49 protein-coding genes and 2 rRNA genes (1 of these 51 running past the window's edge) are annotated in these 57,671 nt (G+C 72.6%); 40 read left to right on the forward strand and 11 right to left on the reverse strand.

Annotated features, from left to right (window positions below):
• Positions 1-58 precede the first annotated feature (58 nt).
• The 4 genes from IG88_RS0114765 (at position 59) to IG88_RS43380 (ending at position 5,160) form a co-directional block, all read left to right on the forward strand.
• Positions 59-3,180: ribosomal RNA gene (locus IG88_RS0114765) — 23S ribosomal RNA — on the forward strand.
• 29 nt (positions 3,181-3,209) lie between these two features.
• Positions 3,210-3,326: ribosomal RNA gene (gene rrf / locus IG88_RS0114770) — 5S ribosomal RNA — on the forward strand.
• A gap of 236 nt (positions 3,327-3,562) precedes the next feature.
• On the forward strand, positions 3,563-4,525 hold the full coding sequence (locus tag IG88_RS43375) for a hypothetical protein (protein ID WP_158853947.1): 963 nt from the start codon (positions 3,563-3,565) through the stop codon (positions 4,523-4,525).
• On the forward strand, positions 4,417-5,160 hold the full coding sequence (locus IG88_RS43380) for a tetratricopeptide repeat protein (RefSeq protein WP_199807458.1): 744 nt from the start codon (positions 4,417-4,419) through the stop codon (positions 5,158-5,160). The genes IG88_RS43375 and IG88_RS43380 overlap by 109 nt, the downstream gene beginning before the upstream one ends.
• An 84-nt stretch (positions 5,161-5,244) precedes the next feature.
• On the opposite strand, the gene IG88_RS0114785 is transcribed toward IG88_RS43380, so the two are convergent.
• Positions 5,245-6,537: a DUF1015 domain-containing protein gene (locus tag IG88_RS0114785; protein WP_031040177.1), complete on the reverse strand. Its 1,293-nt coding sequence runs from the start codon at positions 6,535-6,537 to the stop codon at positions 5,245-5,247.
• A gap of 71 nt (positions 6,538-6,608) precedes the next feature.
• Here IG88_RS0114785 and IG88_RS0114790 point away from each other — a divergent pair, with 71 nt between their 5' ends.
• The 4 genes from IG88_RS0114790 to IG88_RS0114805 all read left to right on the forward strand — a co-directional run bounded on the left by IG88_RS0114790 (position 6,609) and on the right by IG88_RS0114805 (position 10,714).
• Positions 6,609-7,640: an HAD hydrolase-like protein gene (locus IG88_RS0114790; protein ID WP_031040179.1), complete on the forward strand. Its 1,032-nt coding sequence runs from the start codon at positions 6,609-6,611 to the stop codon at positions 7,638-7,640.
• Positions 7,641-7,734: 94 nt separating this feature from the next.
• Entirely contained in the window at positions 7,735-8,781 is a 1,047-nt protein-coding gene (locus tag IG88_RS0114795) for a FecCD family ABC transporter permease (protein WP_031040180.1), read from the forward strand.
• A gap of 23 nt (positions 8,782-8,804) precedes the next feature.
• A complete protein-coding gene (locus IG88_RS0114800; RefSeq protein ID WP_031040182.1) occupies positions 8,805-9,842 on the forward strand; it encodes a FecCD family ABC transporter permease in 1,038 nt (345 codons plus the stop codon).
• Positions 9,839-10,714, forward strand: a complete 876-nt coding sequence (locus IG88_RS0114805; protein WP_031040184.1) for an ABC transporter ATP-binding protein — start codon at positions 9,839-9,841, stop codon at positions 10,712-10,714. The genes IG88_RS0114800 and IG88_RS0114805 overlap by 4 nt, the downstream gene beginning before the upstream one ends.
• A 30-nt stretch (positions 10,715-10,744) precedes the next feature.
• Here IG88_RS0114805 and IG88_RS0114810 read toward each other — a convergent pair whose 3' ends face one another.
• Positions 10,745-11,092, reverse strand: coding sequence for a sterol-binding protein (locus IG88_RS0114810; protein WP_031040187.1), 348 nt, complete (start codon positions 11,090-11,092; stop codon positions 10,745-10,747).
• A 42-nt stretch (positions 11,093-11,134) separates the two neighbouring features.
• Here IG88_RS0114810 and IG88_RS0114815 point away from each other — a divergent pair, with 42 nt between their 5' ends.
• From IG88_RS0114815 to IG88_RS0114835, 5 genes are all read left to right on the forward strand, one after another.
• Positions 11,135-11,488: a hypothetical protein gene (locus IG88_RS0114815; protein ID WP_031040190.1), complete on the forward strand. Its 354-nt coding sequence runs from the start codon at positions 11,135-11,137 to the stop codon at positions 11,486-11,488.
• Positions 11,489-11,495: 7 nt separating this feature from the next.
• Entirely contained in the window at positions 11,496-12,311 is an 816-nt protein-coding gene (locus IG88_RS0114820) for a hemolysin (RefSeq protein WP_031040192.1), read from the forward strand.
• A complete protein-coding gene (locus IG88_RS0114825; RefSeq protein WP_031040196.1) occupies positions 12,308-13,213 on the forward strand; it encodes an NAD kinase in 906 nt (301 codons plus the stop codon). The genes IG88_RS0114820 and IG88_RS0114825 overlap by 4 nt, the downstream gene beginning before the upstream one ends.
• Positions 13,214-13,377: 164 nt before the next feature.
• Positions 13,378-15,120, forward strand: coding sequence for a DNA repair protein RecN (gene recN / locus IG88_RS0114830; protein WP_031040199.1), 1,743 nt, complete (start codon positions 13,378-13,380; stop codon positions 15,118-15,120).
• Positions 15,121-15,401: 281 nt separating this feature from the next.
• On the forward strand, positions 15,402-16,550 hold the full coding sequence (locus tag IG88_RS0114835) for a glycosyltransferase family 4 protein (protein ID WP_031040202.1): 1,149 nt from the start codon (positions 15,402-15,404) through the stop codon (positions 16,548-16,550).
• Positions 16,551-16,573: 23 nt separating this feature from the next.
• Here the strand turns inward: IG88_RS0114835 and IG88_RS0114840 are convergent, their stop codons facing one another.
• Together IG88_RS0114840 and IG88_RS0114845 are read right to left on the reverse strand one after the other, a co-directional pair.
• A complete protein-coding gene (locus IG88_RS0114840; protein WP_031040204.1) occupies positions 16,574-18,220 on the reverse strand; it encodes a PucR family transcriptional regulator in 1,647 nt (548 codons plus the stop codon).
• An 81-nt stretch (positions 18,221-18,301) separates the two neighbouring features.
• Positions 18,302-20,104, reverse strand: coding sequence for a glycoside hydrolase family 15 protein (locus IG88_RS0114845; RefSeq protein WP_031040208.1), 1,803 nt, complete (start codon positions 20,102-20,104; stop codon positions 18,302-18,304).
• 559 nt (positions 20,105-20,663) lie between these two features.
• Between IG88_RS0114845 and IG88_RS0114850 the strand changes: the two genes are divergently transcribed.
• The 11 genes from IG88_RS0114850 (at position 20,664) to IG88_RS0114900 (ending at position 33,918) form a co-directional block, all read left to right on the forward strand.
• A complete protein-coding gene (locus IG88_RS0114850) occupies positions 20,664-22,313 on the forward strand; it encodes a CTP synthase (RefSeq protein WP_031040211.1) in 1,650 nt (549 codons plus the stop codon).
• A gap of 83 nt (positions 22,314-22,396) precedes the next feature.
• On the forward strand, positions 22,397-23,032 hold the full coding sequence (locus IG88_RS0114855; RefSeq protein ID WP_031040214.1) for an NUDIX domain-containing protein: 636 nt from the start codon (positions 22,397-22,399) through the stop codon (positions 23,030-23,032).
• Positions 23,033-23,228: 196 nt separating this feature from the next.
• Positions 23,229-25,256 (forward strand): tetratricopeptide repeat protein, encoded by a 2,028-nt coding sequence (locus IG88_RS0114860; RefSeq protein ID WP_037835950.1) that lies wholly within the window; start codon positions 23,229-23,231, stop codon positions 25,254-25,256.
• A gap of 133 nt (positions 25,257-25,389) precedes the next feature.
• Entirely contained in the window at positions 25,390-26,514 is a 1,125-nt protein-coding gene (gene ald / locus IG88_RS0114865; protein WP_037835952.1) for an alanine dehydrogenase, read from the forward strand.
• A 507-nt stretch (positions 26,515-27,021) separates the two neighbouring features.
• Positions 27,022-28,044 (forward strand): ParA family protein, encoded by a 1,023-nt coding sequence (locus IG88_RS0114870; RefSeq protein WP_007447978.1) that lies wholly within the window; start codon positions 27,022-27,024, stop codon positions 28,042-28,044.
• Positions 28,029-28,607 (forward strand): hypothetical protein, encoded by a 579-nt coding sequence (locus IG88_RS0114875; RefSeq protein ID WP_063760618.1) that lies wholly within the window; start codon positions 28,029-28,031, stop codon positions 28,605-28,607. The genes IG88_RS0114870 and IG88_RS0114875 overlap by 16 nt, the downstream gene beginning before the upstream one ends.
• A 572-nt stretch (positions 28,608-29,179) precedes the next feature.
• Positions 29,180-30,340 carry a segregation and condensation protein A gene (locus tag IG88_RS0114880; protein WP_234332151.1) on the forward strand — a complete coding sequence of 387 codons (1,161 nt, stop codon included), beginning with the start codon at positions 29,180-29,182 and terminating at the stop codon, positions 30,338-30,340.
• On the forward strand, positions 30,337-30,993 hold the full coding sequence (gene scpB, locus IG88_RS0114885; RefSeq protein WP_031040231.1) for an SMC-Scp complex subunit ScpB: 657 nt from the start codon (positions 30,337-30,339) through the stop codon (positions 30,991-30,993). Before IG88_RS0114880 ends, scpB begins: the two co-directional genes overlap by 4 nt.
• Complete coding sequence (locus IG88_RS0114890) at positions 30,993-32,108, forward strand: pseudouridine synthase (protein WP_031040235.1); 1,116 nt, start codon at positions 30,993-30,995, stop codon at positions 32,106-32,108. Before scpB ends, IG88_RS0114890 begins: the two co-directional genes overlap by 1 nt.
• A gap of 71 nt (positions 32,109-32,179) precedes the next feature.
• The gene (locus tag IG88_RS0114895) at positions 32,180-32,899 is read left to right on the forward strand and encodes an NUDIX hydrolase (RefSeq protein ID WP_031040238.1); all 720 of its coding nucleotides are present in this window, start codon (positions 32,180-32,182) and stop codon (positions 32,897-32,899) included.
• Positions 32,896-33,918 (forward strand): ADP-ribosylglycohydrolase family protein, encoded by a 1,023-nt coding sequence (locus IG88_RS0114900; RefSeq protein WP_031040243.1) that lies wholly within the window; start codon positions 32,896-32,898, stop codon positions 33,916-33,918. Before IG88_RS0114895 ends, IG88_RS0114900 begins: the two co-directional genes overlap by 4 nt.
• An 8-nt stretch (positions 33,919-33,926) precedes the next feature.
• Here the strand turns inward: IG88_RS0114900 and IG88_RS0114905 are convergent, their stop codons facing one another.
• A complete protein-coding gene (locus IG88_RS0114905) occupies positions 33,927-34,628 on the reverse strand; it encodes a DNA polymerase beta superfamily protein (protein ID WP_031040247.1) in 702 nt (233 codons plus the stop codon).
• Positions 34,629-34,786: 158 nt separating this feature from the next.
• Here IG88_RS0114905 and aroH point away from each other — a divergent pair, with 158 nt between their 5' ends.
• The 5 genes from aroH to der all read left to right on the forward strand — a co-directional run bounded on the left by aroH (position 34,787) and on the right by der (position 39,251).
• Positions 34,787-35,149: a chorismate mutase gene (gene aroH / locus IG88_RS0114910; protein WP_031040248.1), complete on the forward strand. Its 363-nt coding sequence runs from the start codon at positions 34,787-34,789 to the stop codon at positions 35,147-35,149.
• Complete coding sequence (locus IG88_RS0114915) at positions 35,146-36,231, forward strand: prephenate dehydrogenase (protein WP_031040250.1); 1,086 nt, start codon at positions 35,146-35,148, stop codon at positions 36,229-36,231. Before aroH ends, IG88_RS0114915 begins: the two co-directional genes overlap by 4 nt.
• Before the next feature lie 113 nt (positions 36,232-36,344).
• Positions 36,345-37,040, forward strand: a complete 696-nt coding sequence (gene cmk, locus IG88_RS0114920; RefSeq protein ID WP_031040252.1) for a (d)CMP kinase — start codon at positions 36,345-36,347, stop codon at positions 37,038-37,040.
• Complete coding sequence (locus tag IG88_RS0114925; protein ID WP_031040254.1) at positions 37,037-37,699, forward strand: lysophospholipid acyltransferase family protein; 663 nt, start codon at positions 37,037-37,039, stop codon at positions 37,697-37,699. Before cmk ends, IG88_RS0114925 begins: the two co-directional genes overlap by 4 nt.
• A 73-nt stretch (positions 37,700-37,772) precedes the next feature.
• Entirely contained in the window at positions 37,773-39,251 is a 1,479-nt protein-coding gene (gene der / locus IG88_RS0114930; protein WP_031040257.1) for a ribosome biogenesis GTPase Der, read from the forward strand.
• A gap of 67 nt (positions 39,252-39,318) precedes the next feature.
• Here der and IG88_RS0114935 read toward each other — a convergent pair whose 3' ends face one another.
• A complete protein-coding gene (locus IG88_RS0114935) occupies positions 39,319-39,612 on the reverse strand; it encodes a hypothetical protein (RefSeq protein WP_030402829.1) in 294 nt (97 codons plus the stop codon).
• A gap of 73 nt (positions 39,613-39,685) precedes the next feature.
• Positions 39,686-40,483, reverse strand: a complete 798-nt coding sequence (locus IG88_RS0114940; protein WP_030402830.1) for a hypothetical protein — start codon at positions 40,481-40,483, stop codon at positions 39,686-39,688.
• Positions 40,484-40,889: 406 nt separating this feature from the next.
• Here IG88_RS0114940 and IG88_RS0114950 point away from each other — a divergent pair, with 406 nt between their 5' ends.
• On the forward strand, positions 40,890-41,735 hold the full coding sequence (locus IG88_RS0114950; protein ID WP_031040260.1) for a hypothetical protein: 846 nt from the start codon (positions 40,890-40,892) through the stop codon (positions 41,733-41,735).
• Between the two features lie 337 nt (positions 41,736-42,072).
• Positions 42,073-42,288, forward strand: coding sequence for an I78 family peptidase inhibitor (locus IG88_RS0114955; protein WP_030402832.1), 216 nt, complete (start codon positions 42,073-42,075; stop codon positions 42,286-42,288).
• 20 nt (positions 42,289-42,308) lie between these two features.
• Here the strand turns inward: IG88_RS0114955 and IG88_RS0114960 are convergent, their stop codons facing one another.
• The gene (locus IG88_RS0114960) at positions 42,309-43,328 is read right to left on the reverse strand and encodes a phosphatase PAP2 family protein (protein WP_031040262.1); all 1,020 of its coding nucleotides are present in this window, start codon (positions 43,326-43,328) and stop codon (positions 42,309-42,311) included.
• 249 nt (positions 43,329-43,577) lie between these two features.
• Positions 43,578-44,753 (reverse strand): mannosyltransferase family protein, encoded by a 1,176-nt coding sequence (locus IG88_RS0114965; RefSeq protein ID WP_031040265.1) that lies wholly within the window; start codon positions 44,751-44,753, stop codon positions 43,578-43,580.
• Between the two features lie 259 nt (positions 44,754-45,012).
• On the opposite strand from IG88_RS0114965, the gene IG88_RS0114970 reads away from it, so the two are divergent.
• Both IG88_RS0114970 and IG88_RS0114975 read left to right on the forward strand, forming a co-directional pair.
• Entirely contained in the window at positions 45,013-46,611 is a 1,599-nt protein-coding gene (locus IG88_RS0114970) for an MFS transporter (protein WP_031040268.1), read from the forward strand.
• A 337-nt stretch (positions 46,612-46,948) separates the two neighbouring features.
• Positions 46,949-48,142: an acyl-CoA dehydrogenase family protein gene (locus tag IG88_RS0114975; protein WP_031040271.1), complete on the forward strand. Its 1,194-nt coding sequence runs from the start codon at positions 46,949-46,951 to the stop codon at positions 48,140-48,142.
• Between the two features lie 41 nt (positions 48,143-48,183).
• Here the strand turns inward: IG88_RS0114975 and IG88_RS0114980 are convergent, their stop codons facing one another.
• Complete coding sequence (locus IG88_RS0114980; protein WP_030402837.1) at positions 48,184-48,621, reverse strand: cell division protein SepF; 438 nt, start codon at positions 48,619-48,621, stop codon at positions 48,184-48,186.
• Between the two features lie 289 nt (positions 48,622-48,910).
• Between IG88_RS0114980 and IG88_RS0114985 the strand changes: the two genes are divergently transcribed.
• On the forward strand, positions 48,911-50,110 hold the full coding sequence (locus tag IG88_RS0114985; RefSeq protein WP_031040274.1) for a DUF5685 family protein: 1,200 nt from the start codon (positions 48,911-48,913) through the stop codon (positions 50,108-50,110).
• Positions 50,111-50,154: 44 nt separating this feature from the next.
• Here the strand turns inward: IG88_RS0114985 and IG88_RS0114990 are convergent, their stop codons facing one another.
• On the reverse strand, positions 50,155-51,102 hold the full coding sequence (locus tag IG88_RS0114990) for an ABC transporter substrate-binding protein (protein ID WP_031040277.1): 948 nt from the start codon (positions 51,100-51,102) through the stop codon (positions 50,155-50,157).
• A gap of 414 nt (positions 51,103-51,516) precedes the next feature.
• On the opposite strand from IG88_RS0114990, the gene IG88_RS0114995 reads away from it, so the two are divergent.
• The 6 genes from IG88_RS0114995 to IG88_RS0115020 form a co-directional block, all read left to right on the forward strand.
• Positions 51,517-52,374 (forward strand): amino acid ABC transporter permease, encoded by an 858-nt coding sequence (locus IG88_RS0114995; protein WP_031040280.1) that lies wholly within the window; start codon positions 51,517-51,519, stop codon positions 52,372-52,374.
• Positions 52,371-54,182 (forward strand): FAD/NAD(P)-binding protein, encoded by a 1,812-nt coding sequence (locus tag IG88_RS0115000; protein WP_234332153.1) that lies wholly within the window; start codon positions 52,371-52,373, stop codon positions 54,180-54,182. Before IG88_RS0114995 ends, IG88_RS0115000 begins: the two co-directional genes overlap by 4 nt.
• Positions 54,179-54,958 (forward strand): amino acid ABC transporter ATP-binding protein, encoded by a 780-nt coding sequence (locus IG88_RS0115005; protein ID WP_031040298.1) that lies wholly within the window; start codon positions 54,179-54,181, stop codon positions 54,956-54,958. The genes IG88_RS0115000 and IG88_RS0115005 overlap by 4 nt, the downstream gene beginning before the upstream one ends.
• Before the next feature lie 103 nt (positions 54,959-55,061).
• A complete protein-coding gene (locus tag IG88_RS0115010) occupies positions 55,062-56,141 on the forward strand; it encodes an LLM class flavin-dependent oxidoreductase (protein WP_031040302.1) in 1,080 nt (359 codons plus the stop codon).
• A 74-nt stretch (positions 56,142-56,215) separates the two neighbouring features.
• The gene (locus tag IG88_RS0115015) at positions 56,216-57,496 is read left to right on the forward strand and encodes an NtaA/DmoA family FMN-dependent monooxygenase (RefSeq protein WP_031040308.1); all 1,281 of its coding nucleotides are present in this window, start codon (positions 56,216-56,218) and stop codon (positions 57,494-57,496) included.
• Between the two features lie 3 nt (positions 57,497-57,499).
• Positions 57,500-57,671, forward strand: partial view of a DUF1684 domain-containing protein gene (locus IG88_RS0115020; protein WP_031040311.1) — the beginning only. 647 nt of this gene lie beyond the right edge of the window; 172 of the gene's 819 nt are visible here — the first part of the coding sequence; the start codon lies at positions 57,500-57,502; the stop codon falls past the right edge of the window.

Here is a 57,671-nt window from a genome sequence, read left to right on the forward strand (position 1 = left end):
CGGGGTGATGGGTGGTTGGTCGTTGTTTGAGAACTGCACAGTGGACGCGAGCATCTGTGGCCAAGTTTTTAAGGGCGCACGGTGGATGCCTTGGCACCAGGAACCGATGAAGGACGTGGGAGGCCACGATAGGCCCCGGGGAGTCGTCAACCAGGCTTTGATCCGGGGGTGTCCGAATGGGGAAACCCGGCAGTCGTCATGGGCTGTCACCCGCTGCTGAACACATAGGCAGTGTGGAGGGAACGCGGGGAAGTGAAACATCTCAGTACCCGCAGGAAGAGAAAACAACCGTGATTCCGGGAGTAGTGGCGAGCGAAACTGGATGAGGCTAAACCGTTCACGTGTGAGACCCGGCAGGGGTTGCGTGTGCGGGGTTGTGGGATCTCTCTTCTGTTGTCTGCCGGCGACAGGACGAGTGAGAAACCGTTGATGTAGGCGAAGGACATGCGAAAGGTCCGGCGTAGAGGGTAAGACCCCCGTAGCTGAAACATGAGCGGCTCGTTTGAGAGACACCCAAGTAGCACGGGGCCCGAGAAATCCCGTGTGAATCTGGCGGGACCACCCGCTAAGCCTAAATATTCCCTGGTGACCGATAGCGGATAGTACCGTGAGGGAATGGTGAAAAGTACCGCGGGAGCGGAGTGAAATAGTACCTGAAACCGTGTGCCTACAAGCCGTGGGAGCGTCGGGGTGGAGCTTGCTCCATCCTCGTGACTGCGTGCCTTTTGAAGAATGAGCCTGCGAGTTTGCGGTGTGTTGCGAGGTTAACCCGGGTGGGGTAGCCGTAGCGAAAGCGAGTCCGAACAGGGCGGTTGAGTAGCACGCTCAAGACCCGAAGCGGAGTGATCTAGCCATGGGCAGGTTGAAGCGGCTGTAAGAGGTCGTGGAGGACCGAACCCACCAGGGTTGAAAACCTGGGGGATGACCTGTGGTTAGGGGTGAAAGGCCAATCAAACTCCGTGATAGCTGGTTCTCCCCGAAATGCATTTAGGTGCAGCGTCGTGTGTTTCTTGCCGGAGGTAGAGCACTGGATAGGCGATGGGCCCTACCGGGTTACTGACCTTAGCCAAACTCCGAATGCCGGTAAGTGAGAGCGCGGCAGTGAGACTGTGGGGGATAAGCTCCATGGTCGAGAGGGAAACAGCCCAGAGCATCGACTAAGGCCCCTAAGCGTACGCTAAGTGGGAAAGGATGTGGAGTCGCACAGACAACCAGGAGGTTGGCTTAGAAGCAGCCACCCTTGAAAGAGTGCGTAATAGCTCACTGGTCTAGTGATTCCGCGCCGACAATGTAGCGGGGCTCAAGCGTACCGCCGAAGTCGTGTCATTGCAGCAATACGGCCAACGCCGGCTGTGATGGGTAGGGGAGCGTCGTGTGCCGGGTGAAGCAGCCGTGGAAGCGAGTTGTGGACGGTTCACGAGTGAGAATGCAGGCATGAGTAGCGATACAAACGTGAGAAACGTTTGCGCCGATTGACTAAGGGTTCCTGGGTCAAGCTGATCTGCCCAGGGTAAGTCGGGACCTAAGGCGAGGCCGACAGGCGTAGTCGATGGATAACCGGTTGATATTCCGGTACCCGCTGTGAAGCGTCAAACATTGAATCAGGCGATGCTAAGTCCGTGAAGCCGCCCTTGATCTCTTCGGAGTGATGGGGAGTGGTGGAGCCGATGATCCAGACCTGTAGTAGGTGAGTGATGGGGTGACGCAGGAAGGTAGTCCATCCCGGGCGGTGGTTGTCCCGGGGTAAGGGTGTAGGCCGTGCGGTAGGTAAATCCGTCGCACACGAGGCTGAGACCTGATGCCGAGCCGATTGTGGTGAAGTGGATGATCCTATGCTGTCGAGAAAAGCCTCTAGCGAGTTTCATGGCGGCCCGTACCCTAAACCGACTCAGGTGGTCAGGTAGAGAATACCGAGGCGTTCGGGTGAACTATGGTTAAGGAACTCGGCAAAATGCCCCCGTAACTTCGGGAGAAGGGGGGCCACACCTGGTGACGATCTTTACGGTCTGAGCTGGGGGTGGCCGCAGAGACCAGCGAGAAGCGACTGTTTACTAAAAACACAGGTCCGTGCGAAGCCGTAAGGCGATGTATACGGACTGACGCCTGCCCGGTGCTGGAACGTTAAGGGGACCGGTTAGCTCAGATTCGTCTGGGCGAAGCTGAGAACTTAAGCGCCAGTAAACGGCGGTGGTAACTATAACCATCCTAAGGTAGCGAAATTCCTTGTCGGGTAAGTTCCGACCTGCACGAATGGCGTAACGACTTCTCGACTGTCTCAACCATAGGCCCGGTGAAATTGCACTACGAGTAAAGATGCTCGTTTCGCGCAGCAGGACGGAAAGACCCCGGGACCTTTACTACAGTTTGATATTGGTGTTCGGTTCGGCTTGTGTAGGATAGCTGGGAGACTGTGAAGCTCGCACGCCAGTGTGGGTGGAGTCGTCGTTGAAATACCAGTCTGGTCGTGCTGGATGTCTAACCTGGGTCCGTGATCCGGATCAGGGACAGTGTCTGATGGGTAGTTTAACTGGGGCGGTTGCCTCCTAAAGAGTAACGGAGGCGCCCAAAGGTTCCCTCAGCCTGGTTGGCAATCAGGTGTTGAGTGTAAGTGCACAAGGGAGCTTGACTGTGAGACCGACGGGTCGAGCAGGGACGAAAGTCGGGACTAGTGATCCGGCGGTGGCTTGTGGAAGCGCCGTCGCTCAACGGATAAAAGGTACCCCGGGGATAACAGGCTGATCTTCCCCAAGAGTCCATATCGACGGGATGGTTTGGCACCTCGATGTCGGCTCGTCGCATCCTGGGGCTGGAGTCGGTCCCAAGGGTTGGGCTGTTCGCCCATTAAAGCGGTACGCGAGCTGGGTTTAGAACGTCGTGAGACAGTTCGGTCCCTATCCGCTGTGCGCGTAGGAGTCTTGAGAAGGGCTGTCCCTAGTACGAGAGGACCGGGACGGACGAACCTCTGGTGTGCCAGTTGTTCTGCCAAGGGCATGGCTGGTTGGCTACGTTCGGGAGGGATAACCGCTGAAAGCATCTAAGCGGGAAGCCTGCTTCGAGATGAGGACTCCCACCCACTTGATGGGGTAAGGCTCCCAGTAGACGACTGGGTTGATAGGCCGGATCTGGAAGCACCGTGAGGTGTGGAGGTGACCGGTACTAATAGGCCGAGGGCTTGTCCTCAGTTGCTCGCGTCCACTGTGTTTTAGGGTTTCGGTGGTCATAGCGTAGGGGAAACGCCCGGTTACATTTCGAACCCGGAAGCTAAGCCTTACAGCGCCGATGGTACTGCAGGGGGGACCCTGTGGGAGAGTAGGACGCCGCCGAACAATCTTTGGAAAGGACCCCTGGTCCCCAGCGTTCATGCTGGGGACCAGGGGTCCTTTCGTTTTTCCAGGGCGCACCGGGTACCCGGCTGCGCGAGAATGACTTGCGGTACCGAAGACAGGAGTCACCATGTCCACCAACTCTCCCGACGACCGACCGGAGCGCGATCAGCGGCGACGGGACAGTGGTGACCGCGGTGACCGCAGGGGGCAGCGCGGGGACCGTGGCGGGTTCCGCCGTGACGACCGCCGAGGGGACGACCGCGGTGGACAGCGTGGTGGCTTCCGCCGTGACGGCCGTGACCGTGGGCCGCGGCGGGACGACCGCGATCGCGGTGGCGACCGGGGCTTCCGTCGTGACGACCGAGGTGGTGACCGTCCGTCCTTCCGTCGCGACGACCGCGGTGACAGGGCGCCCTTCCGTCGTGACGACCGTCCGTCCTTCCGTCGTGATGACCGTGACGACCGCCGTGACCGCGGGGACCGTCCTTCGTACCGCCGTGATGACCGTGGCGGCTTCGGCCGCCGTGACGACAGCCGGCGCGATGACAGTCGTCGTGAGGACCGTGGCGGGCAGCGCGGCGGCTTTCGCCGGGACGACCGGCGCGATGACCGGCGTGACGGGCGTCGCGACGACAACCGCGGTGGCGGGTACGGGCGTAGGGACGACCGTGATCGGGGCGGCGACCGGGGGTTCCGGCGTGACGACCGGGGCGACCGTCCGTCCTACCGCCGTGATGACCGTGACGACCGCCGGGATCGCGGCGACCGTCCCTCGTACCGCCGGGACGACCGGCGCGACGACCGGCGGGACGACCGTCCTCCCTTCCGCCGTGACGACCGGGACCGGGGCGACCGGGGTGGCTTCCGTCGGGACGACAACCGTGGTGACCGTGGCGGGTTCGGCCGCCGTGACGACCGGCGCGACGGCGACCGCGGTGGGTTCCGGGGGCGCGACGACCGGGGCGGCCGTGGGCCCCGGCGGGACGATCGCGGTGGGCGGCCCGGCGGTTACCGGGGCCGTGACGACCGGCACGGCGGCGGTGGCCGCTTCCGTGAGGAGCGGGAGCGGGACCGGGAGCCGATCAAGCGCCTGCCGATTCCCGAGGAGGTCACGGGCGACGAGATCGACAAGGACGTGCGGCAGGAGCTGCAGAGCCTGCCCAAGACGCTCGCGGAGGACGTCGCCAGGAACCTGGTGATGGTCGCGCGGCTGCTCGACGAGGACCCGGAGGCCGCGTACGGGTACTCCAGGGTGGCCCTGCGGCTCGCGTCCCGCGTCGCGGCCGTGCGCGAGGCGGCCGGGTTCGCCGCGTACGCCAACCAGAAGTACGGCGAGGCGCTGGCGGAGTTCCGGGCGGCTCGGCGGATGACCGGGTCCGTGGAACTGTGGCCGGTCATGGCCGACTGCGAGCGCGGGCTCGGCCGGCCGGAGAAGGCGCTGGACATGGCCGGCGCTCCCGAGGTGCACAAGCTGGACAAGGCCGGTCAGGTCGAGATGCGCCTCGTGGCCGCCGGTGCCCGGCGTGACATGGGGCAGCTCGACGCGGCGATCGTGACGCTGCAGAGCCCCGAGCTGGCCTCCCACTCCGTACAGCCCTGGACCGCTCGGCTGCGGTACGCCTATGCCGACGCGCTGCTGGCCGCGGGCCGGGAGCAGGAGGCGCGGGAGTGGTTCGCGAAGGCGGTGGAGTCCGACCGGGACGGCAGCACGGACGCCTCCGACCGGCTCGCCGAGCTGGACGGCGTGGAGTTCGTGGACGCCCTGGGCGAGGACGGGGCCGAGTCCGGCGGTGACGTGGAGAGCACCGGCGACGAGGACGGCGACAAGGACTGACGGCCGAGCGCGCGTACGGTGAGGGGGCGGGCCCGTGACCAGGGTCCGCCCCCTCGCCGCGTTGTGGGCCGGGGCGCGGGCGGGTCAGGCGTCGAGCGCGCGGAGTACCAGTCCGGAGGCCGGTTTCGGCCCGAAGGACGTCGACTTGCGGGGCATCGTGACGCCCTGTCGGGCCAGTTCGCGCACGACCTCCTCGCGGACCGGGTGCATCAGGACCGCCGTACCGCCGTCGCGTTCGGCCTTCTCGACGGTGGCCGCCGTGTCGTGGATGTAGGAGATGTGGGCCGCCGAGTCGTCGGGGACGTGCCAGACGTGGGCGAGGAGCGTGGCGTGCAGGACGGTGGCGTCCAGGGTGCGCCAGGCCTCCGGCCGGTCGGTGGGAACCGTTCGGGCCAGCAGGCCCTGGTCCGGCCGGTCGACGAGGTGGAAGGCGCCGTCGCCGGCGAGGAGGAAGGCGTTGCCCGCGTCGGCCGCCTTGGCCAGGGCGTTGAGGGACTCGTCCAGTGGTGAGTCCAGGCGGCGCACGCGGAAGTGTCCGGCAAGGGCGGCCAGCGCGTCGTGCACCGGGACGTCGTGGAGCAGGCGGTGGATGGCACGGACGCGGAGCGGGTAGCGGGCCGTGTCGACCAGCAGGACGAGCCCGTGGTCCCAGGGGCTGGGGGAGGGATGCTCCGCGCGGAGAGTGCGGTACGTCGCCCAGCGGTGGTGGCCGTCGGCGATGAGCGCCTGGTGGTGGGAGAGTTCGGACCGGACCCGTGCCACGGTCTGCGGGTCGGTGACCGACCACAGGCGGTGGCAGAAGCCGTCCTCCGTGGTCGTGGACAGCAGCGGCGGCCGTGCGGCCGTGCGCTCCACGAGGGCGGTGGTGAACGGGGTCCCGTCGTCGCCTCGGTAGGTCAGCAGCAGGGGTTCGAGGTTCGCCCGGGTGGCCCGCATGAGCGCCGCGCGGTCCGCGACGACGTGGGGCATGACGTCCTCGTGCGGCAGGACCACCTGCTCGCCGGGGTCCGACACGCGCACGGTGCCGATGACGCCGCGCTGCAGCAGGCCCTCGCCGTCGCGCTGTTCGTAGACGTACAGGCCCGGCTCGGGGTCGGTGGTCAGGACGCCCTCCGCCGTCCAGCGGCGCAGGGTGCGGGCGGCCTGTTCGTTGCGCGCCCCGGGTGTGGCGGCCTGGGGGAGGATCAGCCGGACGATGTTGTGGGGGTCGGCCGATTCGAGGTGGAGCAGACCGTCGGGGCGGACCACCACGTCGTAGGGGGGCGAGGTCACGGCGGCCAGGCTGCCGACCCGGTCGGGGTCGTAGCGGAGGCCTCGGAACGGGGTGAGTTCCAGGCCCCGGCGCGCCGTTGCTTCCGGGTGACCTGCAGAGTTCATCCCGGCATCGTACGTGTGTCAGTGGCATGGGGGATGATCGGGGGAAAGGCGAGAACGAGGAGCGATGCGCAATGAGCCGGAGCGTCAGGACGCGGCCCGAGGGCAGTGGGCGGGGCCTCAGTGAGGCCTACGACACGGCGCTGCTCGACCTGGACGGCGTGGTGTACGCCGGGGGGAACGCGATCGCGCACGCCGTCGACTCCCTCGCCACCGCCCGGGACGGCGGCATGCGCCTGGCGTACGTCACCAACAACGCGCTCCGGACCCCGGACACGGTGGCCGCGCACCTGACGGAGCTGGGCATAGCGACGGACGCCGGCGACGTCATCACCTCGGCGCAGGCGGTGGCCCGGCTGATCGCCGAGCAGGTGCCCTCGGGGGCGCGGGTGCTGGTGATCGGCGGCGAGGGGCTGCGCGTGGCGCTGCGCGAGCGGGGCCTGGAGCCGGTGGAGTCGGCGGAGGACGACCCGGCGGCCGTGGTGCAGGGGTTCGGCGGCCCGGATCTGCCCTGGGGCCGGTTCGCGGAAGCCTGCTACGCCGTCGCGCGCGGCGTTCCCTGGTTTGCCTCCAACACCGACCTGACCATCCCGGGCGCCCGGGGGATCGCCCCGGGCAACGGAGCGGCGGTCGAGGTCGTGCGGATCGCGACCGGCGCCGAGCCGCAGGTCGCGGGGAAGCCGTTGCCGCCCATGCACCGGGAGACGATCCTGCGGACCGGCGCGCAGCGCCCGTTGGTCGTGGGCGACCGGTTGGACACGGACATCGAGGGGGCGTTCAACGGGGAGGTGGACTCGCTGCTCGTGCTGACCGGCGTGACCGACGGGGCGACGTTGCTGGCGGCACCGCCGCAGCACCGGCCGACGTACGTCGACGCCGATCTGCGCGGGCTGCTCACCGGGCAGCCGGAGGTCACGGGCGACGCGGACGGCGGCTTCCGCTGCGGCGGCTGGACGGCGTCGGCCGGTGCGGAGCGGCTGGAGCTGACGGGCGACGGCGGGGCGCTGGACGGGCTGCGGGCCCTGTGCGCGGCGGCCTGGACGGCGGGCGGAGAGCAGGGCTGCGGGCTGGATTCCGGGAAGGCGCTGGCGCGGTTGGGGTTGTGAGCCCCGGTTGGGGGGAAGGCGCCCGTTGACGGGCCGGGGTGCGGGCAGGCCCTCGGGGGCGGCACCGGTTGGGAGGGTAGGCTAACCTAACTGCGTGTTGGTCGACAGTCCCCCCGAACAGCGCGCGGAGACCGCTCCCGCGCCGCCCTCCAAGCGCCGCGTCCTGCGTGCCGCGGGGCTGCCCGTCGCCCTTGCGGTCCTGGTGTGCATCGCGTTGGCGAGCATCGCGATCGGTGCCAAGGACCTGTCCGTGGCCCAGGTCTGGCACGGCCTCTTCCACGACTCCGACACCTATGGCGACGTCGTCGTCGGCGAGCGGCTGTCGCGGACCGTGCTCGGTCTGCTGGCCGGTGCCGCGCTGGGCCTCGCGGGAGCCGTGCTGCAGGCGCTGACCCGCAATCCGCTGGCCGATCCCGGCTTGCTCGGCATCAACGCGGGTGCCTCGGCGGCCGTCGTCACGGGCATCACCTTCTTCGGCGTCACCTCGCTGAGCGGGTACGTGTGGTTCGCCTTCGCCGGTGCGGCCGGGGTCGGCGCGCTGGTCTGGTTCCTGGGCGGCAGCAGGGGGGCCACTCCGGTGCGGCTGGTGCTGGCCGGCACCGCGATCAGCGCCGCGCTCTTCGGCTACCTCCAGGCCGTGATGATCATGGACGACGCGGCGCTGGGCCGGATGCGCTTCTGGACGGTCGGTTCGCTCGCCTCGGCGACGACCGGGACCATCCGCGAGGTGCTGCCGTTCTTCGTGACGGGCACGGTCCTCGCCCTCGCGCTCGCGCGGCCGCTCAACGCCATGGAGATGGGCGACGACACCGCCAAGGCCCTCGGCGCCAACCTGAACCGCACCCGGGCGCTGTCCATGCTCGCGGCGACCGTGCTGTGCGGCGCCGCGACCGCCGCCTGCGGGCCGATCGTGTTCGTCGGGCTGATGATCCCGCACATCGTCCGCTCCTTCACCGGTCCCGACATGCGCTGGATCCTGCCCTACGCGGCGATCCTGTCCCCGGTGCTGCTGCTCGGCGCGGACGTCCTCGGCCGGATCGTGGCCCGGCCCTCCGAACTCCAGGTCGGCATCGTCACCGCCGTCCTCGGCGGTCCGGTCTTCATCTTGCTCGTACGACGGCGGAGGACGGCCCAACTGTGAGGAACGGCAAGACCACGAGGACCGTGCGGCCCCACCGTGCCGTGCGCAGCCCGGGCGGGCTGTCCTTCCGCCTGGACGTGCGGGCCACCGTGGTGGTCGCCCTGCTGCTGCTCCTGGCGTTCGTCGCGAGCGTGCTGCTGATCGGCACCGGCGACTTCGACATACCGGCCGCCGACGTGCTGAAGACCCTGGTCGGCCGGGGCGACGCCGGGCAGGAGTTCATCGTCAACGAGCTGCGCCTGCCGCGGGTCCTGGTCGGGCTGCTGGTCGGCGGCGCCCTCGGGGTCGGCGGCGCGCTCTTCCAGGCCATCTCCCGCAACCCGCTCGGCAGTCCGGACGTACTCGGCCTCGGGCAGGGCGCGACGGCCGGGGCGCTCATCATGATCGTCCTGTTCTCCGGCAGCTCGGCCCAGGTGACCGTGGGCGCGCTCGCCGGCGGCCTGGTGACCGGCCTCGCCATCTACCTGCTCGCCTGGAAGCGGGGCGTGCACGGGTACCGGCTGGTCCTGGTCGGCATCGGAGTGTCCGCGATCGTCACGGCGGTCAACGGCTACCTGATGACCCGGGCCGACATCGTCGACGCCTCTCGCGCCGTCGTCTGGATGACCGGCTCCCTCAACGGCCGCGACTGGGACCAGGTGTGGCCCCTGCTCGCACTGTGCGCCGTACTCGTCCCGGTCGTGCTCACCAACGGGCGGGCGCTGCGGATGATGGAGATGGGCGACGACGTCTCGTACGCCCTCGGAGTGCGCGTGGAGCGGGTGCGGGCGCTGCTGATGGTGGCGGCCGTCCTGCTCACCGCCGCGGCCACCGCCGCCGCCGGACCGGTCAGCTTCGTCGCGCTCACCGCGCCGCAGCTCGCCCGGCGCCTGACCCGCTCGCCCGGCCCCAACCTGGTGCCGTCCCTGTGCATGGGCGCCGCCCTGCTGGTCGGCGCGGACTTCGTCTCCCAGCGGGCCTTCGGCGCCGACCAACTGCCCGTCGGCGTCGTCACCGGCGTACTGGGCGGCGTCTACCTGCTGTGGCTGCTGGTCACCGAGCGCAGGGCGGGCCGGATATGAGCGCCGGTGCCGACCACCGCAGCGGGTCCCGGAACCAAAGGAGCAACGTGAACCGCCTGACCGCCGAGAACGTCACCCTCGCCTACGACCAGCGGGTCATCGCCCAGAAGCTGTCGGTGGAGATACCCGACAACTCCTTCACGGTCATCGTCGGCCCCAACGCGTGCGGCAAGTCCACCCTGCTGCGGGCCCTGTCGCGGATGCTCAAGCCGTCCGAGGGCCGGGTGCTGCTCGACGGGTCGGTCATCCAGTCGATGCCGGCCAAGCAGGTCGCGCGGACCCTCGGCCTGCTGCCGCAGTCCTCGGTCGCGCCCGACGGCATCACCGTCGGCGACCTCGTCGGCCGCGGCCGCTACCCGCACCAGGGCATCCTGCGTCAGTGGTCGGCCGAGGACGAGCGGGTCGTCCAGGAGGCGATGGCGCAGACCGGCATCGCCGAGCTGGCCGACCGCTACGTCGACGAACTCTCCGGCGGCCAGCGCCAGCGCGTGTGGATCGCCATGGCACTCGCCCAGCAGACCCCGCTGCTCCTGCTCGACGAGCCCACGACGTACCTGGACATCCAGCACCAGATCGACGTCCTCGACCTGTGCGCGGAGCTGCACGAGGAGCAGGGCCGCACCCTCGTGGCCGTGCTGCACGACCTCAACCACGCCGCCCGCTACGCCACCCACCTCATCGCCCTGCGCGGCGGGGAGGTCATCGCGCAGGGCGCGCCGAAGGACGTCGTCACCGCCGGTCTGGTCGAGCGGGTCTTCGGGCTGCGCTGTCAGGTCATCGACGACCCGGAGACGGGTACGCCGCTGGTGGTGCCGGCCGCGCGCAAGGCACGTGCCGGGCGGGAGAAGGCGGTCGGTGCGGGGGCTTCCTGAGACTGTCGCGGGAGCTTCCCGAGGAGGCTGTCACAGCAGCTTTCTGAGCCGGAACAGATCGCGCAGGCCCGCCTCCAGCCGCACCCGGCCCGATCCCCAGGCGCGGGCGAAGTTCAGCTCGCCCGCCACGAGGGCCACCAGGTCGTCGCCGGTCATCGCCAGCCTGATCTCGGCCCGCTCGCGCGGCGGTCCCTCCAGGGTCTCGCGCACGTCGATGCGGCCGCCCGCCATGCGTCCGGTGAAGGTGACGTCCAGGTCGGTGATGTGGCAGCTCACCGAGCGGTCCAGCTCCAGGGCGGCCCGCACGTCCCCCTCGGCGCCGCGCATGCTGTCCGAAAGCTTCTCGAGTGCGGCACGGCACTCCTCAGTCGTCGCCATCGGGACCGACCGTACCGCAGCGCCACACGGTAGCGTCGGGGCATGAGCGACGCAGTACCGGAGCCGGAGCCCGACGAGCCGGAGCCCGGCGCGGACCCGGACCCCGGCGCGGACCCGGACCCCGGGTACGAGCCGGCCGCCCCCGCCCCGCTGGCCGTCCCGCGCGCCCCCACCGGGAACGCCGAGGTGGACGCCCGGCTGGCGCGGCTGGCCGACGCCGACCACCTGGCCACCGACGGGCATGTCGAGGTGTACGAGGATGTACACCGGGGGCTGCGCGACGCGCTCACCGCGCTCGACGCCCGCCCGGGACCACCGCAACCCCCGGGACCACCGCAACCCCCGGGGCGCCCGGGACCCCCGGCGCCGCCATCACCGTACGACCGCAGGAGCTGAACCGAACGTGGCAGGAGTCGCACGCCGCCGTCTCGACGCGGAGCTGGTGCGCCGCAAGCTGGCGCGCTCGCGCGAGCACGCGAGCCAGTTGATCGCCGCCGGGCGGGTCACCGTCGGCAAGACCGTCGCGACGAAGCCCGCCACGCAGGTCGAGACCGCCGCCGCGATCGTCGTGAGCGCCGACGACAGCGACCCCGACTACGTCTCGCGCGGCGGCCACAAGCTCGCCGGCGCCCTCGCCGCCTTCGTCCCCCGGGGCCTCGTGGTCGAGGGGCGCAGGGCGCTGGACGCCGGCGCCTCCACCGGCGGCTTCACCGACGTACTGCTGCGGGCGGGCGCCGCACACGTCGTCGCCGTGGACGTCGGATACGGGCAACTCGCGTGGAGTCTCCGGCAGGATGAACGCGTCACCGTCAAGGACCGTACGAACGTACGCGAGTTGACGCCGGACGCGATCGGTGGGGAGCCCGTGGACCTGGTCGTGGGAGATCTGTCCTTCATCCCGCTCGGACTGGTACTGCCCGCCCTGGTGCGCTGCACCCGGCCGGACGCCGACCTGGTGATGATGGTGAAGCCGCAGTTCGAGGTGGGCAAGGACCGGCTGGGCAGCGGGGGAGTGGTACGCAGCACCGAGCTGCGGGCCGAGGCGGTGCGGGGCGTCGCCCGGAGGGCCTGGGAACTCGGGCTCGGCGTGAAGGGGGTCACCGCCAGTCCGCTGCCCGGTCCCTCCGGGAACGTCGAGTACTTTCTGTGGCTGCGGGCCGGCGCCGCCGCACTGGACCCGGCCGACGTTGACCGTGCAGTGGCGGAGGGGCCGCATTGACACAGAACCGAGCGCGAACCGTTTTCCTGCTCGCCCACACCGGACGCCCCGCCGCGATCCGCAGCGCCGAGCTGGTGGTGGGCGGCCTGCTGCGGGCCGGGATCGGCGTCCGGGTCCTTGAGGCCGAGGCGCGCGACCTGCCGCTGCCGGGCGAGGTGGACCTGGTCGGCGAGGCCACCCCGCAGTGCCTGGACGGGTGCGAGCTGCTGATCGTGCTGGGCGGCGACGGCACGCTGCTGCGCGGCGCCGAGTTCGCGCGGGCCTCCGGGGTGCCGATGCTCGGCGTCAACCTCGGGCGGGTCGGCTTCCTCGCGGAGGCCGAGCGCGACGACCTCGACAAGGTCGTCGACCGGGTGGTGAACCGGGCCTACGAGGTCGAGGAGCGGATGACCGTCGACGTCGTCGTGCACCGCAACGGCGACATCGTGCACACCGACTGGGCGCTGAACGAGGCCGCCGTGCAGAAGGCGGGCGCCGAGAAGCTGCTGGAGGTCGTGCTGGAGATCGACGGCCGGCCGGTGACCGGGTTCGGCTGCGACGGCATCGTCCTGTCGACGCCGACCGGGTCGACGGCGTACGCCTTCTCGGCCGGCGGCCCCGTGGTGTGGCCCGAGGTGGAGGCGCTGCTGATGGTGCCGATCAGCGCGCACGCCCTGTTCGCGAAGCCGCTGGTGACCTCGCCGGACTCGGTGCTCGCGGTGGAGGTGCTGCCGCACGTCCCGCCGGGGGTGCTGTGGTGCGACGGGCGGCGGACGGTGGAGCTGCCGCCGGGGGCGCGGGTCGAGGTGCGGCGGGGAGCGGTGCCGGTGCGGCTGGCCCGGCTGCACCACGCGTCGTTCACGGACCGGTTGGTCGCGAAGTTCGCGTTGCCCGTTTCCGGGTGGCGCGGGGCGCCGCACTAGCGGTCTCGAAGGGGTGGTTCCGGTGCGCCGCGTGGTGCGGGTGCGTTGTGGCTGGTCGCGCCCCGCGGCGCAGCCGCTGCCAGCACGGTCCCGCGCCCCTGGGGGCGTAACCCTTCCCGGCGTGACAAGGGTGGGCTGTGTGCGCTTCGCGCCCTCGACCTCGTATGGTCGTGTCCGTGCTTGAGGAGATGCGGATACGGTCGCTCGGAGTCATCGACGACGCCGTGGTCGAGCTGTCGCCCGGGTTCACCGCTGTCACCGGTGAGACGGGTGCCGGCAAGACGATGGTGGTCACCAGCCTGGGCCTGCTCCTGGGCGGGCGCGCGGACGCGGCGCTCGTGCGGATCGGGGCGAAGAGCGCGGTCGTCGAGGGGCGCATCGCCGTGCCCGACGACGCCGCGGCGGCCGTGCGCGCCGAGGAGGCCGGGGCCGAGTTGGACGACGGGGCGCTGCTGATCAGCCGTACCGTTTCCGCCGAAGGGCGCTCGCGCGCGCATCTGGGCGGGCGGTCGGTGCCGGTGGGGATGCTCGCCGAGCTGGCCGACGAGCTGGTGGCGGTGCACGGGCAGACCGACCAGCAGGGGCTGCTCAAGCCGGCCCGGCAGCGGCAGGCCCTCGACCGGTACGCGGGCGACGCGGTCGCCGGGCCGCTCGCCAAGTACGCCGAGGCGTACCGGCGGCTGCGTGCCGTCGTCACCGAGCTGGACGAGATCACCACGCGCGCGCGGGAACGCGCCCAGGAGGCCGACCTGCTGCGCTACGGCCTCGACGAGATCGCCGCGGTCGAGCCGCGCGCCGGCGAGGACGTGGAGCTGGCGGAGGAGGCGGAGCGGCTCGGGCACGCCGAGGCGCTCGCGTCGGCCGCCACGGCCGCCCACGCCGCGCTCGCGGGCAACCCGGAGGACCCCGAGGGCGTGGACGGCGCGACACTGGTCGCGGGCGCGCAGCGGGCCCTGGACGCCGTACGGTCCCACGACCCGGCGCTGGCCGCGCTCGCCGAGCGGATCGGCGAGGTCGGCATCCTGCTGCGCGACGTGGCCGGGGAACTCGCCGGGTACGCCGACGACCTCGACGCCGACCCGCTGCGGCTGGCGGCGGTCGAGGAGCGCCGGGCCGCGCTGACCGGGCTCACCCGGAAGTACGGCGAGGACATCGCCGCCGTGCTGAGCTGGGCCGAGCAGGGCGCCGCCCGGCTGGCCGAGCTGGACGGCGACGACGAGCGGATCGGCGAGCTGACCGCCGAACGGGACGCGCTGCGGGCGGAGCTGGGCGGGCTCGCCCAGGCGCTGACCGACGCGCGTACCGAGGCCGCCGAACGGTTCGCCGCCGCGGTCACCGCCGAGCTGGCGTCGCTGGCCATGCCCCACGCGCGCGTGTCGTTCGAGATCCGTCAGACCGAGGACCCGCAGGGCGTCGAAGTCGGCGGGCGCGCGGTGGCCTACGGACCGTCGGGCGCCGACGAGGTGGAGCTGCTGCTCGCCCCGCACCCCGGCGCGCCCCCGCGGCCGATCGCCAAGGGCGCGTCCGGCGGCGAGCTGTCGCGCGTGATGCTGGCCGTGGAGGTCGTCTTCGCGGGCACCGACCCGGTGCCGACGTACCTCTTCGACGAGGTCGACGCCGGGGTCGGCGGCAAGGCGGCGGTGGAGATCGGCCGGCGGCTCGCCCGGCTGGCGAGGAACGCCCAGGTCGTCGTCGTCACCCACCTGCCGCAGGTGGCCGCGTTCGCCGACCGGCAACTGCTGGTGGAGAAGACCGACGACGGCTCGGTGACGCGCTCCGGCGTGAAGGTCCTCGAGGGCGAGGACCGGGTCAGGGAGCTTTCCCGGATGCTCGCCGGGCAGGAGGACTCCGAGACCGCCCGCGCCCACGCGGAGGAACTCCTGGAGACGGCCCGGGCGGACCAGTAGGCACGACCGTGCCGCCACGGGCACGGTCGTGCCGCCCTTCCCGGCGTACGCCCCGGCCCGCCCGGGGCGCAGGCGTCGGATTCACCCGCACGGGGGAGGCGGTTCCCCGGCGTTGTCACCCCGTCGGTCCGGTCCCGGCGGCCGTCGTTCCCGGAACACCCGTACGGCCTGGCATCCTTGACGGAGCGGCGTACCGGAGCGAGCGCGGCGCGCGCCGTCCGCACCATCCTTCTGTACGTTCTTCGTGACCGTCCCCCGCCGACCCCAGGAGCCCCGGCCAGGTGACCCCCGTGAGCAGCCACTCACCGCACGGCCAGTCGCCACTGCGCACCGTGCAGGTGCTGGGCGGCGGCAACGCCGGCAGCAGCGCGCACGTGCGCTCACTGGCCGCGGGGCTCGTCGCACGGGGCGTGAAGGTGACGGTGTGCGCCCCCTCCGATGCGGAGCACACCTACGACTTCACGGGCGCCGGAGCCGACCACGTGCCCGTGCCGCGCAGCAGCGACCCCGTCTCCGTCGCCGCGCTGCGGACGGTGTGCGCGGACGCCGACCTGGTGCACGCCCACGGACTGCACGCCTCCTTCCGCGCCGCGCTGGCCCTCGGCGGACGGCGGGTGCGCACACCGCTCGTCGTCACCTGGCACGACCGGGTGCACGCCGAGGGGGCCCGGTCCCACCTGCTGCGCGTACTGGAGCGGCGGGTGATGAAGGCCGCCACCGTGGTGCTCGGCGCCACCTCGGAACTGGTCGACGGGGCGCGGCGGACGGGCGCGCGCGACGCCCGGCTCGGCCCCGTCGCGCTCCCCGCCCGGCCGGGTGTGCCGCCCGGACCCGAGGACCCCGACCGGCTGCGCCCCAAGGTCCGCGCCGAACTCGGTGCCGTCGACCGCCCGTTGCTGATCGCGGTCGGCTCCCTCGACCGGCACCGGGGATACGACGTCCTGCTCGACGCCGCCCGCGTGTGGCGCCGCCTCGACCCGGCGCCGCTGGTCGTCGTCGCCGGGGAGGGGCCGCTGCGCGGGGAGTTGCAGGCGCGGATCGAGGGCGAAGGGCTGCCGGTGGTGCTCATCGGCAGCCGCGACGACGTGCCCGACCTGCTGGCGGCGGCCGACCTCGCGCTGCTCCCGAGCCGCCGGGAGCCGGGGCGCTCCGTCCTCGCCCAGGAGGCCCTCCACGCGCGCGTGCCGCTCGTCGCCAGTGACGTCGGCGGCATCCCCGAGCTGGTCGGCGACGCGGCCGAACGCGTGCCGCCCGGCGACGCGGTGGCGCTGGCCGGCGCCGTGGTCCGCCTGCTCGGCGACTCCGCGCGGCGGGACGAGCTGCGGGAGCGCGGGGCACGGCAGGCGGCCACCTGGCCGACCGAGGACGAGACCGTGGCCCAGGTCCTCAGCATCTACGACGAGTTGACGCAGCCCACGCCGTTGCTCTAGGCACCCGTCCCCAGGCGGCGCCGCTACGGGACGTGCCGGCGGGCGCGCAGGGCCAGGCTCAACGCCAGTACGGTCTGCGGGTCGTCGAGGTCGGTGCCCAGCAACTCCCCGATGCGGGCGAGCCTGTTGTAGAGCGTCTGCCGGTTCAGGTGCAGCTCGCGTGCCGTCTCCGCCTTGCGGCCCGCGTGGGCCAAGTACGTCTGGAGGGTGGGCAGCAGGGGCGGTTTCGAGCGGTCGTCGTGGTCGCGCAGCGGACCGATCGCCCGGTCCACGAACGCCGCGAGGTCCGGATGGTCGCGCAGCCGCCACAGCAGCAGGTCGATGTCCAGGCGCCGGGCGTCGTACCAGGGCCGGTCGGTGAGGCCCTGCGCCGCGGTCGCCGTCTCCGCCGCGTGGCGCAGTCCCGCCGACGCCGCCGCCCAGCCGCCGGACACCCCGACCACCACGACCGGCGGCTGAGCCCCCGGCCGTCGCATCCCGGCCCGCTCCACGCCCGCCCGCAGCGCCGCCGCGACCCGGTCCGCGATCGCCGTCCGCTCCGACTCCGAGCGCAGCCCCAGCAGCAGCGGGACCCGGCCCTCGACCGGCCGTACGCCCAGCAGGACCGGAACCCCCACCGAGGCCAGCTCCTCGGCGACCGCGCGCGCCAGCACCGCCCAGCCGCCGCCCGCCGGGGACAGGGCGTCGCCGAGCCGCATCACGACGGGGAGCAGTGGCCCGGCGCCCGGCTTGAAGCCCAGGACGCGGGCCTGCGCCGGGGCGTCCGCCGCGGTGATCCGGCCCTCGGCGAGGTCGGTGAGGAAGTCGCCGCGCCCGCGTGCCGCCAGCTCCTCCTCCTGCCGGGCCTGCATCAGCACCACGGCGAGGATGCCGGCCGCCCGTTCCGCCGCCATCCGGTGCACCGGCGCGAGCGGGGCCCGGACCGGCAGCAGCACCAGCCGGGCCCGGACCGACCCGGCACCGGGCCCGCCGCCCGGCACGTCCACCAGGACCGAGCCCGCCGGGGGCGGCGCCTCCTTGTGCGGGCCCCGCAGCCCCTCCCACACCTGGAGCGGGTCGGCGCCCTCGGGGCCGGAACCGGCGGCGTACAGCAGGCGGCCGTCGGGTGTCTCCAGGAAGACCGGGTTGTCGCCGAAGTCGGCCAGGATGCCGAGGACCTGGGGCACCCCGCCGCCGCCCAGCAGGGCCCCGGTACAGCGGCGGTGCACCTCCTCGGCCCGCTGGAGCAGCGCGTAGTGGCCGTTGACGATCTCGGTGTGGATCTCCTCGGTGACCGTCACGAACGGCACCTCGCGGTGCAGTTGGACCAGGGGCAGCCCGGCCGCCCGGGCCGTGTCGACCAGCGCCGCCGGCAGCCGGGCGAAACGCGGCCCCAGCTCCACGACGAGGGCGGCGATGCCCCGCTCGGCCAGCGTGCGCACGAACGCCCGCTGCTCGGCGGGGCGGGTGCCCAGGCCGTACCCCGTGGTCAGCAGCAGTTCGCCGCCCTTGAGGAGCGAGGCGATGTTGGGCACCTCACCGGCGTGCACCCAGCGCACCGTGCGGTGCAGGCGGTCGGCGCCCGAGAGGACCTCCGGCAGACCACTGCGCAGCCCGGGCAGCTCCAGCGCCCGCCGTACCGTGATCCCGGCGCCCTGGGTGTCGAATCCGCTGTTCGTGCCGCTGTCCATGGGCCGGACGCTACCCGGCGGGACCCCCGCCGGGACATCCACGTGCCCCGCCCCGCGGCCGACCGCCGGGGTGCGGGCCCCTCAGCCCCCGTACGCCCCGCTCGCCGTCAGCCGGAGGGCGGTGTCGATCAGCGGCACGTGGCTGAAGGCCTGCGGGAAGTTGCCCACCTGGCGCTGGAGGCGGGGGTCCCACTCCTCGGCCAGGAGACCGAGGTCGTTGCGCAGGGACAGCAGCTTCTCGAAGAGCTTCCTGGCCTCGTCCACCCGGCCGATCATCGCCAGGTCGTCGGCCATCCAGAACGAGCAGGCCAGGAAGGCGCCCTCGTCGCCCGGCAGGCCGTCGACGCCCTCGTCCTGGCCGTCGGTCGGGTAGCGCAGGATGAAACCGTCCGAGGTGGACAGCTCCCGCTGGATGGCCTCGATGGTGCCGATGACCCGCTTGTCGTCCGGCGGCAGGAAACCCATCTGCGGGATCAGCAGGAGGGAGGCGTCCAGCGCCTGGGACCCGTAGGACTGGGTGAACGTGTTGCGTTCCTTGTCGTAGCCCTTCTCGCACACGTCCCGGTGGATGTCGTCGCGCAGTTGCTTCCAGCGCTCCAGGGGGCCGTCCGCGTCGCCGGACTCGATCAGCTTGATGGTGCGGTCGACGGCGACCCAGGCCATCACCTTGGAGTGCACGAAGTGGCGGCGCGGGCCGCGCACCTCCCAGATGCCCTCGTCCGGCTCGTTCCAGTGGTCCTCCAGGTAGCGGATCAGCTTGAGCTGGAGGACCGAGGCGTAGTCGCTGCGGGCCAGGCCCGTCATGTGCCCGAGGTGCAGGGCCTCGGTCACCTCGCCGTAGACGTCGAGCTGGAGCTGGTGGGCCGCGCCGTTGCCGACCCGGACCGGGGTGGAGTTCTCGTAGCCGGGCAGCCAGTCCAGCTCCGCCTCGCCCAGCTCGCGCTCACCGGCGATGCCGTACATGATCTGCAGGTTCTCGGGGTCGCCCGCGACCGCGCGCAGCAGCCACTCGCGCCAGGCGCGGGCCTCCTCGCGGTATCCGGTGCGCAGCAGCGAGGACAGGGTGATCGCGGCGTCGCGCAGCCAGGTGTAGCGGTAGTCCCAGTTGCGGACGCCGCCGATGTCCTCCGGCAGGGAGGTGGTGGGCGCGGCGACGATGCCGCCGGTGGGGGCGTACGTCAGGGCCTTGAGCGTGATCAGGGAGCGCACCACCGCCTCCCGGTAGGGGCCGTGGTACGTACAGTGCTCGACCCACTCGTGCCAGAAGTCCTCGGTGGCCACCAGCGACTGCTCGGGCTCCGGCAGCGCCGGCGGTTCCTTGTGCGAGGGCTCCCACGAGATGGTGAACGCGATCCGGTCACCCGGCGCCACCGTGAAGTCCGCGTACGTGGTCAGCGCCTTGCCGTAGGTCTCCGCCTCCGTGTCGAACCACACCGAGTCCGGGCCCGCGACGGCCACCGTGCGGCCCTGCTGCTTGTGCACCCAGGGCACGACCCGGCCGTAGCTGAACCGCATCCGCAGCTCCGAGCGCATCGGCACCCGGCCGGAGACGCCCTCCACGATCCGGATGAGCTGCGGGGCGCCGTCACGCGGCGGCATGAAATCGATCACTCGCACGGTGCCGCGCGGGGTGTCCCACTCGGACTCCAGGATCAGCGAGTCGCCGCGGTAGGTCCGCCGGGCCGCGGTGGGCGGTTCGGCACCGGGGGCGTAGGCGGGACCGAGCCGCCAGAAACCGTGCTCCCCTGTGCCCAGGAGGCCGGCGAAGATGGCATGCGAGTCGAAGCGGGGCAGGCACAGCCAGTCGACTGTGCCGTCCCGGCAGACCAGGGCAGCGGTCTGCATGTCTCCGATGAGTGCGTAGTCTTCGATGCGCCCGGCCACGTGCAACTCCAGTCGAACGGCCACGTCACCCCGCGTGGGGGCGGTCGCTAGTGCGGTCAAGGGTGGGGTCAGGTCAAGGGTGGGGTCAGGGATGTATGTCATGCGTCGTTGAGCCATGAAGCAAAGCAGCCGTTCGACCGTGAAGCCAAACGCGGTGCCGCACACGACAATTGTTGCTCAACGAACTGACGAGCTCTCGTTGTTCCGGCGCCGACGGGCGAGGGGTGGTGCCGTGTCGCCGGGCTGGCTCGGCAGCGAACGTCCGAGCAGGATACGACGCACGTAGATGATCTGTGTGCCGCTCCGGGCAAGCCGGGTCCGCCGAACGAGTGACCAGGGGGTGAGGAAGCGGTGACGTTCCCTGCTGCGTGTCCGGGTGTGCGCGGAGAGTGGCCGGAAGCCATCGCCCCGAGGCGCTGATACGCTGGTAGCCCGTGGACCGGTGGGAGAAGAACCCCGGAACCGCAGCGACGGCGCCGCCGACGACTCCCGGTACGGCCGGGGCGGAGGACGAACGCACCGCACCCCAGACCGCGACCACGGGAGCCCCCTCTTGGCCATGCCGCCCAAATCTTCGACGACCAAGCACATCTTCGTCACCGGGGGTGTCGCCTCCTCGCTGGGCAAGGGGCTGACCGCCTCCAGCCTCGGCATGCTGCTCAAGGCCCGGGGCCTGCGCGTCGTGATGCAGAAGCTCGACCCGTACCTGAACGTCGACCCCGGCACGATGAACCCCTTCCAGCACGGTGAGGTCTTCGTCACCAACGACGGCGCCGAGACCGACCTGGACATCGGGCACTACGAGCGCTTCCTCGACCGTGACCTGGACGGCACCGCCAACGTCACCACGGGGCAGGTCTACTCGGCCGTGATCGCCAAGGAGCGGCGCGGCGAGTACCTGGGCGACACCGTGCAGGTCATCCCGCACATCACCAACGAGATCAAGCACCGCATCCGCCGCATGGCGACGGACGAGGTGGACGTCGTGATCACCGAGGTCGGCGGCACCGTCGGCGACATCGAGTCGCTGCCCTTCCTGGAGACCGTCCGCCAGGTCCGGCACGAGGTCGGCCGCGACAACGTCTTCGTCGTGCACATCTCGCTCCTGCCCTACATCGGTCCCTCGGGCGAGCTGAAGACCAAGCCCACCCAGCACAGCGTCGCCGCCCTGCGCAACATCGGTATCCAGCCGGACGCCATCGTGCTGCGCTGCGACCGCGAGGTCCCCACCGCGATCAAGCGCAAGATCTCGCTGATGTGCGACGTCGACGAGGCCGCCGTCGTGGCCTGCCCCGACGCCCGCTCCATCTACGACATCCCGAAGGTCGTCCACACCGAGGGCCTGGACGCCTACGTCGTGCGCAAGCTCGACCTGCCGTTCCGCGACGTGGACTGGACGACCTGGGACGACCTGCTCGAGCGCGTGCACAAGCCGCAGCACGAGATCACCATGGCGCTGGTCGGCAAGTACATCGACCTGCCCGACGCCTACCTCTCGGTCACCGAGGCGCTGCGCGCGGGCGGCTTCGCCAACCGGGCCCGCGTCAAGATCAAGTGGGTCACGTCCGACGACTGCAAGACCCCGGCGGGCGCCGAGGCGCAGCTCGGCGACGTCGACGCGATCTGCATCCCGGGCGGCTTCGGCGAGCGCGGCGTGACCGGCAAGGTCGGCGCGATCAAGTACGCCCGCGAGAACAGGATCCCGCTGCTCGGCCTCTGCCTGGGCCTGCAGTGCATCGTGGTCGAGGCCGCGCGCAACCTGGCGGACATCGGCGACGCCAACTCCACCGAGTTCGACCCGGCCACCGCCCACCCGGTCATCTCCACCATGGCCGAGCAGCTCGACATCGTGGCCGGTGACGGTGACCTGGGCGGCACGATGCGGCTCGGCATGTACCCGGCGAAGCTGGCCGAGGGCTCGATCGTGCGCGAGGTCTACGACGGCAAGGAGTATGTCGAGGAGCGGCACCGCCACCGCTACGAGGTGAACAACGCCTACCGCGCGGAGCTGGAGAAGAAGGCCGGCATCGTCTTCTCGGGCACCTCCCCGGACGGCAAGCTCGTCGAGTACGTCGAGTACCCGCGCGACGTCCACCCCTACCTGGTCGCCACCCAGGCCCACCCGGAGCTGCGCTCGCGCCCGACGCGCCCGCACCCGCTCTTCGCCGGGCTGGTCAAGGCCGCGGTCGAGCGGAAGACGTCGAAGTAACACACCAGTTGTACGGTGGCCGGGGCGCGCACCCGACGGTGCGGGCCCCGGCTTTCGCGTACGTCTGAAAGGTCAGGTCACCGATGACGGGCAGCACGATCAAGGACACTCCGGAGGAGTGGGAGATCCGGGGCAGCCAGACTCCCTTCCGGGGCAAGAAGACCTCGGTCCGCACGGACGACGTGGTCATGCCCGACGGCTCCGTGGTCTCCCGCGACTACCAGGTCCACCCCGGCTCGGTGGCCGTCCTCGCACTGGACGGCGAGGGCCGGGTACTGGTCATCAGGCAGTACCGGCACCCCGTGCGGGAGAAGCTGTGGGAGATCCCGGCCGGGCTGCTCGACGTCCCCGGGGAGAACCCGCTGCACGCCGCCCAGCGCGAGCTGTACGAGGAGGCGCACGTCAAGGCCGAGGACTGGCGGGTGCTGACCGACGTCTACACCACGCCCGGCGGCTGCGACGAGGCCGTACGGATCTTCCTCGCCCGGGGTCTGTCCGAGGTCGCCGGCGAGCGCTTCGAGACCGAGGACGAGGAGGCCGACATGGAGCTGGCCCGGGTGCCGGTGGAGGACCTGGTGCGGGGGGTGCTCGCGGGGGAGCTGCACAACAACTGCCTGGTCGTGGGCGTCCTCTCGCTGGTCGCGGCGGAACGGGGCGACGGCCTCGACGCCCTCCGCCCGGCCGGGGCGCCGTGGCCGGCCCGGCCCTTCGAGGCGTAGCCGTCCGAGGGGCCGGACGGTGGCCGGGGGCGGCAGGGGGCCACGCCCCCGTCCGGTGTGACCATCGGTTGATCCGATCAGGGGATCTGTCCGCCGCGCTCCGCCGGGAACGCCGCAGGGCGTGAACTAGGCTCGGAAACGCCCGAACCGGGCTTCCGGCGGGCACCGGCGTGCGGTGGGATCGGGAGTGTGGCCCGTGACGGATCAGGCGGTGGACACGGACGGCGTACGGCTGTCCCAGGACCCTGCTGAGGATGGCGGGTTCCTGGGCCGCACCCGGGAGCTGAAGGAGTTGCGCGCCGACATCGAGCGCGCCGGTCTCGACACCCTCTCCGGCCGCAAGGCCCCCCGCGCGCGCGTGCTGCTCATCGCGGGCCGCCCCGGCTCGGGGCGCACCGCGCTCGCCGAGGAACTGGCCGCGCGGGTCGCGGACCACTACCCCGACGGCGTGCTGCGGGCCCGGCTGAGCGAGCCGGACGGCACCCGCGTCCCGGTCGAGCGGCTCGCCCGGGACCTGCTCACCGAGCTGGACCGCACCGCACCGCCCGGGGCCGACGAGGACGACCTCACCGAGGCCCTGCGCGCGGCGCTCGCCGACCGCAGGGCCCTGCTCCTGCTCGACTGCGTCGGCGACGCCGAACAGGTCGACGCCCTGCTGCCGGACACCCCGGACTGCCTGGCCGTCGCCGTGTCCGAGGGCCCGCTGACCGGCATCGCGGACGTCCGTCCGTGCACCCTGGGCGGCCTGGACACCAAGTCGGCCCTGGAACTGCTGGCCCGCCACACCGGGTCCGTACGCATCACCGTCGACCCCCGGGCCGCCGAGCACCTGGTCGAGCTGTGCCAGGCCCAGCCCGCCGCCCTGACCCTGGCCGGCGGCTGGCTCGCGGCCCGTCCCCAGGCGGCCGTCGCCGACCTCGCCAAGCAGCTCCACGCGGAGAGCGACGAGGGGGGTGCGCTCGACCGTGTCTTCCGCCTCGTCTACGCCTCGCTGCCCGCCACCGCGGCCCGGATGCTGCGGCTGCTCTCCCTCGCCCCGGCGGGCCTGGCCGACCCGCACACCGCCTCGGCGCTCGCCGGCTGCTCGGTGAGCGGCGCCCGCACCGTCCTGGACGACTTCGTCGCCCTCGGCCTGCTGCACGCCGTCGACTCGCCGCTGCCCGCGTACGAGGTCCCCGGATGCCTCCACGACCGGCTGAGCCGCCTCGCCCGCAGGCACGACCGGCCCGGCGAGCTCCAACTGGCCCGGGCCCGCATGCTGGAGCGGACGGTACGGCTGCTCCAGTCCTGCCGGGCGGTCACCGAGACCGACAGCCCGCAGGCCCGCGAGAAACTCCTCGCCACACCGCGCGACCTGCGGTTCCCGCACCCGAGGGCCGCCGCCGACTGGCTGCGCGCGCGGCGTCCCGCGCTGCTGGCCGCGGCCCGCCTCGCGGTCGCCGACGGCGAGCTGGACACCCTGGCGCGCCGGCTGATGTCCCAACTGGTGCGGGCCATGGTCGCCCACTTCGGCACCCAGGCCGCCGCCCCCGACCTGTACGGCGTCCACCGCCTCGTCCTCGACGTGGCCGAGCGCCGCGAGCTGCCCCGGGAGAAGGCCGCGGCCCTGCTGAACCTGGCCGACCTGGACGCCCGCACCGGCCGCACCGCCGAGGCCCTGGTGCGCTACCGGGCCGCGCTGGACGCCGGACGCGAGGCCGACGACCCGTACGCGACCGGCCGCGCGATGGAATCCGTGGGCGGCGCCCACCTGGAGCTCGGGGACTACGACCGGGCCGCCGACTGGTTCGGCCGGGCCCTCGCCCAGCGCCTCGCCCGCAACGAGCGCGCCGACGCCGCCCGGGTCTACGGCCGCATCGCCACCGCCCACACCTACGCCGGTCGCTACGGCGAGGCGGTACGGGCCTGGCGGGCGGCCGTCGCGGGGTACCGCAGGAGCGGCGACGTGGCCGCGCAGGCGCGGGCGCTGTCGGAGCTGGCCCGGGTCCAGGAGTACGCCGGGCGCCCCGAGGAGTCGCTGCACACCTGCCAGGAGGCCGTGGAGTGGGCCCGCCGGGCCGAGGACGAACGGCTCCAGGCCGCCCTGCACCTCCGGCTCGCCGACACCCTCGACCGGCTCGGCGACCCCGTCGCCGCCGGACTCCAGCGGAGCGCGGCCGAGCGCATGCTGAGGGAAGACCCCGCAGAAGCCTGCGAAACTCTTGGCGCATCGACTGAAGATTGATGCTTTGAAAGGCTAGACACAGGGAACGCCTTCATTAGACTGGCTCTGCCGCACGTTCTCCTGCGGTCTCTCCCGGTGTGCCCGCACTTGAGCGGGTATGCCTTGCAATAGCCCATCCTCTGAGCCAAGGACCGTGATCCACGTGAAGGTCGGCATCCCCCGCGAGGTCAAGAACAACGAGTTCCGGGTGGCCATCACCCCCGCCGGCGTGCACGAGCTGGTGCGCCACGGTCACCAGGTCGTCGTCGAGCACGACGCCGGCGTCGGCTCCTCGATCCCCGACAGCGAGTACGTCGCCGCGGGCGCGCGGATACTCGACACCGCGGACGAGGTCTGGGCCGCCGCGGACCTGGTCCTCAAGGTCAAGGAGCCGATCGCGGAGGAGTACCACCGGCTGCGCAAGGACCAGACGCTCTTCACCTACCTGCACCTGGCCGCCTCCAAGGAGTGCACGGACGCCCTCGTCGAGTCCGGCACCACCGCCATCGCCTACGAGACGGTCGAGCTGCCCGGCCGCGCGCTGCCGCTGCTGGCCCCCATGTCCGAGGTTGCGGGCCGGCTGGCCCCCCAGGTCGGCGCCTATCACCTGATGGCGGCCAACGGCGGCCGCGGTGTGCTGCCGGGCGGTGTCCCCGGTGTGCTCGCGGGCCGTGCCGTCGTCATCGGCGGCGGTGTCTCCGGATGGAACGCGGCGCAGATCGCCATCGGCCTGGGCTTCCACGTCACCCTGCTCGACAAGGACATCACCAAGCTCAAGGAAGCCGACAGGATCTTCGGCACGAAGATCCAGACCGTCGTCTCCAACGCCTTCGAACTGGAGAAGGCCTGCCTGGAGGCCGACCTCGTGATCGGTGCCGTGCTGATCCCGGGCGCCAAGGCCCCGAAGCTGGTCAGCAACGAGCTGGTGTCCCGCATGAAGCCCGGAAGTGTCCTTGTCGACATCGCGATCGACCAGGGCGGCTGCTTCGAGGACTCCCGCCCGACCACCCACGCCGAGCCGACCTTCCCGGTCCACAACTCGGTCTTCTACTGCGTCGCCAACATGCCCGGCGCGGTGCCCAACACCTCCACCTACGCGCTCACCAACGCCACGCTGCCGTACATCGTGGAGCTGGCCGACCGCGGCTGGCGCGAGGCGCTGCGCCGCGACCCGGCGCTGGCCAAGGGCCTCAACACCCATGACGGCAAGGTCGTTTACAAGGAGGTGGCCGAGGCCCACGGCCTGGAGTACGTCGAGCCGGCCGCGCTGCTGGCCTGAGCCGCCGGCCAAGTAGGCGACCGGAAAAGGCGATACGTCAACAGTCGTCGTCAACCGCTCACACCCGGCCGGACCTTGCCCGACAAGGTCCGGCCGGGTGTGTGTATGGTCACTTTGCGATTCTCGGTCAACTCGCCTCGAACGCAACGCTTCAACCGATTCGCGCACCGGTGAAACCTGCTGTGCGACGGCCGTACGCCCTTGACAGAGGGATGTTTCATTGCCGACACATCGGGCCGGGTCCGGCGGATTGTGTTGCTGCGGACGGCCGACACGCCATAGAGTCGCCGAACGTCGGCATGGTGCCACGCTGACCTGTCTAGAAGTTACCTGGTCACCAAGGAGGTAAGACGACTTGTGAATGAGTCGACATTTACTCCCGGGGGTGGTCAACCAGGAACGCCGGCACGGACCAGCGGTCCCGGGCGTCTCGAGGCCGTCGGCTCCGTAGCTGTACGCACCTCCGCAGCCGACCACCACAGTCCGCAGGCAACGCGGACAGCACACATGAGTATGGATGGCCAACACGTGAACGCCAGGGCCGGCGACGGAAGTGGCGCGCCACGCAACCACTTCGCCGACTACGACGAACTGCCCGAGGGGCACTTCTACGACCCCGACGCGGAGTACGAGCCGGATCCCGAGTACGCCGCCACGCTCGCGCCCGACGCGGCCCGGCAGCGCCGCGAGCGCATCGGTCCGACCGGACGCCCGCTGCCGTACTTCCCGATCCCGGGCCCGCTGACCGATCACGGCCCCGCGAAGATCATCGCGATGTGCAACCAGAAGGGCGGCGTGGGCAAGACCACGTCGACCATCAACCTGGGTGCCGCGCTCGCCGAGTACGGGCGCCGGGTGCTGCTCGTCGACTTCGACCCGCAGGGCGCGCTGTCGGTCGGACTCGGCGTCAACCCGATGGAGCTCGACCTCACCGTCTACAACCTGCTCATGGAGCGGGGCATGGCGGCCGACGAGGTGCTGCTGAAGACCGCGGTCCCCAACATGGACCTGCTGCCCAGCAACATCGACCTGTCGGCGGCCGAGGTGCAACTGGTGAGCGAGGTCGCGCGCGAGTCCACCCTCCAGCGGGCGCTGAAGCCGCTGATGGACGACTACGACTACATCGTGATCGACTGCCAGCCCTCGCTCGGCCTGCTCACGGTCAACGCGCTCACCGCGGCGCACAAGGTGATCGTGCCGCTGGAGTGCGAGTTCTTCGCGCTGCGCGGTGTGGCGCTGCTGACCGAGACGATCGAGAAGGTCCAGGAGCGGCTCAACCCCGACCTGGAGCTCGACGGCATCCTCGCCACGATGTACGACTCGCGCACGGTGCACAGCCGTGAGGTGCTCGCGCGGGTCGTCGAGGCGTTCGACGACCACGTCTACCACACGGTCATCGGGCGCACGGTCCGCTTCCCGGAGACCACGGTCGCCGGTGAGCCGATCACCACGTACGCGTCCAACTCCGTCGGTGCCGCCGCCTACCGCCAGCTCGCCAGGGAGGTGCTCGCCCGGTGTCACGCCGAGTGAGTCTGCCGGGGGCCGACGAACTCTTCCGTACGACAGGGGGAACGGCGCTCCAGGCGTCCACCCCGCGGCGACCGGCGGGCGGCGAGGCCCGGGTGCCGGGCCCGGCGGGGGAGAGCGGTCCGGCGGCCGCCGAGGACGCACCGCAGTCGGTGCCCGCGCAGGGCGGTGACGGCGAGGGCACGGAGCACGCCGCGGCGGACGCGGAACCGGGCTCGGCGGGCGAGTCGCGCACCCGGGGCACGGAGCGCTCCGCGCGGGGCTCCATGGCGGGCACGGGCACGCAGGAAGGTTCTGCCGCCTCCGGTGCCGACCGGCCCCGCAAGCGAGGCAGGGCCGCGGCGCGACGCCCCAGCGGGCGTGAGCGCCACGACGAGAAGATCACCGTGTACGTCTCCGCCGAGGAACTGATGGACCTCGAGCACGCCCGCCTGGTGCTCCGGGGCGAGCACGGCCTGGCCGTCGACCGCGGCCGCATCGTCCGCGAGGCGGTCGCCGTCGTCCTCGCCGACCTGGAGACCCGCGGGGACGCCAGCATCCTCGTACGACGGCTGCGCGGGCGGTAGCGGTAGCCTGCGGGGCCATGACCTCGAACGACGCCCCCCGCCCCGACCGCGGCCCCCGCACCGGCCGCCGGCGCGCGCTGGGCAGGGGCCCGGGGGTGCCGGCAGACCCCCGGCTCCCCGGGGCCACGCCCCAGGGCACGAGCCCGTCCGGGGCCACCGAGGCGCGGCCCGCCGAGCGGAACCCCGGTGACGGCCCGAACCCCCCGACCGGCGCACCGTCGGCCGCGGAGCGCGGGGATCCGGTGGAGGGCCGCCGGGCGGTGACGGCGGGCGTGGACGAGCGGGGCCGACCGGTCGCCGTTCCGACCGGAGGGACTCCCGGGCCCGGTGGAGTGCCTGCCGCGGACCGTGGAGGTCCGGTAGAGGGTCGTCCGGTTGCGCCCGCGGATGTGGACGAGCGGGGCCTCGGGAGGGCGGACACGGAGGCGTCCCGGGCGCTTGGAGCGGCACCGGGTTCCACCGGTGCCGGACTGCCCTCGGAGGCGGAGCCGACGGACACCGCCACCGGTACGGCAGCGGAGGCGGGGTCTGCGGACACCGCAACCGGTACGGCAGCGGAGGCGGAGGTGCCGGTGGCGACCGCGTACGGCTCGGACGCGCACGGCCGGGCGGCCACCGTGCCCGCCGGCCGGCGTCCCTGGGCGGGCGGTCCCTCCGACACCGTGCCCGCCCCGGACCAGCACTCCGGGCCGGGGCACGCTCCTGGCGGCGGGGACCATGAGGTGCACGGGCGGGCCGGTCGACCGGCCCCGGCGGCCGTCGGGGCGGAGCACGCGGCGGCGCAAGCCGCTGACGGCGCGTCCCCCGCGGAGGGGGAGCCCGCGGACGGGGAGCCCGCGGGCGGCGGCGGTGACGAGGGCTCCGGGCGGCACCGCGCCGACGTGGCCCGGGAGTCCTCGCAGGACGCCCCCGACGACGCCGGTGACGGTGTCTTCAAGGTGCGGCTCGCCAACTTCGAGGGGCCGTTCGACCTGCTCCTCCAGTTGATCTCCAAGCACAAGATGGACGTCACCGAGGTCGCGCTGTCGAAGGTGACCGACGAGTTCATGGCGCACATCCGGGCAATGGGGCCGGACTGGGACCTCGACCAGACCACCGAGTTCCTGGTGGTCGCGGCCACGCTGCTCGATCTGAAGGCGGCCCGGCTGCTGCCCGCCGCCGAGGTCGAGGACGAGGCCGACCTCGCCCTGCTCGAAGCCCGCGACCTGCTCTTCGCGCGGCTGCTCCAGTACCGCGCGTACAAGCAGATCGCGGAGATCTTCAACGAGCGGCTGGAGGCCGAGGCCCGCCGCCACCCCCGTACCGTCGGCCTGGAGCCGCACCACGCCGAGCTGCTGCCCGAGGTCGTCATCAGCATCGGCCCCGAGGGCTTCGCCCGGCTCGCCGTGAAGGCGATGCAGCCCAGGCCCAAGCCGCAGGTGTACGTCGAGCACATCCACGCGCCCCTGGTCAGCGTGCAGGAACAGGCCGGGATCGTCGTCGCCCGCCTCAAGGAGCTGGGAGAGGCCAGCTTCCGGGTGCTGGTCCAGGACACCGGGGACACCCTCACCGTCGTCGCCCGCTTCCTGGCCCTGCTGGAGCTGTACCGGGAGAAGGCCGTCGAGCTGGACCAGGAGACCGCGCTCGACGACCTCCTGGTGCGCTGGACCGGCGGCGACGGGGACGCCCAGCCGGTGGTGACCGACGAGTTCGACCGGCCGCCCGAGGCGCCGAAGGAGGAACAGAAGACGTGAGCGGAGCAACCACCGAGGCTCCGGACGGACCGGACGGAGTCGCCGGACTCGACCTCAAGCCCGCGCTCGAAGCCGTCCTCATGGTCGTCGACGAGCCCGCGACCGAGGAACGGCTCGCCAAGATACTGCAGCGGCCCCGGCGACTGATCGCGGACGCCCTGCGCGAGCTGGCCGACGAGTACGCCGTCCAGGGCCGCGGCTTCGAGCTGCGCCTGGTCGCGGGCGGCTGGCGCTTCTACAGCCGGACCGAGTACGCCGCGGCCGTCGAGGGCTTCGTCCTGGACGGCCAGCACGCCCGCCTCACCCAGGCCGCCCTGGAGACCCTCGCGGTCGTCGCCTACCGGCAGCCGGTCAGCCGCAGCCGGGTCTCCGCCGTGCGCGGCGTGAACTGCGACGGTGTCATGCGCACCCTCCTGCAGCGGGGTCTGGTCGAGGAGGCGGGCACGGAACCCGAAACAGGTGCGATCCTGTACGTGACGACGAACTACTTCCTGGAGCGGATGGGCCTGCGCGGCCTGGACGAGCTCCCGGAGCTCGCGCCCTTCCTCCCGGAGGCGGAGGCGATCGAGGCAGAGACGCTGGAAGGGGTCCCGTCGTTCGATCCGGACGCCCCGGATTCTTCCGAGGACGCAGACGACAAGACGGAATTTTGATGCGAAGCAGCAGCGGCAGGAACAGCAGCGGAAACAACGGCGGGAGCCGTGGTGGCAACAGCGGCGGCCGCGGCGGCAGTGGCGGGGGCCGCGGCAACTACCGCGGCGCCGGCAACAACCGCGACGACAAGCAGGGCGGCCGTCCCAGGAAGCCGCGCCCGGAGGAGCGGCGTTACGACGTGGGCCCCGGCGCCACCAAGGACGGCCCCAAGTCGGGCCGGGGCAGCGCGGCCCGCGGCGGCGCCAAGGGCGGCCCGAAGCGCCCCCAGCAGCGCGGCCGCAGCGCCCCCGCCACGTCCCGCGAGTACGAGACGCGGGCCGAGGAGCGCAACCGCGAGCGGTACGCGGGCAAGAAGGACGTCAAGCTGCCCAAGACCTTCCCGGGCGCCGAGCAGGAGGGCGAGCGGCTGCAGAAGGTCCTCGCACGCGCGGGGTACGGCTCCCGGCGCGCCTGCGAGGAGCTGATCGAGCAGGCGCGCGTCGAGATCAACGGCGAGATCGTGCTGGAGCAGGGCCGCCGCGTCGACCCGGAGAAGGACGAGGTCAAGGTCGACGGCCTGACCGTCGCCACGCAGTCGTACCAGTTCTTCTCGCTCAACAAGCCCGCCGGTGTCGTCTCCACCATGGAGGACCCGGAGGGCCGCCAGTGCCTCGGCGACTACGTCACCAACCGCGAGACCCGCCTCTTCCACGTGGGCCGGCTCGACACCGAGACCGAGGGCGTCATCCTGCTCACCAACCACGGTGAGCTGGCCCACCGCCTGACCCACCCCCGGTACGGCGTGAAGAAGACCTACCTCGCGCACATCGTGGGCCCGATCCCGCGGGACCTCGGCAAGCGCCTCAAGGACGGCATCCAGTTGGAGGACGGGTACGCGCGGGCGGACCACTTCCGGGTCGTCGAGCAGACCGGCAAGAACTACCTGGTCGAGGTCACCCTGCACGAGGGCCGCAAGCACATCGTCCGCCGGATGCTGGCGGAGGCGGGCTTCCCCGTCGACAAGCTGGTGCGCACCGCCTTCGGCCCGATCACGCTGGGCGACCAGAAGTCGGGCTGGCTGCGCCGCCTGTCCAACACGGAGGTCGGGATGCTGATGCAGGAGGTCGACCTCTAAGGATCACAGGGGTTGTTTCCCGCACCCGCCCTCTTTATAGTCGCAGTGACTATTAAAGGGGGTGGGTGCGCGTGCACGGCTACGACAAGCACGCTTTCGAGCCCTTCGCCGTCACCGTCGACCTCGCGGTCCTCACGCTGCGCACGGGCGCGCTGCACGTGCTGCTCGTCGAGCGCGGCCAGGAGCCGTACGCGGGCCGCTGGGCCCTGCCCGGCGGCTTCCTGCTCCCCGAGGAGTCGGCGGAGACGGCCGCCCGCCGGGAACTGGCCGAAGAGACCGGCCTGGCGGACGTGAGCGGACTGCACCTGGAGCAGTTGCGGACCTACAGCGAGCCCGGCCGCGACCCCCGCATGCGGGTGGTGTCCGTGGCCTTCGCCGCCCTGCTGCCCGACCCTCCCGAACCGCACGGCGGCGGTGACGCGGCCGAGGCCCGCTGGGTGCCGTACGACCAGGCCCCGGGCCTCGCCTTCGACCACGACCGGATCCTGGCCGACGCCCGGGACCGGGTCGGCGCCAAGCTGGAGTACACCTGCCTGGCCACCGCCTTCTGCCCCCGGGAGTTCACCCTCGGCGAGCTGCAACAGGTCTACGAGACGGTGTGGGGCACCGCCCTGGACCGGCCCAACTTCCGCCGCAAGGTCCTCGCCACACCGGGCTTCGTCGAGGCGGTCCCCGGCGCCGCCCGCCTCACCGGCGGCCGCGGCAAGCCCGCCGCCCTCTACCGCGCCGGCCCCGCCACCACCCTGCACCCGCCCCTGCTCCGCACCCCCCGGGAAGGACGCCCCGCATGACCACGACCACCGGTACCAAGCGCGCCGCCACCGGAGCGCTCACCGGCCTCGCCCTCGGCGACGCGCTGGGCTTCCCCACCGAGTTCAACGACGTCCCCTCGATCCTCGCCAAGTGCGGCCCCTGGCGGGAGATGGAACTGCCCCGGCCCGCGATCGTCACCGACGACACCCAGATGACGCTGGCCCTGGGGAAGGGACTGCGGACGGCCATGAACCGGGGAGTCCTCGCGCCCGAGGCGATGACGGAACCCGTACGGCAGGAGTTCGTCTCCTGGAACCGCTCGCCCGAGAACAACCGGGCCCCGGGCAACACCTGCCTCAGGGCCTGCGGCCTCCTGGAGCGCACGGACCGCCCCTGGCAGGACGCCTCCCAGGTCCACTCCAAGGGCTGCGGCGCCAACATGCGCGTCGCACCGGTCGGGCTCGTGCCCGGCCTCAGCGACGAACAGCGCGCGGGCGCCGCCCAGTTGCAGTCCGCGCTCACCCACGGGCACCCCACCGCGCTCGCCGCCTCCGACCTCACCGCGCACGCCGTACGGCTGCTCGCCGAGGGCGCCGAACCGACCGGCCTGGTCGGGCTGCTGCGCTCGTACGCCTACGACAACCGCACCCGCTACCACGAGCGCTGGCTCGGCGACCTGTGGAGCCGCGCCCAGGACCCGACGCCCGAGCACTTCGTCGCACGCGGCTGGGACGAGTGCCTGGCGATGCTCGACCGGCTCCAGGAGGCGGTGCGCACCGCCTCGCCCGAGACCGACCCGTGCCTGGCCGTCGGTGAGGGCTGGATCGCGGAGGAGGCCATGGCCGCCGGGCTGCTGTGCTTCCTCCTCTTCGTCGACGAGCCGCTCACCGCACTGCGCCGCGCCGCCTGCACCTCCGGCGACTCCGACTCCATCGCATGTCTGGCGGGCGCCTTCGCGGGCGCGCACCTCGGGGCCGACGCCTGGCCCGCCGACTGGGCGGACCGCATCGAGTACCGGGGCGACCTGCTGTCCCTCGGGGCGCTCTGGGACGCGTGAGCCGGCCGTCAGTGCCGGAGCGCCGAGGCCCGGCGGGTGCGGACCAGGAAGTCCTCGACGCGGCGCCGGTCCGGTTCGGGCGGGAGCGGGCTGCGGCGGGCCGCCTCCTCGGCCTCCCGGGCCAAGCGGTTCATCCGCGCCTCCACCTGCGGCCAGGGCACCTCGCCGCGCCTGACGGCGAGCAGGGACTCCCGTGCCTCGCCGACGCCGATCGTCAGGACGCCCGTGCGCAGCAGGTCGCGGACGCTGGTCAGCAGCCGCAGCAGGTGCATCGCGTGCTTCCAGCGCGGGGCGCCGTGGTTGCGCACGTCGGCGTCGAGCTTGCGGCGCTGGCCGTCCGCGTACCCGGTGAACGTCGCGTGGGCCCGGCGGGAGAGGAACGCCCCGCGCAGGGCGAGCAGTTCGTGGCCCGTGTCGTCCACGTACTCCACGAGCGGGGAGTGCAGGCACTCCAGGATGTTCGGGTTCGCCCGCAGGGCCAGTTCGCAGAAGCGTTCCAGCTCCCAGCCGAACTGCTCCTCCCCAGGACCCTCCACGTGCGTCGGCGGCTTCTCGAAGCGCCAGAACAGGGCGGTCGGGGCGAGGAAGACGCCCCGCCGGTCGGTGTCGCTGTCCTCCGTCGCCAGACCGAAGGCGCGGGAGCCCATGACACAGGCGTAGATCGTGTGGTCGCGCACCAGCGTCTCGGGGAGCGGGGTCTCGGCGGGCATGGCGGGAGCGTACGCGGGCGTGCACCCGCGGGCCGCCCCATTTCCCCGCGCCGCCGTCTCAGGGGACGGGCGTCCCCGACCGGTGCGCGGCGCGCTGACTAGGCTGGACGGACCAGGAACCGACACCTGTGTCAGCAACTTCAGCAAGGAGCATCGCCGTGGCGGTACGAGCGGTCCGGGGCGCCGTCCAACTGGAGCGGGACGAGGCCGGGCACATGAACGAGCAGGTCGCGGCCCTGCTGACCGCCCTCATGGAGCGCAACGGCCTGGCGGCCGACGACCTGATCAGCCTGTGGTTCACCGCCACTCCCGACCTGCACAGCGACTTCCCGGCCGCCGCGGCACGCGGACTCGGCATCACCGACGTGCCACTGATCTGCGCCCAGGAACTGGACGTCGAGGGCGCCATGCCCCGCGTGGTCCGGGTCCTCGCCCACATCGAGTCCGACCGGCCCCGCGCCGAGATCGCCCACGTCTACCTCGGCGCCGCCGCGGCCCTGCGCAAGGACATCGCCCAGTGAGAACCGCACTCGTCATCGGAACCGGCCTCATCGGCACCTCGGCCGCCCTCGCCCTCACCGCGCGGGGCGTCACCGTCCACCTCGCCGACCACGACCCCGAGCAGGCCCGCACCGCCGCCGCGCTCGGCGCCGGCACCGACGGCGCCCCCGACGGGCCGGTCGACCTCGCGATCGTCGCCGCCCCGCCCGCCCTGGTGGCCGACGTGCTCGCCGACGCCATGGGCCGCGGCGTCGCCCGCGGCTACATCGACGTCGCCAGCGTCAAGGGCGGCCCCCGCCGGGAACTGGAGGCGCGCGGGCTCGACCTCGCCGCGTACATCGGCACCCATCCCATGTCCGGCCGCGAGAAGTCCGGCCCGCTGGCCGCCACCGCCGACCTCTTCGAGGGCCGCCCCTGGGTGCTCACCCCGACCCGGGACACCGACACCGAGGTGCTGAACCTCGCCCTGGAGCTGGTCTCGCACTGCCGCGCGGTGCCGGTCGTGATGGACGCCGACGCCCACGACCGCGCCGTGGCCCTCGTCTCCCACATGCCCCACCTGATCTCCAGCATGGTCGCCGCGCGCCTGGAGCACGCCGAGGAGGCCGCCGTACGGCTGTGCGGGCAGGGCATCCGCGACGTGACCCGGATCGCCGCCTCCGACCCCCGGATGTGGATCGACATCCTCTCCACCAACCCGGGGCCGGTCGCCGACCTGCTCACCGACGTCGCCGCCGACCTGGAGGAGACGGTACGGGCCCTGCGCGCCCTGCAGTCCGCCGACGAGGACGAGCGCCGCGAGGGCGGCACCGGCATCGCCGAGGTGCTGCGGCGCGGCAACGCCGGACAGGTCCGCGTCCCCGGCAAGCACGGGTCCGCCCCGCGGGCCTACGAGACGGTGGCCGTCCTCATCGACGACCAGCCGGGCCAGCTCGCCCGCATCTTCGCGGACGCGGGGCGGGCCGGGGTCAACGTCGAGGACGTACGGATCGAGCACGCGACCGGGCAGCAGGCGGGCCTGGTGCAGCTCATGGTGGAGCCCAGGGCCGCCGCCGTCCTCACGGCGGCCCTGAAGGAGCGGGGCTGGGCGATCCGGCAGTGAGCGTGGGCTTGCGGACGCCTGTCGGAGGGGTCTTCGCGGCCCGGTAACCTTGTGCGGGACGCGCTCGCGTCCCGCACACCACCCACCGCACCGCACCAGGAAGGTGTCCCCTCGTGGAAAACGGCGCCGCCCCGACCGCCCCGGCCGTGATTGTCGCCATCGACGGCCCCTCCGGCACGGGCAAGTCGAGCACGTCGAAGGCCGTGGCCGCCCAGCTCGGCCTCAGCTACCTGGACACCGGTGCCCAGTACCGGGCGATCACCTGGTGGATGGTGACCAACGGCATCGACACCGACGACCCGCACGCCGTCGCCGCCGCGGCCGGCAAGCCCGAGATCGTCTCCGGCACCGACCCGGCGGACCCGGCCATCACCGTCGACGGCGTGGACGTGGCCGGGCCGATCCGCACCCAGGAGGTCACCTCCAAGGTCAGCGCGGTCAGCGCCGTCCCCGAGGTCCGGGCCCGGATCACGGAGCTGCAGCGCTCCATCGCCGCCGCCGCGCCGCTCGGCATCGTCGTCGAGGGCCGCGACATCGGCACCACCGTGCTCCCGGACGCCGACCTCAAGATCTTCCTCACCGCCTCGGCGGAGGCCCGCGCCGCCCGCCGCAGCGGCGAGCTGAAGGGCGCCGACGTCAACGCCACCCGCGAGGCCCTGATCAAGCGGGACGCGGCCGACTCCACCCGCAAGACCTCCCCGCTGGCCAAGGCCGACGACGCGGTCGAGGTGGACACCACCGCCCTCACCCTCGCGCAGGTCGTCGAGTGCGTCGTCACCCTCGTCGAGGAGAAGCGGGCGGGGAAGTGACCGCGTCCTCCGCCGCGCCCGTCCCCTCGGAGAAGGGCGCCGAGGTCGGCCGGCGCATCGGCGTCGGCCTGATGTACGGCCTGTGGAAGCCGCGCGTGCTCGGTGCCTGGCGGGTGCCCGCCACCGGCCCCGTGATCTACGCCGTCAACCACGCGCACAACATCGACGGCCCCATGGTCATGGGCGTCGCGCCCCGGCCCACGCACTTCCTGATCAAGAAGGAGGCGTTCGTCGGACCGCTCGGACGCTTCCTCACCGGCATCGGCCAGCTCAAGGTGGACCGCCACTCCGCCGACCGCACCGCCATAGGACAGGCGCTCGGCGTGCTGGCCGACGGCGGCGTGCTGGGCATCTTCCCGGAGGGCACCCGGGGCGAGGGCGACTTCGCCTCGCTGCGTGCCGGGCTCGCCTACTTCGCGGTGCGCAGCGGTGCCCCGATCGTCCCGGTGGCGGTGCTGGGAAGCACGGACCGCCCCGGACGGTTGATAAAGGCGCTGCCCCCGCTGCGCTCCCGCGTGGACGTCGTCTTCGGCGACCCCTTCGACGCGGGCGACGGCAGCGGGCGGCGTACCCGCAAGGCGCTGGACGAGGCCACCGAACGCATCCAGAAGCAGCTCACCGCGCACCTGGAAAACGCCAGGCGCCTCACCGGGCGCTGAGTGACACTTGAGTAGTGGATCACCCGGTACCGGGTGTTCCACCGATCACCACGATGAACGAGGTACGGACTTCATGAACGACCACATCCACCCCGAGGGCTCGGGCGAGGAGCACGACCACGGGGCGCTCGGCGACGCCGAGTACGCGCAGTTCATGGAGCTGGCCGCCGAAGAGGGCTTCGACGTCGAGGAGGTCGAGGGCGCGATCGAGGAGGCCGGGCACGGCCCGCTGCCGGTCCTCGCCGTCGTCGGCCGCCCCAATGTCGGCAAGTCGACCCTCGTGAACCGCATCATCGGCCGCCGTGAGGCCGTCGTCGAGGACAAGCCCGGCGTCACCCGCGACCGCGTCACCTACGAGGCCGAGTGGGCCGGCCGCCGCTTCAAGGTCGTCGACACCGGCGGCTGGGAGCAGGACGTCCTCGGCATCGACGCCTCCGTGGCCGCGCAGGCCGAGTACGCCATCGAGGCCGCCGACGCCGTCGTCTTCGTCGTGGACGCCAAGGTCGGCGCCACCGACACCGACGAGGCCGTGGTCCGGCTGCTGCGCAAGGCCGGCAAGCCCGTCGTGCTGTGCGCCAACAAGGTCGACGGCCCGAGCGGCGAGGCGGACGCCGCCTACCTCTGGTCGCTGGGCCTGGGCGAGCCGCACCCCGTCTCCGCCCTGCACGGCCGCGGCACCGGCGACATGCTGGACCGGGTCCTGGAGGCCCTGCCCGAGGCCCCGGCGCAGACCTTCGGCGCCGCCCTCGGCGGCCCGCGCCGCATCGCCCTGATCGGCCGCCCCAACGTCGGCAAGTCCTCGCTGCTGAACAAGGTCGCCGGCGAGGAGCGCGTCGTCGTCAACGAACTGGCCGGGACCACCCGCGACCCGGTCGACGAGCTGATCGAGCTGGGCGGGGTCACCTGGAAGTTCGTCGACACGGCGGGCATCCGCAAGCGCGTCCACCTCCAGCAGGGCGCGGACTACTACGCCTCCCTGCGCACCGCCGCCGCCGTCGAGAAGGCGGAGGTGGCCGTCGTCCTCATCGACGCCTCCGAGTCGATCTCCGTCCAGGACCAGCGGATCGTCACCATGGCCGTCGAGGCGGGCCGCGCGATCGTCGTCGCCTACAACAAGTGGGACACCCTCGACGAGGAGCGCCGCTACTACCTGGAGCGGGAGATCGAGACCGAGCTGGGCCAGGTGGCGTGGGCGCCGCGGGTCAACGTCTCGGCGCAGACCGGCCGGCACATGGAGAAGCTGGTCCCCGCGATCGAGACCGCCCTGGCCGGCTGGGAGACCCGCGTCCCGACGGGCCGGCTCAACGCCTTCCTCGGCGAGCTGGTCGCCGCCCACCCGCACCCGGTGCGGGGCGGCAAGCAGCCGCGCATCCTCTTCGGCACCCAGGCGGGCACCAAGCCCCCGCGGTTCGTGCTCTTCGCCTCCGGCTTCATCGAGGCGGGCTACCGGCGCTTCATCGAGCGCCGGCTGCGCGAGGAGTTCGGCTTCGAGGGGACGCCGATCCACATCTCCGTGCGGGTGCGCGAGAAGCGCGGCGCGAAGAAGAAGTAGGGACGTACGGCATGCGAGAGGGGCGCCCCCGGCCGGGGGCGCCCCTCTCGCGTCGGTGGCCCGGCGGTCAGGTTCCGGACCGCGGGGCCGGTGGCAGCGCGGCCGGGACGTGGTGCGTGCCGCTGACGCGCTGCCACACCGACTGCTGGCCGACGCGGGCGCTCTGGGCCCCCGCGCTGTAGGCGCCGTAGCCGCTTCTGCCGCGCGGGATGCTCCGGAAGGCCGTGAAGGCCAGCTCCTCCTCGCCGCTGCGATCGCCGGGCAGCGATCGGAAGGACCGGACGTACTCGGCGTAGAGCGCGTCGTAGATCGGCGTGGCCGAGGGGCCGCCGTGGCGGTGGAAGGCGTCGTATGCGTACACGTATGTCCAAACGACCTCGCGCGGGAAGGGATGCGGCCCAGGTGACGGCCGTCCGGCAGCCGCGTGAACGGGCTCAGGTTCCGGCCAGCGGCAGGGCCGCCGCGACGAGCTGTCCGTTGGCCGCCGCCTTGTCCAGCGCGTCCCGCAGCAGGTCCTCGCGCGGCTGCCGGCCGATCGACCCGACGGGCGCGGCGAACATCAGCACCTGCTGGTGCTTGTTGGCCGCCGTGCGCCAGCCCTCGGTGACCTGGAGCGGCTGGTGCGCCTGCCACCAGGCCACCGGACGGCCGCCGTTCGTCCCGGGCTGGAGCACCGCGTGGAGCTGGCCCATCGCGAGCAGGACCGACCAGCCGTGCAGCACGGCCGGGGCGGACGCCAGCTCGGTGACCGGCATGAAGCCCTGCTCGATCAGCAGCGGCAGGAAGTCGTCGCCGGCGCCGGTGGTGCCGGGGCGGGCGATGGGAGAGGTCGGCTCCACCACGAGGGCCGGGTGCAGTTCTCCGGCGATCAGGATCAGTCCGCTGGTCACGCCGAGCACGGCCTGCTCGGGCGAGGCCTTCTGCGGGGCGGCGGGAGCGGGCTCGGAGCGGGCCTGGTCGGCACTGATGGACCGCACGGCCCCCTGGAGCTGCTCCTCGGTGACCTTGACGACCTGCGAGGGCAGGCAGCCGGCGTGGGCGAAGGCGAGCACGGCGGTCTCGTCCCCGATGAACAGGACGGTGCTGGTGCGCTCCTGCTCACAGTCGCCGGGAGTGCGGCAGGACGTGCAGTCGTAGCTGCCCGGGGCGGACTCCCCGGCCAGCAGGCGGTCGGCTTCTTCGTCGCCGATCTCGGCGCGTACGTCGTCGCTGACGTCGAGCATGCGCGGCACGGGTGGCTCCCTCGGATGCGGTGCGTGGCCGGACCGGGTGGCTCCCGGGCCGTGATCCGGGCGGGTCCCGGCTCATGCAAGGACAACGGGCGATCCGTGGCGGGAGTCACGCCCCCCGGCCGACGGAATCGAACCGTGCGACGCAGGGGGCCCTCCGGGACGACGGACGGTGCCGCGGTCCCAAGTCGGCTGCTGAGAGCGGAGGTTGAGCGGACGAAGCGGATCTCGCCGACGAGTCCGTGAGTCGACAAATCATGAAATCAGCGAATGAACAGGGTGACCGGAAAGAGCCGTTACCGGGCGGTCTCCCCGGTCGTGACCACATCGCAATCGGACACGGACAACCAGATGGCGGGGTTCCGGGTCTAACCGGACGACACGCAGCCCACGGGAGGTACCGCACCGCATGACGCCGCCGGCCCCGCCGGCCGCCCCGCTGCGCGCCGACTGCATCGGCGACTCCGCGGGCGGCCTGACCTTCGACGTCGCCGCACGCGGTAACACCGGAGCGGCCCTGCTCATCCTGCGCCGCCGCGCGGGCGACGACTGTGCCGACGCCGACGGAGAAACGGTCAGCCTCCCGCTGGCCCCGGCGGCGGAGGGCCGGCTGCGGGCCGCGCTGCCCAGCAGCGTCTCCCTGCCCGAGGGCCGATGGGACGCGTACGCCCGTCTGTCCGACGGCGAGCCGCGGCGTCTGGTGCCCGGCGTCACCGACCTGCGCTCCCTCGCCGAGCGCACCCCCAGCGGCCTGCGCGGCCACGTCGCCGTCCGCATCCCGTACGCCACCCGGCAGGGCAACCTCACCGTCCGGAGCTGGCTGCGCGCCCCGCACGCCGAGGCGGTGGACCTGAGCCCCGCACGGGGCGGCCTGACCGTGCGCGGGCGGGTCTACGGCACCCAGCTCCTGCCCGGGGCCGACGCGGAGCTGCGCGCCCGGCCCGGTGACGGCGCGGGCGGCGCCGGCGAGGGCGGTGTGCGCCGGGTGGAGGTCGCCGCCGACCGGACGGAGTTCGCCTTCACCGTGCCCTACGACGATCTGGTGCCCGGCCTCTGGGACCTGTGGCTGCGGCCCGCCGGTCCCTCCGGCCCCGCGGTGCGCCTCGCGCGGCTGCTGGACGACGTCGCCGACAAGAGCCCCGTCTTCACGTTCCCGCGCACGCGCGTACGGACGCCGCACGGCCCCGTGGAGGCCGGGCCGTACTACACCCGGGACAACGACCTGTCGCTCGCCGTCGCACCGCTGGACACCTGACCGCTTCCGTCCGATGTTCGATTCGCGTAAGCGCTGTGCCCATGCTTGTACGGGGGGGCGCGCGGAAGTCCGTTCGGACGTGTGCGGGGGCGAAATGCGGGGCGGCGCCCGGTACCCGGGGCGTGTATTCCGTGCGTCTATTCGAGAGTTCGCCGGAACATACGGGAATTCACCTCGGCCGCCTGCGCAACACGGGCAGAACCGTCCGTTCGTGTGAACGCGTTCCACCAAAACGCGCCTCATGATCCTGTGACAGAAATGTGACCGTAGGTGCACCTGTGGCCCGTGTTACCGGCTTGGGCTTCCCCGCTCCCGGGGCAGGGCATAGCGTGGCGGCATGGCACCGATTCCGACACCACCGGCCGAGCCCCAGGACAGTCCGGACACCTACGTCGGCCTCGAATCCGGCGCCGCCGAACGGCTGGCGCGGGAGCGGGGCTGGTCGACGGTGCGGTCCCTGGCCCCGGGCACGGTCATCACCATGGAGTACCGCGTGGGCCGCCTCAACTTCGAGGTGAAGGACGGCAGGGTCGCCCGGGCCTGGAAGGGCTAGCCGGGCCTCCGGGGGAGCGGTCAGCCGCCCGACAGGGGGCGTGCGGCCGGGGCCGAGCTGCGCGGGTGGCGGTCGGCGTGCGGCGGCCGGCGGCTGCCGGCCGGGGCCCCCGGTGCCCGGTCCGAGCGGGCCGTGTGCGGGCCCGGGGCCAGGTGCGCGGGGGGCCGGGCGGTGCGGGGCGCGGCGACCGGCTCGCGGACCGGTGCCTCCGGCCGGCCGGCCGCGGGCGGCCTGACGGCCACGGGCGGGCCGAGCGGTCGCCGGGCCGTCCTCCTGCGGCCGCGGCGGGCGAACCAGCGGTCGCGCAGGCCCAGGATCCACGCCTCCGCGCGGCTGATCAGCGGCTCGAACCAGGGGAGTGCCAGCAGGATCAGCAGTCCCGCGGCCCAGCCGAGGAGCACGTCGCTGAGCCAGTGCGTGCCGAGGTACACGGTGGACATGCCCACGCCGAGCGAGGTGACCGCCGACAGCGCGGACAGCCAGCGCCGGGCGCGGTGCGTCGAGGCCAGGTAGGCGAGGATGCCCCAGGTCACGACGGCGTTCGCGGTGTGACCGCTCGGAAATATATCGCCGCCGAGCCACATCTCGTTGGCGCCGATCGTGGTCGCGTAGTGGGGGCCGAGCCGGCCCATGCCGTACTTGGCGGCGCCGACCGTGATGTTCAGCAGGAGCAGCGAGACGCCGAGCGCCAGCAACGGGCGCAGGGTGTGCTGCCGCCAGGAGCGCCAGCCGAGCCAGGCCGCGACCATCACCGCGGTGGGGCCGCGCTGGCCGAGCACCACGTAGTAGTCGACGAACGCGTGGATCTGCGGCCACTGCTGGTAGGGCCGGAAGAACATGACCTGCCAGTCGAGCCGGACCAGCCACGAGGTGATCACCACGGCCCACACGATCGCGAGGTAGAACGCGAGGGTTCCGGCGAACAGCGCGAACCTGTGCCGGGACATCTCCGGCGCGTCCAGGAGCTCCGGACGTTCCGGCTCCCGGTCCAGTCTCGCGAACACCCGGTCCAGACGGGTGGGCTTCCGTTCGGTACGCACCCAATCGACGTTACAGCGAGTGAGGAGTGATCCCTGACGAATCAACGGATTTGTGATGACGATGTGATGTGGGATTCCTCTCAAGCGGTGCCTTATTTCCGGGTAATCCGCAATGCGTGCAGGTCGTGGGCTTCAATTCTTTTGATCTGCCCGGTCGGCGGTTTTATCGTGCTTATGAATTCGTTCACCGAATGCTGGTGCGGAATTGTTCCGCCGGTCATCGGGCGCTCCCCGCGGGCAGGGCGCGGGTCAGGGCGGCCCGGAGCCGTTCAGCCAGAACGCCCCGTACACCGCGGACGCCGCCGCGACGCCGCACACGACCGCCGCCGACCCGGCGGTACGCAGCCGGGCCAGGCCCTGGGCCAGGGGGAACAGCAGCGGGAAGGCGGGCAGCAGCAGCCGGGGCTTCGACCCGAAGTAACTCGACGCGCACAGGGCGAGCAGGGCGACGATCCCCGTGTACACCAGCAGCGGGAGCGGCTGGCGCCGCCTCACGCACACCACGTGGAGCCAGACCAGCAGCGCCACCGCGACGATCAGCCCGACGCCCGCCAGCGCCCCCGGCAACGACGTGAACTTCCCGGCGACGAACCGGGCGAAGGCCGCGCCCCCGTCGAAGCCGTTGCGCCAGCCCGCCTGGACGTCGAGGTAGCCGAGCGGGCCCTTGCCGGTGCGGTGGCCCACCCACAGGACGTAACCGGCGGCACCCAGGGGCGCGAGCAGCATGCCGAGCACGCGCCGCGCCCTCTCCCGGCCGTCGCGGCGGTCACCGTCCCGCGCGAACGCGACGGCCGCGGCCGCCCACACCGCCGCCGTCACCGCGAGCCCCACCGGGCGGGTCAGCCCGGCCAGCGCGGCCAGCGCCCCCGCCGTCACCCAGCGCCCGGTCAGGACCGCGTACAGCGACCAGGCGGCCAGCGCCGTGAACAGGGACTCGCTGTACGCCATCGACTGGACGATCCCGACCGGCAGCACGGCCCACAGCAGCACCGCGCACACGCCCGCACGGCGGCCGTACACGTGGTCCGCCACCGCGAAGATCCCCCAGGCCGCGGCGAGCGAGGCGAGCAGGCTCACGGCGAAACCCGCGTCCGCGTACGACAGCGGGGCAACGGCCGCGCCGAGCCGCTCCAGCCAGGGCAGCAGCGGGAAGAAGGCCAGGTTGGAGTGGACGTCCCCGTTGGGCAGCCGCACCTCGTAGCCGTACCCGAGCTCGGCGACCCTGGTGTACCAGAGGGAGTCCCAGCGGGCCGTCAGTAGCGTGTAGGCGCTCTTGTCGCGCGCGGCGCTCCACAGGGCCAGGGCGAGCAGGCCCAGGGCGCGTACGGCCGTGTAGCCGAGGAGCGCCGGGGCGGCCCGGCGCAGGGCACCGGGCGGACCCGTGGCGCCGGAGCGGCCCGCGGTGCGCGTTTCAAGATCCGTCACGGACTCGATTATCTGCCGGGCGCGGGGGCCGCCGAACCGCCGGGGCGGGTGCGACCGCGGCGGCAGTGGCGCACGCCACACGGGCGGCGTGGGATGTGTGAGGCCCGCCACGTGTGTGCTGCGCGGTCTCGCGTAACCTGACGAGTCACTCGCGTTCCGTTGCACGGCCGGAGCCCCCCGCTCCGCTCCGGCCGAGCCGCAGGGGGAGTCCCCACCCCGCTGCCCGCCGGACGCGAGGGAACATCTTGGAGGTACGTACATGTCCGGGACGACCACGGCCGCCGCCGCGCCGCGCCGTCGGGCGGCCGGGGCCGGTGCCAACCGCTGGGTGGTCCTGGTCGTCCTCTGCGTCAGCCTGCTGCTCGTCGCCCTCGACGCGACCGTGCTGCACGTGGCGGTCCCCGCCGTCACCGAGGACCTCAGGCCCGGCGCCATCGAGCTGCTCTGGATCGTCGACGTCTACCCGCTCGTCTGCGCCTCGCTGCTGATCCTCTTCGGCACGCTGGGCGACCGGGTGGGCCGCAGACGGATCCTGCTGCTCGGCTACGCCCTCTTCGGCGTCGCCTCCGCGTTCGCGGCCCTCGCGGACAACGCCCAGGTGCTGATCGCGGCCCGCGCGCTGCTCGGCGTGGGCGGCGCCATGATCATGCCGGCGACGCTGTCGATCCTGCGGCAGGTCTTCCCCGACCGGCGGGAGCGGGCGCTGGCCATCGGCATCTGGAGCGCTGTGGCCGCGGTGGGCGCGGCGGTCGGGCCCCTGCTCGGCGGCTTCCTGCTGGAGCACTTCTGGTGGGGCTCGGTCTTCCTGGTCAACATCCCGCTGATGCTGGTCAGCCTGCCGGTGGGGCGGCTGCTGCTGCCCGAGTCCAAGGGCGACGGCCGCGGGCCCTGGGACGTGGTCGGCGCGCTGATGGCGGCGGCCGGGCTGTTCGGCGTCGTCCTGGGCGTGAAGCGCCTGGGCGGCGGGGAGCCGGTGGCGAGCCTGCTCACCCTGCTCCCGCTGGTGCTGGGCGCGGCGCTGCTGACCGGCTTCGTGCGGCGGCAGCGGCGGCGCGCGTACCCGCTGGTGGACCTCGCGATGTTCCGGCGGCCGGCGTTCAGCACGTCGGTGGGGTGCATCGTGCTGGCGATGCTGGCGCTGGTGGGTCTGGAGCTGATCGCGGCGCAGTACCTGCAACTGGTGCTGGGGCTGTCCCCGCTGGAGACCGGGCTGCGGCTGCTGCCGCTGACCTTCGCGGCGATGGCGGCGGGGCTCGCGGGGGCGCGGATGCTGCGGCGGTTCGGGCCGCGGCGGATGGTGTGCGCGGGGTTCTGCCTGACGGCCTTCGCGGTGCTGCTGCTCACGGCGATGGGCCGGGCCGACAACGGCGCGCTGCTGCTCGCCGGGTTCGTCCTGCTCGGCTTCGGCCTGGAGACGACGCTGTTCGGGGCGTACGAGTCCATGCTGAGCGAGGCGCCGCAGGAGCAGTCGGGGGGTGCGGCGGCGATCGGCGAGACCTCGTACCAACTGGGCGCCGGGATCGGCATCGCCCTGCTGGGCAGCGTGATGAATGCGGCGTACGCGCCCGGACTGACGGGCGGCGTGGCGGGGGTGCCGTCGTCGGCGTCGTCGGCGGCGGGGCATTCGCTGGGGGAGGCGTACGAGGTCGCCGCGCAGCTCGGGGGGCCTGCCGGGGCCGCGCTGCGGCGGGCCGCGGGGGACGCGTTCGTGCACGGACTGCACGTGACCTTGGTGGTGAGTGCCGGGTTGCTGCTGCTGGGGGCGGTGATGGCGTTGCGGCTGCCGCGGGTGATGCAGTGCGAGGAGGTATCCGTGCCCGCGCCCCGGGAAGCGGTGGAGTCCCGCGTCTCGGCGTGACCCCACGGTCTCGTCACGGCCCTGCTGCGGAGTCGCGACATCGCGGGAGCGCGCGGTGCGCCACGACCTGCGCGACGCCCCTTGTGCGTGGCGTCGCACGGACTGCCGTGGGCCGTCCGCACCGCAAGCCGCCGAGGGTGGGGCACCCCCGGCGACGACGTGCACCTTGGCACCGAAGGCGACCGGGCCGCGCGGGGACGCGGGACGGGGGGACGCGGGGACGCGGGGACGCGGGACGCGGGGCGAGCATGGTGGACGTGCGGGGCGCCGCATCGTAACGTCGGCAGCGACAGCCGTGACTAGCGGCGCTAGTTTTAACCGTCCCGGAGGGTGTCCCATGGCCGCGTCCCCCAAGTTGCCCGCGTTCGACCCCGCCGATCCCCTCGGCATCGACGACCTGCTCGAACCGGAGGACCTGGCGGTCCGGGACACCGTGCGGGGCTGGGCCGCGGACCGCGTACTGCCGTACGTGGCGGACTGGTACGAGAGGGGCGAGCTGCCCGGGATCCGGGAACTCGCGCGCGAGCTGGGGGCCGTCGGCGCGCTCGGCATGTCCCTGGAGGGATACGGCTGCGCCGGGGCGAGTGCCGTGCAGTACGGGCTGGCCTGCCTGGAGCTGGAGGCGGCCGACTCGGGCATCCGCTCGCTGGTCTCCGTGCAGGGCTCCCTCGCCATGTACGCCATCCACCGCTTCGGCAGCGAGGAGCAGAAGCGGGAGTGGCTGCCCCGCATGGCCGCGGGCGAGGTCATCGGGTGCTTCGGGCTGACCGAGCCCGACCACGGGTCCGACCCGGCCGGGATGCGCACCCACGCCAAGCGGGACGCCGGCGGCGACTGGGTGCTCAACGGGCGCAAGATGTGGATCACCAACGGATCGGTGGCGGGTGTCGCCGTCGTCTGGGCGCGGACGGAGGGGGGCGTCCGCGGGTTCGTCGTGCCGGCCGGCAGCCCCGGGTTCTCCGCCCCCGAGATCAAGCACAAGTGGTCCCTGCGGGCCAGCGTCACCAGCGAACTCGTCCTCGACGACGTACGGCTGCCCGCCGACGCCGTGCTGCCGGAGGTCACGGGGCTGCGCGGGCCGCTGAGCTGTCTGTCGCACGCCCGTTACGGAATCGTCTGGGGTTCGATGGGCGCGGCCCGCAGTTCCTTCGAGGCGGCCCTGGAGTACGCGAAGTCGCGGGAGCAGTTCGGGCGGGCCATCGGCGGCTTCCAGCTCACCCAGGCCAAACTCGCCGACATGGCGGTGGAACTGCACAAGGGGATCCTGCTCGCCCATCACCTCGGGCGGCGCATGGACGCCGGCCGCCTGCGTCCCGAGCAGGTCAGCTTCGGCAAGCTCAACAACGTGCGCGAGGCCATCGAGATCTGCCGTACGGCCCGCACGATCCTCGGGGCCAACGGGATCTCCCTCGAATACCCCGTGATGCGGCACGCGACGAACCTGGAATCGGTGCTCACCTACGAGGGCACCGTCGAGATGCACCAGTTGGTGCTGGGCAAGGCGCTCACCGGACTCGACGCCTTCCGGTGAGAGGCCGGGGGTGGGGGGGGGCCGTGGTGCGCGGCCCCGCCTCAGCTCTGGTTGAAGAAACCGTCGGAACGGTGCGCGGCGGGCTCGCCGCTGATGACCTGCGTGTCGGCCGGGCTCAGCAGGAACACCCGGGTGGACACCCGCTCGATCGAACCGCGCAGGCCGAAGATGAGCCCGGCCGCGAAGTCGACGACGCGCTTGGCGTCGGTGCCCTCCATGGCCGTCAGGTTCACGATGACCGGGACCCCGTCCCGGAACAGCTCACCGATGGCCCGCGCGTCCCGGAAACTGTCCGGGGTGACCGTCGCGATGCGGCGGCCCCTCTCCTCGGCCACGTCCGAGGCCACCTTCACCCGCGGGTCCGTGACCCAGGCGTCGCCGGTCTCGTTGCCCTCGGAGTAGTCGTCGTCGTAGTAGCGCTCGTCATCGTTGTCGTCGACGAGGCCGAGCCACGCACTCGCCTTGCGTACCGATCCCATGGACGCCTCCTCTCACAGCGGTCTTTCGTGCTTCCGCATCCCTATGGTCATCCATGATGCGGACGTCGCGCCAAGTGGATAGACGCCGCGCGGGGGGTTTGTGACGGTACTGGTGCACAGCCGATCCGTCGAGAGTCCTTGTGTCCCAAGGGTCGTTTCCCAAACGGGTGCTGACCGTGAGTGAAATATGATTCTTCACGGCACACGGGTGAGGACGGGCGCGTACGGGTGAAGGCGGTGGTCGGTACGATGCCGCAGCTCAGCGTCGTACCAACCACGGGGGAGCGTCGTGTTCGGAATCGTCAGGCCGTGCAGGCACCGGCTCGGAGAGAGCCTCGCGAGCCAGTGGATGGCTCATTTGTGCGGGTTGTGCCTCGCGCTGCGCAAGGACCACGGACAGTTCGCACGGATCGTGACGAACTATGACGGACTGCTCATATCGGTTTTGACGGAGGCTCAGGCCGCGCCGGGCGGCTCCGGCGCCGGACGTCGCACCGCGGGCCCCTGCCCGCTGCGCGGGATGCGGACCGCGTCCGTCGCGCACGGCGAGGGCGCCCGGCTCGCCGCGGCCGTCTCCCTGGTGCTGGCCTCGGCCAAGGTGCGCGACCACGTCGCCGACGGGGACGGACTGCTGGCCCGACGGCCGGTGGCGCTCGCCGCCCGCCGGATCGCCGGCGGCTGGGACGCGGCGGGCGCACGCGGTGGCAGCGCCGTCGGATTCGACACCGCCGTCCTGGTGGACGCCGTGGACCGGCAGGGCGGCATCGAGGCGCTCGCGGGGCCCGGCACGCCGCTGCTCACGGTCACCGAGCCGACCGAGACCGCGACCGCCGCCGCGTTCGCGCACACCGCGTACCTCGCCGGGCGGCCGGCCAACGCCGCTCCGCTCGCCGAGGCCGGGCGGCTCTTCGGCCGGCTCGCCCACCTCCTGGACGCCGTGGAGGACCGGGAGGCCGACGCCGCCTGCGGCGCCTGGAACCCGCTCACCGCCACCGGCACACCGCTCACCGAGGCCCGGCGGCTGGCCGACGACGCCGTGCGCGGGGTGCGGCTGGCCCTGCGGGAGGCCGAGTTCACCGACGGGCGGCTCGTGCACCGGCTGCTCGTGCACGAGCTGGGCGCCTCCGTGGACCGCGCGTTCGGCACCCTCTCGTGCGCCCACGGGAGCCATCCGTACGCCCCTCCCGGCAGCACCCCGGGCGCGCCCGGCGGCCCCGGCGGGCCGACGCCCCCCGAGCCGCCGCGGCGCGACCGGCGCGGGCTGCTCGCGGGCTGCGCGGTGTGGCTCGGGCTCGCCTGCACCTGCCAGATGTGCTGCGGCACGTTCGAGGACCCCTGGAGCAGGCAGCGCAGGGACGGGCTCTGCTCCCAGTGCGACTGCGGCAACTGCGGTGACTGCTGCGAGTGCTGTGACTGCTGCAACAACTGCTGCGGCGGCGACGGGTGCGACTGCGGCTGCGACGGCTGCGACTGCGGCTGCAGTTGCTGAGGCGCCGTCGGCCCGGCCCCGTCGGTTCGGCCCCTGCCGGCCCGTCAGTCCTTCAGCTCCGGCGGTGAGATCTCCGACTTCGCTATCGCCGACTCCGTCGTGCCCCACTTCTTCAGGATGCGGGCGTACGTCCCGTCGGCGATCAGCCCGTTCACCGCGGCCCGCAGGGCGGGCGCCAGCGCGGAGCCCTTCTTGAGGGCGAAGCCGACGTCCAGGCGGTGGAACTCGTTCAGGAACTTCAGGCCCTGCTGGTGGGCGACCGCGTAGCGCAGGCCGTTGATGGTCGACATCACGACGTCGCTGCGCCCCTGCTGGAGCGAGGACCACAGCGCACCGGGCTCGCTGTACGTCTGCACCGTGTACGCCTCGTCGCCCGCGTCCGTGCACAGGTGACGGCTCTCCTCCAGCGTGGCCTCGAAGGTGGTGCCGGCGCCGGTCGCCACCTTCAGGCCGCACAGTCGCCGGAGGTCGGTCACCTCGGACAGGTCGCTGTCCTCCCGGGCGGCGAAGCCCTGGCCGTCGTTGATGTAGGTGACGAAGTCGATGGTCCTGCGCCGCTCCTCGGTCACCCCGAAGTTGCTGGCACCGACGTCGTACTTGCCGCTGTCCAGGGCCGGCAGGATCGCCTCGAAGGATGCCTGCTCGGTTTTGAGGGTGAGGCCCAGCGCCTTGGCGACGGCGTGTGCGAAGTCGACGTCCTGGCCGGTCAGCGTCTTGCCGTCGGACAGATAGGTGGTGCCCGGCGGGGTGCCGCCGACGCTGACGGCGAGGGTGAGTTCCCCGGTGCCCGGCGGCAGCAGGCGCACGGCGTCCGCGTTGCGCCGGACGCCGGAGACGACGTCCGTGGTGGGGACCGCGCCGGAACCCGCCGCCGCACCCGCGACGTCCGTGGCGGGGTCACCGGATCCGCACGCGGTGAGCAGCAGGGCGGCGCAGGCCACCAGGGCGGAGGGGAGCAGCAGGCGTTTTCGGGCGCGCGAGGGCGTACGCATCGTCAGTGGTCTCCTGAGAGCGAAGGCGTGGGACGGCGGCGCGAGGGGAGGGGTGCGTGCGCGTGTGAAGGCGGGCCGGCGGCGGGCGGACCCGAGAAAACCCCGACGGGATCAGGCGATCAGGCGATCACGCGACCGGGGCAGGCAGGGCGTCGGCTCAACAGGAACAGGACCACACTCGACCGAAGTCGATGTGGGAGCGCGTGACCAGCCACTGCTGCGGATGCATGGGCCAAGTGGAACAGGCATCGGGTTCCGCGTCAACGCGTTGAGATGTGCGGCTCACAGTGTGGACAGCCTTGACAGCGGACGGAAACACCCCCGTACTCTCGGCGCACGGCCATGCTGAGGGGCTCGGCCGTGTGAAGGCACCACCCACCGTGTCCGACTGACTCGATGTCACGGAGCCTTCGCATGACCTCCGACACCCTCGCCAAGTCCGCCGCCGTGCCGCAGAGCCCGGACCGGCCCGACCTCCCGCGGATCGTCCCGCAACGCCACCTCGGCCAGTGGACGGCCGCCGCGGCCGTGCTCGTCCTGCTCGCCCTCGCCGTCAACTCCGTGCTGCGCAACGACGCCTTCCAGTGGGACGTCGTCGCCGACTGGTTCACCTCCGACTCCGTCCTGCGCGGACTGTGGCTCACCCTCTGGCTCACCGCCGTCGTCATGGTGCTCGGCTTCGCGCTGGGCACCCTGCTCGCCGCGTTCCGGCTCTCCGCCAACCCCGTGCTGCGCGCCGTGAGCTGGGGCTACGTGTGGCTGTTCCGGTCGATACCGATCCTGGTCCAGCTACTGCTCTGGTTCAACATCGGCGCCCTGTACCCGCGGGTCCTCGGCGTGAAGACGGTCGACCTGCTCGGCCCGGTCACCGTCGCGGTCATCGGCCTGACCCTGCACGAGGCCGCGTACGCCGCCGAGGTGGTGCGCGGCGGCATCCTGTCCGTCGACCGCGGCCAGGTCGAGGCCGCGCAGGCGCTCGGCCTGAGCCGGTGGCGCCGGTGGCGGCGGATCGTCCTGCCGCAGGCCATGCGCGCCATCGTGCCGCCGGCCGGGAACATGCTGATCGGCACCCTCAAGGGCACCTCCATCGTCAGCGTCATCGCCGTGCAGGACCTGCTCTACTCGGTGCAGCTCGTCTACCACCGCACCTACCAGGTCATCCCGATGCTGATGGTGGCCACCCTCTGGTACACCGCGGTCACCTCGCTGCTCGGCATCGGCCAGTACTACGTCGAGAAGCACTACGCCCGCGGCACGGAGCGGACCCGGTGACCCGCCCCGCGCAGGACACCCGGGCCTCCCTGGTCGTCGTCGGCGCCGGACCGCGCGGCACCGGACTGCTCGAGCGCGTCGCCGCCAACGCCCCCGAGCTGTACGACGGCCGCGGCCTCGACATCCACCTCGTGGACCCGCATCCGCCGGGCGCCGGACGGGTCTGGCGCGACCGGCAGTCCCCGCTGCTGTGGATGAACTCGCACGCCGAGGACGTCACCATGTTCACCGACGACACGGTCGACATGGCCGGCCCGGTACGGCCCGGGCCCACCCTGCACGAGTGGGCGGCCCTGGACGGCCGCACCTTCGCCGACCGGCGGACCCAGGGCACCTACCTGCGCTGGGTGTACCAGCGCGCCGTGGCGGGGCTGCCCCCGAACGCCGTCGTGTACCACCACGCGCGCCGCGCGCTGCGGGTGGAGGGTTCGGGCGAGGAGCGCCAGCGGGTGTGGCTGGAGGGCCGGGACACCCCGCTCGCCGCCGACCTGGTCGTCCTCACCCTCGGCCACCTCGACGCCGAACCCGACGACGAGCAGCGGGAGTTGTCGGCGTACGCCCGGGCGCACGGCCTCGTCCACCTACCGCCGGACTTCACCGCCGACAGCGACCTGTCCGTGCTGCGCCCCGGGGAACCGGTCCTCGTGCGCGGACTCGGGCTGGCCTTCGTGGACCTGATGGTGCTGCTGACCGAGGGCAGGGGAGGGCGGTACGCCGGGGACACCTACATACCCTCCGGACGGGAGCCGGTGCTCTGGGCCGGCTCGCGGCGCGGAGTGCCGTACCACGCGAAGATCGGCTACGACTGGACCGGAGAACGGCCGCCGCTGCCGAGGTTCTTCGGGCCGGCGGAGACCGAGGCGCTGCTCGCCCGGCCGGACGGCTTCGACTTCCGGCGCGACGTGTGGCCGCTGGTGGAGAAGGAACTGGGCTTCGCCCACTACCACCGCCTGTTCACCGCCCACCCGGAACGGGTGTGCACCGACCGGGCCGGCTTCGAGGCGCGGTATGCCGCGGCCGGCCCGGACGAGCGGGCGGCCCTCGTCGCCGCCGCCGTGCCCGACCCGGCCGACCGGCTCGACCTGGCCGCCCTCGACCGGCCCCTGGACGCCGTGCGGTACGGCTCGCACGCACAGCTCCAGGACGGGCTGCGCCGGTACGTCGAGGCCGACCTGCGGCGTCGGCACGACCCGGCGCACAGCCCCGACCTGGCGGTCTTCCTCGCCCTGCTCTCCGTGTACGGACAGCTCGTCCGGCTCGGCGACGTCGGCGGCTGGTGGCACGGCTTCTTCAGCCTCCTGGCCTCCGGTCCGCCCGGCCCCCGGCTGCGGCAACTGCTCGCCCTGTCCCGGGCCGGCGTCGTCCGCTTCCTGGGCGCCGGGACGACGGTCACCGCCCGGGACGGGGTCTTCCGGGCGACGAGCACCACCGTGCCGGGCGCCGCCGTGGAGGCCCGGGCACTGGTCGAGGCCCGGCTGCCGCACCCCACGGTGGAACGCGCCCGCGATCCGCTGCTGCGCGCGCTGCACGCCGACGGCGCCGCCGCGACGCCGGACGGACTGCTGGCCGTGGACCGCACCGACGGGCGGGTGCTGGACCGGGCCGGACGGCCGCACCCGCGGCGGTTCGCGCTCGGCCCGCACACCGACGCGCGCGGTTCGGGCGCGTTCACCCGGCCCCGTACCGGTGGCGTCGCCTTCCGGCAGAACGACGCCACCGCGCGGGCCGTACTGACCTTCCTGCGGACCCCCGGACAGCCCGGGGCGTCCGGCCACCCCCACCCCCTGCTCGAGGAGTCCCCGCGATGAGCACCGGCAGCGACACGGACGTCATGGTCGACATCAGGGACGTGCACAAGAGCTTCGGCCCGCTCCAGGTGCTCAAGGGCATCGACCTCACCGTGCGCGCCGGTGAGGTGACCGTGGTCCTCGGCCCCTCCGGTTCCGGCAAGTCGACGCTGCTGCGCACCGTCAACCACCTGGAGAAGGTGGACCGCGGCCTGATCAGCGTGGACGGTGACCTCATCGGCTACCGGCGCAGCGGCGACCGGCTGCGCGAACTGCCCGAGCGCGAGGTGCTGAGACAGCGCACGAGGATCGGCTTCGTCTTCCAGGACTTCCATCTCTTCCCGCACCTGACCGTGCTGGAGAACATCACCGAGGCCCCGGTCTCCGCGCTGAAACGCCCGCGCCGCGAGGCCGTCGACACGGCCCGGCGGCTGCTGGAGCGGGTGGGGCTCGCGGACCGGGCCGGTGCCTTTCCCCGGCAGCTCTCCGGCGGGCAGCAGCAGCGGGTGGCCATCGCGCGGGCGCTCGCCCTGGAGCCGCGGCTGCTCCTGTTCGACGAGCCGACGTCCGCGCTCGACCCCGAGCTGGTCGGCGAGGTGCTCGACGTCATCGGGGACCTGGCCCGCCAGGGCACCACCATGATCGTCGTCACGCACGAGATCGGCTTCGCCCGCGAGGTCGCCGACACGGTGGTCTTCATGGACGACGGACGCATCGTCGAACAGGGGCCGCCCGGCGACGTGCTGGACCGCCCGCGGCACGAGCGCACCCGGGCCTTCCTCTCCAAGGTCCTGTGACGGCAGGGCTGTTGACGCGCACCGAGCGCACCGAGCGCACCGAGCGCACAGAGCGAACCGAGCGCACTGAGCGCACCGAGCAGACAGAAAGGGACGATTCCGCATGACCTCCTCGCACGGCAGCGGGCGGCTGCACCTGGCCGCCGCACTGGACCGGCGCTCGGGCCACGACGCCGAGGCGTACGCGGCCGCCGCCCGGCTCGCCGAACGCGGCGCGCTCGACTTCGTGACCCTGCACGACGGCTTCGCCCGCCCCGGCCCCGACGCGCTCGCCGTCCTGTCCCGGCTGGCGCCCCTCACGCGCCGCGTCGGCCTGGTCCCCACCGTCACCACCACCCACACCGAGCCCTTCCACGTCCAGGCGGCGGTGGCGACCCTCGACTGGGTCAGCCGCGGCCGGGCGGGCTGGCGGATCGACGTGTCCACCACCGAGGGCGAGGCACGCCTCTTCGGCCGCCGCGACGCCGCGCCCGCCGACGTGCTCTGGCAGGAGGCCGGCGAGGTCGCCGACGTGGCAGCACGGCTGTGGGACAGCTGGGAGGACGACGCCGAGATCCGGGACGCGGCCACCGGCCGCTTCATCGACCGGGACAAGCTCCACCACGTCGACTTCACCGGTTCCGCCTTCTCCGTCAAGGGCCCCTCGATCGTGCCGCGGCCCCCGCAGGGGCACCCCGTGCGCGTGGTCGAGGCGACCGGCCGGGCCGCACGGGCGGTGGCGGCCCGGTACGCCGACGTCGCCCTGGTGCGCACCGCGCTGCCCGCCCGGGCCGCCGCCGCGCGGGCCGAGCTGCGGGCGGCCGCCGCGGCGCACGGCCGCGACCCGGACGACCTGCGGGTCCTCGCCGCCCTGGACGTCGACCTCGGCGACGGCGAGTACGCGGCCGACCCCGGCCACGGCGGAGGCGGCCCCCGCGTCACCCCGCACGGCCCGCTGTACCGCGGCGGCCCCGTCGACCTGGCCGAACTGATCGTCTCCTGGCACCGGGACGGCACCGTCGACGGCTTCCACCTGACGCCGGTCGACCCGCACCGGGACCTGGAACGCCTCGTCAACGGCACCGTGTCCCTGCTCCAGCACCGGGGACTGTTCCGCACCTTCTACCCGGGCAGCACGCTCCGGGACCACCTGGGCCTGACCCGGCCCGCCAACCAGTACGCCGTCACACAGGGAGCGTCATGACCGGACCGAAACCGCCGCAGCCCGCACCGCCGCACCCCACACCGGCACAGCGGAAGCCGGGGCAGCCGAAACGGATGCACCTCGCCGCGCACTTCCCCGGCGTCAACAACACCACCGTCTGGGCCGATCCGCGCTCGGGCTCGCAGATCGACTTCGCCTCCTTCGAGCACCTCGCGCGCACCGCCGAACGCGGCCTGTTCGACTTCTTCTTCCTCGCCGAGGGGCTGCGCCTGCGCGAGCACAAGGGCCGCATCCACGACCTGGACGTGGTCGGCCGCCCCGAGTCCCTGACCGTCCTGAACGCGCTCGCCGCCGTCACCGGGCGCCTCGGACTGGCCGCCACGGTCAACGCCACCTTCAACGAGCCCTACGAACTCGCCCGCCGGTTCGCCACCCTGGACCACCTCAGCGGCGGCCGGGCCGCCTGGAACGTGGTGACCTCCTCCGACGCCTTCACCGGCGAGAACTTCCGGCGCGGCGGCTACCTGGACCGGTCCGAGCGGTACACCCGCGCCGCCGAGTTCGTGGCCGCGGCGCGGACGCTGTGGGACTCCTGGGCCCCCGACGGCACTCCCCGCCCCTTCGCCCACCACGGCCGGCACTTCGACATCGCGGGCGAGTTCACCCTGCCCCGCTCCCCGCAGGGGCACCCGGTGGTGATCCAGGCGGGCGACTCCGACGAGGGCCGGGAGTTCGCCGCCTCCTCGGCGGACGTGATCTTCACCCGGCACGGCACCCTCGAGGCGGGACGCGCCTTCTACGCCGACGTGAAACGCCGCCTGGCGGCGTACGGCCGCAGCCCCGGCGACCTCAAGATCATGCCCGGGGTCACCGTCGTCCTCGGGGACACCTCCGCCGAGGCGCGGGAGCGGGCCGAGGAGATCCGGTGGCAGCAGGTCTCGCCGCAGACCGCGCTGCTCACGCTGGAGCAGGTCTGGGGCGTCGACCTGTCCGGGTACGACCCCGACGGACCGCTGCCCGACGTGGACCCGGTGGCCGACCCGCAGCTCAGCCAGGGGCGGACCCGGCACGGCGACAGCCTCGCGACCGCCGAGAAGTGGCGGGCCCTGGCGCAGGAGCGGGGACTGTCCATCCGGCAGACGGTGATCGAGGCGAGCGCCCGGCAGTCCTTCGTGGGCACGCCCGAGGAGGTGGCCGCGGAGCTGACGGAGTTCGTGGCACGGGACGCCGCCGACGGCTTCATCCTCGTACCGCACCTGACCCCGGGCGGGCTGGACGAGTTCGTGGACCGGGTGGTCCCGCTGCTCCAGGAACGGGGCGCGTTCCGCACCGCCTACGAGGGCGGCACCCTGCGCTCCCACCTCGGACTGGCCGAGCCGGTACGGCAGGCTTGAGCCATGACGAGGACGGCACCCGGCGCACCCGGCGGCGCATACGACGACGAGTCCGGCGCGTGGCGGCGGTGGCACGAGCAGCGCGTCGCCACGGTCGCGGCGCCCCACGGGCCGCTCGCGCTCACCGGCACGCACTGGCTGGAGGACCATCCGGACGGGCGACTTCCGGACATCC

This window comes from Streptomyces sp. NRRL F-5650 (assembly GCF_000721365.1).
Taxonomy (GTDB): Bacteria; Actinomycetota; Actinomycetes; order Streptomycetales; family Streptomycetaceae; genus Streptomyces; species Streptomyces ardesiacus.

Bases quoted from the DNA above. Each gene is read 5' to 3' on its own strand.
- IG88_RS0114785 (WP_031040177.1), bottom strand. From the start codon at position 6,537: ATGAACTCTGCAGGTCACCCGGAAGCAACGGCGCGCCGGGGCCTGGAA.
- IG88_RS0114790 (WP_031040179.1), top strand. From the start codon at position 6,609: ATGAGCCGGAGCGTCAGGACGCGGCCCGAGGGCAGTGGGCGGGGCCTC.
- IG88_RS0114805 (WP_031040184.1), top strand. From the start codon at position 9,839: ATGAGCGCCGGTGCCGACCACCGCAGCGGGTCCCGGAACCAAAGGAGC.
- IG88_RS0114810 (WP_031040187.1), bottom strand. From the start codon at position 11,092: ATGGCGACGACTGAGGAGTGCCGTGCCGCACTCGAGAAGCTTTCGGAC.
- IG88_RS0114815 (WP_031040190.1), top strand. From the start codon at position 11,135: ATGAGCGACGCAGTACCGGAGCCGGAGCCCGACGAGCCGGAGCCCGGC.
- recN (WP_031040199.1), top strand. From the start codon at position 13,378: ATGGTCGTGTCCGTGCTTGAGGAGATGCGGATACGGTCGCTCGGAGTC.
- IG88_RS0114840 (WP_031040204.1), bottom strand. From the start codon at position 18,220: ATGGACAGCGGCACGAACAGCGGATTCGACACCCAGGGCGCCGGGATC.
- IG88_RS0114850 (WP_031040211.1), top strand. From the start codon at position 20,664: ATGCCGCCCAAATCTTCGACGACCAAGCACATCTTCGTCACCGGGGGT.
- IG88_RS0114855 (WP_031040214.1), top strand. From the start codon at position 22,397: ATGACGGGCAGCACGATCAAGGACACTCCGGAGGAGTGGGAGATCCGG.
- IG88_RS0114870 (WP_007447978.1), top strand. From the start codon at position 27,022: ATGAGTATGGATGGCCAACACGTGAACGCCAGGGCCGGCGACGGAAGT.
- IG88_RS0114890 (WP_031040235.1), top strand. From the start codon at position 30,993: ATGCGAAGCAGCAGCGGCAGGAACAGCAGCGGAAACAACGGCGGGAGC.
- IG88_RS0114900 (WP_031040243.1), top strand. From the start codon at position 32,896: ATGACCACGACCACCGGTACCAAGCGCGCCGCCACCGGAGCGCTCACC.
- IG88_RS0114905 (WP_031040247.1), bottom strand. From the start codon at position 34,628: ATGCCCGCCGAGACCCCGCTCCCCGAGACGCTGGTGCGCGACCACACG.
- der (WP_031040257.1), top strand. From the start codon at position 37,773: ATGAACGACCACATCCACCCCGAGGGCTCGGGCGAGGAGCACGACCAC.
- IG88_RS0114950 (WP_031040260.1), top strand. From the start codon at position 40,890: ATGACGCCGCCGGCCCCGCCGGCCGCCCCGCTGCGCGCCGACTGCATC.
- IG88_RS0114955 (WP_030402832.1), top strand. From the start codon at position 42,073: ATGGCACCGATTCCGACACCACCGGCCGAGCCCCAGGACAGTCCGGAC.
- IG88_RS0114970 (WP_031040268.1), top strand. From the start codon at position 45,013: ATGTCCGGGACGACCACGGCCGCCGCCGCGCCGCGCCGTCGGGCGGCC.
- IG88_RS0114975 (WP_031040271.1), top strand. From the start codon at position 46,949: ATGGCCGCGTCCCCCAAGTTGCCCGCGTTCGACCCCGCCGATCCCCTC.
- IG88_RS0114980 (WP_030402837.1), bottom strand. From the start codon at position 48,621: ATGGGATCGGTACGCAAGGCGAGTGCGTGGCTCGGCCTCGTCGACGAC.
- IG88_RS0114990 (WP_031040277.1), bottom strand. From the start codon at position 51,102: ATGCGTACGCCCTCGCGCGCCCGAAAACGCCTGCTGCTCCCCTCCGCC.
- IG88_RS0114995 (WP_031040280.1), top strand. From the start codon at position 51,517: ATGACCTCCGACACCCTCGCCAAGTCCGCCGCCGTGCCGCAGAGCCCG.
- IG88_RS0115005 (WP_031040298.1), top strand. From the start codon at position 54,179: ATGAGCACCGGCAGCGACACGGACGTCATGGTCGACATCAGGGACGTG.
- IG88_RS0115010 (WP_031040302.1), top strand. From the start codon at position 55,062: ATGACCTCCTCGCACGGCAGCGGGCGGCTGCACCTGGCCGCCGCACTG.
- IG88_RS0115015 (WP_031040308.1), top strand. From the start codon at position 56,216: ATGCACCTCGCCGCGCACTTCCCCGGCGTCAACAACACCACCGTCTGG.